General features: G+C 41.7%; 35 protein-coding genes, 1 rRNA gene, 3 pseudogenes and 1 other annotated feature. Of the genes and pseudogenes, 13 read left to right on the top strand and 26 right to left on the bottom strand.

Annotated features, from left to right (window positions below; all coding sequences use genetic code 11):
- The 8 genes from ELQ35_RS15370 to sppA form a co-directional block, all read right to left on the bottom strand.
- Positions 1 to 96: ribosomal RNA gene (locus tag ELQ35_RS15370) — 16S ribosomal RNA — on the bottom strand; the annotation flags it as partial.
- A gap of 396 nt (positions 97 to 492) precedes the next feature.
- Positions 493 to 1,683 carry an acetate kinase gene (locus ELQ35_RS15365; protein ID WP_126865756.1) on the bottom strand — a complete coding sequence of 397 codons (1,191 nt, stop codon included), beginning with the start codon at positions 1,681 to 1,683 and terminating at the stop codon, positions 493 to 495.
- Positions 1,684 to 1,718: 35 nt separating this feature from the next.
- Positions 1,719 to 2,705 carry a class I SAM-dependent methyltransferase gene (locus ELQ35_RS15360; protein ID WP_126865754.1) on the bottom strand — a complete coding sequence of 329 codons (987 nt, stop codon included), beginning with the start codon at positions 2,703 to 2,705 and terminating at the stop codon, positions 1,719 to 1,721.
- Between the two features lie 180 nt (positions 2,706 to 2,885).
- Entirely contained in the window at positions 2,886 to 3,386 is a 501-nt protein-coding gene (tpx, locus tag ELQ35_RS15355; RefSeq protein WP_126865753.1) for a thiol peroxidase, read from the bottom strand.
- A 147-nt stretch (positions 3,387 to 3,533) separates the two neighbouring features.
- Positions 3,534 to 4,025 (bottom strand): GerW family sporulation protein, encoded by a 492-nt coding sequence (gene ytfJ / locus ELQ35_RS15350; RefSeq protein ID WP_126865752.1) that lies wholly within the window; start codon positions 4,023 to 4,025, stop codon positions 3,534 to 3,536.
- Positions 4,026 to 4,041: 16 nt separating this feature from the next.
- The gene (locus tag ELQ35_RS15345) at positions 4,042 to 4,722 is read right to left on the bottom strand and encodes a DUF2953 domain-containing protein (RefSeq protein ID WP_126865751.1); all 681 of its coding nucleotides are present in this window, start codon (positions 4,720 to 4,722) and stop codon (positions 4,042 to 4,044) included.
- A gap of 84 nt (positions 4,723 to 4,806) precedes the next feature.
- Positions 4,807 to 5,379, bottom strand: a complete 573-nt coding sequence (locus ELQ35_RS15340; RefSeq protein WP_126865749.1) for an RDD family protein — start codon at positions 5,377 to 5,379, stop codon at positions 4,807 to 4,809.
- A 12-nt stretch (positions 5,380 to 5,391) separates the two neighbouring features.
- Positions 5,392 to 6,399 carry a signal peptide peptidase SppA gene (gene sppA, locus ELQ35_RS15335; RefSeq protein ID WP_126865747.1) on the bottom strand — a complete coding sequence of 336 codons (1,008 nt, stop codon included), beginning with the start codon at positions 6,397 to 6,399 and terminating at the stop codon, positions 5,392 to 5,394.
- Positions 6,400 to 6,553: 154 nt separating this feature from the next.
- Here sppA and ELQ35_RS15330 point away from each other — a divergent pair.
- Positions 6,554 to 7,353, top strand: a pseudogene (locus ELQ35_RS15330) (NAD kinase).
- A gap of 63 nt (positions 7,354 to 7,416) precedes the next feature.
- On the opposite strand, the gene ELQ35_RS15325 reads toward ELQ35_RS15330, so the two are convergent.
- From ELQ35_RS15325 to ezrA, 6 genes are all read right to left on the bottom strand, one after another.
- Entirely contained in the window at positions 7,417 to 9,051 is a 1,635-nt protein-coding gene (locus tag ELQ35_RS15325) for an amidohydrolase (RefSeq protein ID WP_246026090.1), read from the bottom strand.
- Between the two features lie 55 nt (positions 9,052 to 9,106).
- Positions 9,107 to 10,702 (bottom strand): acyl-CoA synthetase MbcS, encoded by a 1,596-nt coding sequence (gene mbcS / locus ELQ35_RS15320; protein WP_126865743.1) that lies wholly within the window; start codon positions 10,700 to 10,702, stop codon positions 9,107 to 9,109.
- 170 nt (positions 10,703 to 10,872) lie between these two features.
- Positions 10,873 to 11,067: an alpha/beta-type small acid-soluble spore protein gene (locus ELQ35_RS15315; protein ID WP_126865741.1), complete on the bottom strand. Its 195-nt coding sequence runs from the start codon at positions 11,065 to 11,067 to the stop codon at positions 10,873 to 10,875.
- Positions 11,068 to 11,175: 108 nt separating this feature from the next.
- On the bottom strand, positions 11,176 to 12,390 hold the full coding sequence (gene thiI, locus ELQ35_RS15310) for a tRNA uracil 4-sulfurtransferase ThiI (RefSeq protein WP_185861791.1): 1,215 nt from the start codon (positions 12,388 to 12,390) through the stop codon (positions 11,176 to 11,178).
- 5 nt (positions 12,391 to 12,395) lie between these two features.
- A complete protein-coding gene (locus ELQ35_RS15305) occupies positions 12,396 to 13,535 on the bottom strand; it encodes a cysteine desulfurase family protein (protein WP_126865738.1) in 1,140 nt (379 codons plus the stop codon).
- Positions 13,536 to 13,692: 157 nt separating this feature from the next.
- Positions 13,693 to 15,387: a septation ring formation regulator EzrA gene (gene ezrA, locus ELQ35_RS15300; RefSeq protein WP_126865736.1), complete on the bottom strand. Its 1,695-nt coding sequence runs from the start codon at positions 15,385 to 15,387 to the stop codon at positions 13,693 to 13,695.
- Between the two features lie 286 nt (positions 15,388 to 15,673).
- On the opposite strand from ezrA, the gene hisJ reads away from it, so the two are divergent.
- Positions 15,674 to 16,513, top strand: coding sequence for a histidinol-phosphatase HisJ (hisJ, locus tag ELQ35_RS15295; protein ID WP_126865734.1), 840 nt, complete (start codon positions 15,674 to 15,676; stop codon positions 16,511 to 16,513).
- Here the strand turns inward: hisJ and refZ are convergent.
- A complete protein-coding gene (gene refZ, locus ELQ35_RS15290) occupies positions 16,495 to 17,151 on the bottom strand; it encodes a forespore capture DNA-binding protein RefZ (protein ID WP_185861790.1) in 657 nt (218 codons plus the stop codon). The genes hisJ and refZ overlap by 19 nt on opposite strands.
- 154 nt (positions 17,152 to 17,305) lie before the next feature.
- Here refZ and ELQ35_RS15285 point away from each other — a divergent pair, with 154 nt between their 5' ends.
- Both ELQ35_RS15285 and ELQ35_RS15280 read left to right on the top strand, forming a co-directional pair.
- A complete protein-coding gene (locus tag ELQ35_RS15285) occupies positions 17,306 to 17,785 on the top strand; it encodes a GAF domain-containing protein (RefSeq protein WP_126865730.1) in 480 nt (159 codons plus the stop codon).
- Positions 17,786 to 17,835: 50 nt separating this feature from the next.
- Positions 17,836 to 18,588: an SDR family NAD(P)-dependent oxidoreductase gene (locus ELQ35_RS15280; protein ID WP_126865728.1), complete on the top strand. Its 753-nt coding sequence runs from the start codon at positions 17,836 to 17,838 to the stop codon at positions 18,586 to 18,588.
- A gap of 192 nt (positions 18,589 to 18,780) precedes the next feature.
- Here the strand turns inward: ELQ35_RS15280 and ELQ35_RS15275 are convergent, their stop codons facing one another.
- Positions 18,781 to 18,981: a cold-shock protein gene (locus tag ELQ35_RS15275; RefSeq protein WP_090991097.1), complete on the bottom strand. Its 201-nt coding sequence runs from the start codon at positions 18,979 to 18,981 to the stop codon at positions 18,781 to 18,783.
- Positions 18,982 to 19,286: 305 nt separating this feature from the next.
- Between ELQ35_RS15275 and ELQ35_RS15270 the strand changes: the two are divergent.
- Positions 19,287 to 19,418 (top strand): annotated as a pseudogene (locus ELQ35_RS15270) (DUF3934 domain-containing protein); the annotation flags it as partial.
- 43 nt (positions 19,419 to 19,461) lie between these two features.
- On the opposite strand, the gene ELQ35_RS15265 reads toward ELQ35_RS15270, so the two are convergent.
- Positions 19,462 to 21,330 carry a sensor domain-containing diguanylate cyclase gene (locus tag ELQ35_RS15265; RefSeq protein ID WP_126865726.1) on the bottom strand — a complete coding sequence of 623 codons (1,869 nt, stop codon included), beginning with the start codon at positions 21,328 to 21,330 and terminating at the stop codon, positions 19,462 to 19,464.
- Positions 21,331 to 21,921: 591 nt separating this feature from the next.
- Between ELQ35_RS15265 and rpsD the strand changes: the two genes are divergently transcribed.
- Both rpsD and ELQ35_RS15255 read left to right on the top strand, forming a co-directional pair.
- Positions 21,922 to 22,524 (top strand): 30S ribosomal protein S4, encoded by a 603-nt coding sequence (gene rpsD / locus ELQ35_RS15260; RefSeq protein ID WP_126865724.1) that lies wholly within the window; start codon positions 21,922 to 21,924, stop codon positions 22,522 to 22,524.
- A 134-nt stretch (positions 22,525 to 22,658) separates the two neighbouring features.
- Positions 22,659 to 23,072, top strand: a complete 414-nt coding sequence (locus tag ELQ35_RS15255; RefSeq protein WP_126865722.1) for a hypothetical protein — start codon at positions 22,659 to 22,661, stop codon at positions 23,070 to 23,072.
- A gap of 83 nt (positions 23,073 to 23,155) precedes the next feature.
- Here ELQ35_RS15255 and tyrS read toward each other — a convergent pair whose 3' ends face one another.
- Complete coding sequence (tyrS, locus tag ELQ35_RS15250; RefSeq protein WP_126865720.1) at positions 23,156 to 24,412, bottom strand: tyrosine--tRNA ligase; 1,257 nt, start codon at positions 24,410 to 24,412, stop codon at positions 23,156 to 23,158.
- Positions 24,413 to 24,480: 68 nt separating this feature from the next.
- Positions 24,481 to 24,739 (bottom strand) — a binding site (T-box leader).
- A 147-nt stretch (positions 24,740 to 24,886) separates the two neighbouring features.
- Here tyrS and ELQ35_RS15245 point away from each other — a divergent pair.
- Positions 24,887 to 27,640, top strand: coding sequence for a transglycosylase domain-containing protein (locus ELQ35_RS15245; protein ID WP_126865718.1), 2,754 nt, complete (start codon positions 24,887 to 24,889; stop codon positions 27,638 to 27,640).
- A 150-nt stretch (positions 27,641 to 27,790) separates the two neighbouring features.
- Here ELQ35_RS15245 and acsA read toward each other — a convergent pair whose 3' ends face one another.
- Complete coding sequence (gene acsA, locus ELQ35_RS15240) at positions 27,791 to 29,509, bottom strand: acetate--CoA ligase (RefSeq protein ID WP_126865716.1); 1,719 nt, start codon at positions 29,507 to 29,509, stop codon at positions 27,791 to 27,793.
- A 171-nt stretch (positions 29,510 to 29,680) separates the two neighbouring features.
- Here acsA and ELQ35_RS15235 point away from each other — a divergent pair, with 171 nt between their 5' ends.
- From ELQ35_RS15235 to ELQ35_RS15230, 3 genes are read left to right on the top strand one after another with little or no spacing between them, the layout of a single operon-like run.
- The gene (locus tag ELQ35_RS15235) at positions 29,681 to 30,313 is read left to right on the top strand and encodes a GNAT family N-acetyltransferase (protein ID WP_126865714.1); all 633 of its coding nucleotides are present in this window, start codon (positions 29,681 to 29,683) and stop codon (positions 30,311 to 30,313) included.
- Positions 30,314 to 30,337: 24 nt separating this feature from the next.
- Positions 30,338 to 30,472 carry a CBS domain-containing protein gene (locus tag ELQ35_RS23480; RefSeq protein WP_143253471.1) on the top strand — a complete coding sequence of 45 codons (135 nt, stop codon included), beginning with the start codon at positions 30,338 to 30,340 and terminating at the stop codon, positions 30,470 to 30,472.
- Positions 30,469 to 31,626 carry an acetoin utilization protein AcuC gene (locus ELQ35_RS15230; protein ID WP_126865713.1) on the top strand — a complete coding sequence of 386 codons (1,158 nt, stop codon included), beginning with the start codon at positions 30,469 to 30,471 and terminating at the stop codon, positions 31,624 to 31,626. Before ELQ35_RS23480 ends, ELQ35_RS15230 begins: the two co-directional genes overlap by 4 nt.
- Here ELQ35_RS15230 and ELQ35_RS15225 read toward each other — a convergent pair.
- From ELQ35_RS15225 to ELQ35_RS15205, 4 genes are all read right to left on the bottom strand, one after another.
- Positions 31,623 to 31,808, bottom strand: coding sequence for a hypothetical protein (locus ELQ35_RS15225; protein WP_126865712.1), 186 nt, complete (start codon positions 31,806 to 31,808; stop codon positions 31,623 to 31,625). The two genes, ELQ35_RS15230 and ELQ35_RS15225, sit on opposite strands and share 4 nt — an antisense overlap.
- A gap of 485 nt (positions 31,809 to 32,293) precedes the next feature.
- Complete coding sequence (locus tag ELQ35_RS15215; RefSeq protein ID WP_126865711.1) at positions 32,294 to 33,127, bottom strand: STAS domain-containing protein; 834 nt, start codon at positions 33,125 to 33,127, stop codon at positions 32,294 to 32,296.
- A 297-nt stretch (positions 33,128 to 33,424) separates the two neighbouring features.
- Positions 33,425 to 34,429 carry a catabolite control protein A gene (ccpA, locus tag ELQ35_RS15210; protein ID WP_126865710.1) on the bottom strand — a complete coding sequence of 335 codons (1,005 nt, stop codon included), beginning with the start codon at positions 34,427 to 34,429 and terminating at the stop codon, positions 33,425 to 33,427.
- Between the two features lie 336 nt (positions 34,430 to 34,765).
- Complete coding sequence (locus tag ELQ35_RS15205) at positions 34,766 to 35,842, bottom strand: bifunctional 3-deoxy-7-phosphoheptulonate synthase/chorismate mutase (RefSeq protein ID WP_126865709.1); 1,077 nt, start codon at positions 35,840 to 35,842, stop codon at positions 34,766 to 34,768.
- A gap of 249 nt (positions 35,843 to 36,091) precedes the next feature.
- Between ELQ35_RS15205 and ELQ35_RS15200 the strand changes: the two genes are divergently transcribed.
- Positions 36,092 to 38,251, top strand: coding sequence for a cell division protein FtsA (locus tag ELQ35_RS15200; protein ID WP_126865708.1), 2,160 nt, complete (start codon positions 36,092 to 36,094; stop codon positions 38,249 to 38,251).
- Positions 38,252 to 38,561: 310 nt separating this feature from the next.
- On the opposite strand, the pseudogene ELQ35_RS15195 reads toward ELQ35_RS15200, so the two are convergent.
- Together ELQ35_RS15195 and ELQ35_RS22675 are read right to left on the bottom strand one after the other, a co-directional pair.
- Positions 38,562 to 39,854: pseudogene (locus tag ELQ35_RS15195) on the bottom strand (Tn3 family transposase); the annotation flags it as partial.
- A gap of 169 nt (positions 39,855 to 40,023) precedes the next feature.
- Positions 40,024 to 40,191, bottom strand: a complete 168-nt coding sequence (locus ELQ35_RS22675; protein WP_185861789.1) for a hypothetical protein — start codon at positions 40,189 to 40,191, stop codon at positions 40,024 to 40,026.
- 309 nt (positions 40,192 to 40,500) lie between these two features.
- Here ELQ35_RS22675 and ELQ35_RS15190 point away from each other — a divergent pair, with 309 nt between their 5' ends.
- Positions 40,501 to 41,322: an ATP-dependent DNA ligase gene (locus tag ELQ35_RS15190; RefSeq protein ID WP_126865707.1), complete on the top strand. Its 822-nt coding sequence runs from the start codon at positions 40,501 to 40,503 to the stop codon at positions 41,320 to 41,322.
- Positions 41,323 to 41,388: 66 nt separating this feature from the next.
- Here the strand turns inward: ELQ35_RS15190 and ELQ35_RS15185 are convergent, their stop codons facing one another.
- Positions 41,389 to 41,811 carry a VOC family protein gene (locus ELQ35_RS15185; RefSeq protein WP_246026089.1) on the bottom strand — a complete coding sequence of 141 codons (423 nt, stop codon included), beginning with the start codon at positions 41,809 to 41,811 and terminating at the stop codon, positions 41,389 to 41,391.
- Positions 41,812 to 42,802 lie beyond the last annotated feature (991 nt).

The following is a 42,802-nucleotide window of genomic DNA, read 5'->3' as shown; positions in this document are numbered from 1 at the left end:
GATTTTCAGGAGCAAGCTCCCGAAAATCCGCTCGACTTGCATGTATTAGGCACGCCGCCAGCGTTCGTCCTGAGCCAGGATCAAACTCTCCGAAGAAATGTTTTGACGCACATGGATGTGCTAACATCGGCGTTGTCACAGGACGTGACGAACTTAGCCGATGATCCTTAACTCTTGCTTTTTTGAAGTGTTTGCTCACTTTTAAAATTAACGTTGGCGCTTTGTTTTGTTCAGTTTTCAAAGAGCAATTTCTTACAGCTTCTTTTGGAAGCAACTTTTTAATCTTATCATATCTTCGATTAGTTGTCAACTTCTGCGAAGTTTATAAGTTGTGTTAAGTCACTGCATTTCAGCGACTAACTTAGCTTACTCCTTTTTTAAAAAGAAGTCAATAGTTTTTTTGAAATCAACTTTAAATTGATTTTAAACACGCTCCTGCAGTTACTAAACTAGAATAATACCCTTTTTTAAGGTTAAAAGGCACTCACATAATTATATATTGGTTAAACGGCCCACATCACGTGCAATCATAACCTCTTCATTTGTCGGAATGATCATAACTTTAACCGGTGAATGCGGATAACTGATAAAGGTTTCTTCTCCTCTGCTCTTATTAAGAGCAGGATCCCAGTAGACTCCCATGAATTCGAGACCGCGCAATACTCTTGAGCGAATCGTTTCACTGTTTTCGCCAATGCCAGCTGTAAAAATAATTGCATCTACACCACTCATCCGCGCAGCATATGAGCCAATGTATTTATGGATTCTATTTGCGAATACTTCCAATGCCAATTCGGCACGCTCATTTCCCTGGTTGGCCTCGATTTCAATATCCCTGAGATCGCTTGAGAAGCCCGAAATGGCGAGCATTCCACTTTTCTTGTTAAGTACGTCAAGAACCTCATCAGCCGTTTTCCCTGTCTTCTCCATAATATACGGGATTAAAGCAGGATCAATATTACCCGAGCGTGTCCCCATCGTTACACCCGCAAGCGGAGTGAACCCCATGGATGTATCAATGGATCTTCCGCCTTCAATTGCCGCGATGCTCACACCATTTCCTATATGGCAGGAAAGCAGGCGAAGCTGCTCAAGCGGCCGGTTAAGCATTTCCGCAGCTCTTTGTGATACGTACTTATGAGAGGTTCCGTGGAAGCCATATTTTCTAATTCCGTATTTTTCGTAATATTCGTAGGGCAAGCTGTAAAGGTAAGAAGAACCAGGCATCGTCTGGTGGAATGCCGTATCAAAAACAGCCACTGCCGGAATACTCGGAAGGATTTGTTTGAAAGCTTTAATTCCGGTTAAATTGGCTGGATTGTGCAACGGAGCCAGCTCAGACAATTCTTCGATCTGGGAGATTATTTCATCCGTAATTACTGTGGAATCATTGAATACTTCACCGCCATGGACGACACGGTGGCCGATTCCATCAATTTCATTATAGGATGTAATGATTTGGTGTTTTAATAGCTTTTCCAATAATAGCTTAACCGCCACTCCATGATTCAGTATATCAGTCGTCTCTGTGATTTTTTCACCGTCAACCGTTATCATGAAAATGGCGTCTTTCAACCCGATTCTTTCAACAAGACCTTTTGTAATCACTTCCTCAGCCGGCATTTCAAATAATTGAAACTTTAAAGAGGAACTGCCTGCATTGATGGCAATAACTTTTGACATATTCCCGCTCCTATTCTTTATGCTAATACGATCAATCACTTTTCCTCTTTAAACCAAGCATCAATCTTGTTCATCACCGATTCGGTCGCCCTTCGATCAGAAAGTTTAGGAAGATCGACCAACAATGCATTTTTCGGTGGAGTTACACCTTCTTTAGTCTTTTGAAGTATTAAAATACTTTTTGCGGCCGCTTCACTCTTAAACATCGATAATGGAAGCTGCACCATCCCCTGAATATGGGTCGTTTTTTTCAAATAATCATTGAGCTTTGAGGCTTCTTCTGATAAAAATAACCCGTTCGGGATAATAAAGAATAAGTATCCTCCGGGTTTCACATGCGTAATGCTTTGCTCGATGAATAAATGGTGTGAAAAAGAATGGCCTTCGTCCGCTGCCAATTCATAATCTGCAGCCCTTACATCGTTTGGATAATATCCGACAGGCAAGTCACTTACAGCTATATCCGCCGGGTCGATGAACAATGGCTCAAGGCTGTCCTGGTTAAAGAACTGTACCGAATGTTCCTGCAGGTTAGCACCTGAGTATGAAAGTCTTATCAGCGTCTCATCTATATCCACACCATAAGCAGAAATCCGTTTGTCCGATAAATGATTGAGGATGGTAAATAGCAAATTCCCTGTTCCTGCGGCTGGATCGATCATCGACAATTCGTAATTATTATTTGTGAATTTCCCGATTAAATAACTTACAAACATTCCCACTGCATCTGGCGTCATTTGATGATTCGGCTGAATATTTTCTTTCATTCCTTTTAATATGGCAAGCTGGAATGCCTTGCGGATATCTTCTTTAGAGTATTTCTCAAGCGAAAACTCATGATATTGTCTGGATAATCTTTTTCTTGAAAGCTCACTTACTTCCTCCTGAACCACATTTCCATGAAAGAAGTTCTCGCCCGTTTCGCCTAGTGCGTCAAGGTAAGTACAAGCCAACTCTTCCTGAAGGATAAGTGCTGTTTCGTCAAATTTATGAAATAATTCTTCAATTGGGGTAAAATTCACTCAAAATTCCTCCTGTTTGTTTCTTTAAACCATTTTAAAGGTCTGACGACCAAGAGACAAGTACGAAGCTTCTTCGGGGACGTGGAGAAGAAGGGCAAATGAAATGGTCCGGCAGCTCCTGACAGGCTACCGGTAAAGGCAGCTTTGTGTCAGGGCAGCAGGACCATAAGAAGCTGGCGCTTATTTTGCGGATTTTGCTGCTTCGATTGCTGCTTCATAATTAGGATGTGTTGTGCCTTCGCTAACATATTCGGCATATACCACTTTATCGCTGCTATCAACAACAAACACAGAACGGGCCAATAAACGAAGTTCTTGCATGACTACTCCATATGCTTCGCCGAAAGACAAGTCACGGTGATCGGATAGAACCTGGACGTTGTCAAGGCCGCTAGCGGCACACCAGCGTTTTTGTGCGAACGGAAGATCAACGCTGATCGTTAACACTTGTACATTTCCAAGGTTTGAAACGTCTTCATTGAAACGCCTTGTTTGCGCATCACATACACCAGTATCAATCGATGGTACGACGCTGATAATTCGTACAGTTCCTTTGCTGTCGCTTAATTTCACCTCAGAAAGATCATTAGCGAGAACCGTGAAATCAGGTGCCTGATCGCCAGCTTTTACTTCATTTCCAATCAAAGTGACCGGGTTATTAATAAATGTTACGGATGCCATAAAAAATCCTCCTTTATAATTAAATATGTACAGCGTTAATCATATGGCCTCAGCAAGGTTTTTGCAATTATTTTACCCACAAAACAAAAAAGAGGAGAAAGATATTTCCCCCCTCTCCGCATTTCCCAATAATTACCTTACATCCAATTAAAAATCAAAATCCTGGGTATTGTTATTTCTTTCTGAATTCTGATTAAAGTTTCCCCGTTCCGAATTTTGGCGATTCTTTGATTGATTAGGAGATTGTTTTGGATTGCCTTTTTTTGAAAGCATGCCTTGAATTTTATCGACAAGGGAAGGAGCTGTATCAAGGACTTTCTCAAGCAAGTGGGTGCCCTGGTCGAGGTGGAGCATTTTAACTCCCTGTGAACCTACGATCAAGAAAGCGATCGGGGTAATCGATACGCCTCCCCCGCTTCCTCCGCCAAAAGGCTGCTTGGACTGTTGACCCGGTTGATTGCCGTTAAGTGTAAATTCGCTCCCGCCAGCTACGAAACCAAAGCCTACTTTGGAAACCGTTAATATCACACTTCCATCAGGGGTTTCAACGGGATCCCCGATGATTGTATTTACATCTACCATTTCTTTAAGATTTTCCATCGCTGCAGACATTAAGCCTTGAATGGGATGATCTGACATCTGCAATTCCTCCAGTCTAAATGGATTGGTTGTCCGAATCGTTATATAATCCTGTGTTATATTTTATTTTTTCGCCATTCCAATAACGAAGTAGTTTTATTCGTGCCCATATAGCTTCTCCGATTCGGACCTGGAATATACAAGTAAGTGACGTATAAAAAACAGCCCGCCCAAAGTCTGGAGTCACGGAATAGGAAGGAGGCTTTTTGAAACGCAAATATGTGCTTAACAACCCGATGATCGAACCTTTTATTCCCAGGCAGCCCCCGGTCAGCATTCCTGTATAAACGGCATCGCCTGTTCCTGCAAGGCTATGCCACCGAAAATTTTTTACTTTTACTTTGTGTAAAAAATCCCTGGAAATTCGATGGAAGCCGGCAATATGCTCAATAAGCATGTTCAGGTCCTCAAAGCTGGTTAGGATATCCCCCCAGGAAACATCACCGGTGGTTTCGTTTTTTCCCCCTTCATCCGTGCCCATTTCAGTTTGGACAACGTTTGTCTGGGAATCATCGTCGAGCTTACTGATTGGGACAGCTATTGTATAGCGCAATATCCCTAACCATGCGCGAAATTTAATATAGAAATCGTCACCATCCTGTTGATGATGATAGTGGATTTTTATTTTCACTTTTGTAAAAAAAAGCAGAAGAATTAGTGCCAGAAGCAAGACCGGTATTACCAACAACCACTTCATTGGCTCCACACCCTTTCAACCTGCCATTATCGGCTTCTGGAAAAAAAATAAACCTGCCAGGTGAAAATACTGGCAGGTTGTGTTTTATCTTTTATCCAATATCACGGTCGTATCTGCAAAAATGTCATGCAGGCCCTGTTTCTTTGGTAATAATCCAACAATGATGTAGCCGACGATTGTAGTCTTTGAAATGAATCTGCCGATAAACTCCCTGAAAACGATCGTTCCCCATGTGAGCCTTTCTTCTTTTAAGCTGACGACCTTCAAACCAAAGATCATCTTCCCAAGTGTTTTCTTTAAAAATTTCGTCATCAAGATAAAATACAGATAAAAAATGATGGAGGTGCAAATCGCTTCAGGCGAGAACCAGCCAGGATCGGATGAAAGATCCAAAGCCTTAAAAATCGGTTTGACAATAATCCGATTAATGCTGCCAACAATGATTATATCTGTTAGATAAGCCCAAAAGCGCATCCAAAAACCAGCGTATGGCAATACTTGTTCTTTTCCCTTTATCGAAGGCGCCACATTTTCACCAGTATCATCAATGGCAGGCAGTTTATTTTCTTCTGCATGATAACGGACAGTACTGTTTTTCTTTGCCGTGTCGCTTGATTCTAGTAATTCATCCTGTGCGTATTCGTTTCTCTCGGTCATTTGCCCATCCCCCTACTCAGCATACAAATACATTGGGCGAGGAGAATTTGGCTGGGAAAGCAATTTAACTAAACTCGCCGTTTCAAGATCTTTGCCCATGACCTTTTGGGCACCCATGCTGAACAGGGATCCTAGGCCAGCATCATCTGTATATCTGACAATCTGGGCGTCCGGGCTGTTTATTTTCTTTTTCATGGCGTCAGTAACATCTTCTAAATGGCCAAATTCATCAATTAAGTGTACTTCCTTAGCCTGGCGTCCATCATAGATTCTGCCGTCAGCAAGCTTTCTGACTTCAGATTCCGGCATGCCACGTCCATCGGCAATGATTTTAACAAATTGATCATAGGAATTGTTGATCATCGTTTGAAGGATCTTACGTTCTTCCTTTGTCATATCACGATTAGGGCTCATGATATCCTTGTATGGGCCGCTTTTAATCGTGACAAACTCGACGCCGTATTTCTTGGCAAGCTCTTCATAGTTATAGCCTTGCATGATAACGCCGAGGGAGCCTGTCATCGTTTCCGGGCTGGCATAAATCTTGTCGGCGGGTGCTGAAATATAATATCCGCCTGAGGCTGCCGTCGAGCCCATCGAGACATATACCGGTTTTTTCGTATCTTTTTGGATTTCCTTGATTTTATCGTAAATTTCCGCGCTTTCGACAACTCCGCCGCCTGGGGAGTTAATACGGAGGACGATTCCCTTGATATCACGATCTTCCTTCGCCATTTGGAGCTTATCCATGAAGGCCCGATGATTGTAGCCTCCTGCACTCGTTAATGGATTGGCCTCTCCGGTATCCTGAATTACTCCGTCCACTTCAAATACGGCAATCCTATTAAATTCATCGTCACCGTCGATTACTTCTTCGACAAATGCCTGGTCCGTTGCAAACATTTCATTAAAAATGTCTTCCGTGTCGGCAAAGAAAAGCGATGTGGCAATACTGGTACCGACTGATACAAAAAATAGTGCAGCTGCAATTCCAAGCGCAGCCCAGCGTTTCCCATTCATTCCCGTTCCCCCTCAAGGTATGTGTGTCTGTAATATGTACGTTTACATTTCAAAAATGTTTCGGGTAATGATAAACTAATTACACATTTCTATATTGTAACAAACTATTTTCTTTTTAGGAAAGAAAATACAGATAAAGGGAAGAGGAATCAGAATGACAAACCGTAGAAATATTTATTTCTTTTATAAAAAGTCAGCCGGGCTCACAGAAAAAGTCCAGCATTTATCGCATTTGGCCCAACGTTATTCATATAATATCGTGAAGGATTTCAAAGAAGCTAATATTATTGTCAGCGTTGGCGGAGATGGCACGTTCCTGCAAGCTGTCAGGAAAACCGGCTATAGGGAAGATTGTTTATATGCAGGAATATCGACAACTGGAAATTTGAATATGTATTGTGATTTCCACTTGGATGATACGAGCAAGATGATTGATTCAATGACAATGGAACAAATTGAGGTACGCAGATATCCGACCATTGAAATTAAACTGGACGAACAGCCGCCTTTTTATGCATTGAATGAATTGAGCCTGCGATCATCCGTCATTAAGACTTTGGTTTTGGACCTTTTCATTGACGACCTTCATTTTGAAACCTTCCGGGGCGACGGAATCATTGTGGCGACACCGACCGGCAACACTGCCTATAATAAATCTGTCAATGGATCAATTGTTGACCCGACCCTTCCTTGCTTTCAAGTGAGCGAGCTGGCTTCGCTGAACAATAATACATATCGTACGCTTGGCTCATCATTTATCCTTGGGACAGACCGCACGCTCACGATCCTTCTTGGCCAAGACGGGAACAACCACCCGATCATCGGGCTCGATAATGAAGCGATGAGTGACAGGACTTCCACAAAATAGAAGTATGCTTAAGCGGAAAAGAAATAAAAACAGTAAAATTAAGAGATAACTCATTCTGGGAAAAGGTCAGAAGGACATTTTTGTAAGAGGGGGAAAAACCCCTTCTTTTTCATTTGTAGGTTTCATCCCCTGAGTCCCCTCCTTTATTTCTATAGTTTTTTTATTAAGATTGAAGTTTCTTCCCCTTGAAAGACAACTTGATCATTAATAACCGTCATCACTGCCTTATTATCCAACAGGGCATCTGTACTTTTTGAAAAAATATCTGTTTCGAGGATCGTAAAATCGGCATCAAAGCCTTTTCTAATCTGCCCTCTTCTATTTTCACAGCCAATGGCAAATGCACTTCCCTTTGTATAGAGAGAAACGGCCTCGTACATCGATAAACGCTGTTCTTCCCCATATATGGTTCTTTCTGGGTCACTGGGTTTCATCCTTGTAACGGCAGCATGGATGCCCAGTAACGGATTCGCAAGCTCAATCGGGGCATCAGATCCGCCGGCACAGGGGATGCCCATTTCCAGATACGTTCTCCAGGCATAGGAAAATTCCATATACGTTTTCCCTACCTTCTCTTCTACCCATGGAAAATCTGATGGGACAAATCCTGGCTGAATATCGAAAATGACAGGCAAGAGCCTTGCCCGGTCCAACAGATCTTTCCTCATAATCTGGGCATGAATTAACCGGTCTCTCAGTCCTTTTCGGGGAGGGAGTTTCTCGATCGCATTCAGAACATATTCGAAAGCGAGGTCGCCAATGGCGTGGACGGCAACCGGCATCTCATGACTCCTGGCTTTTTTCACTAGAGCATATAGCTCTTCCTGGGTAAAAGTGGCGACGCCTTGGGTTCCCGGATTGTCTGCATATGGCTTGCTTAACAGTGCCGTATTTCCTCCCAGGGACCCATCTGCGAAAACCTTCATCCCGTCAAACACGGCGAATGCTGTTCCGGCGCCATATTTATAGCCCCCTTTTCGCATATCATCCATCACTTCATGATGAACCAGTAAATTGGCCCGAAAAGTCAGTCCCTCCCTCTCAATTACGGATACGAAAGCATCATATGTAGACTGAAAACCATTATAATAATTCAAATCTTCTGTATGGCCGCCTGTAAGTCCAAGACGGTAGCAATCTTTGATGGCGGTACGGAGAGCAGCTTCGACATAAGCCTGTGTGATCCCTGGGAGCTTTGATGTGATGAATTCCATAGCCGGATTTTCCTTGAACAACCCATTCAGTTTTCCATTCTTATAGCGGCCAATCACTCCGCCCGACGGCTCTTTAATATCAGTGGAGATTTCAGATTCCAATAAAGCTCGTGTATTCACAACCATTGCATGGCGGCAGATCCTTTTTAAGATAAGTGGATGTTCTGTTGAAATGCCATCCAGCTCATCCCGCAAAATCAACTCCGGATTGGTCCATTCATTCTCATTCCATCCTTCCGCAACAATCCATTCTCCTTTTGGTGTTGCTTCACACTTTTGAGCTACTGCCTCCAGGACCTCTTCCCGGCTTTTCATCTGGGAAATATCCAGCCTCATTATGCGTTCCCCGTGCCCCACCAGATGCATATGGCTGTCAACCAGTCCGGGAATCATTGTAGTACCCTTTAGATCTATCTCTCTGGTTATCCTCGCTTGATGAACGTTCCTCAAATATTCAGGTGAACCAGCATCGATAATTTTCCCTTTTTCTGTCAGTACAGCCTGGACCGTCTCGTTTTCTTGTTCCAAAGTATAGATAAGCCCATTATGCCAAATGGTTCCCACTTTCATTGCACTCCTTTTTCACATCTCAATACAAATGAATCAACCAATATATAAAATCGGCCTACTTCATTTCATTTTGTTTGACTATTTGTTCTTCCTGATTGCGCAAATCAACTCTGCGGATCTTACCCGAAGTTGTTTTAGGCAGTTCCTCTAAAAATTCAATCTTTCTGGGATACTTATACGCGGCAGTCAATTCCTTTACATGGTCCTGCAGTTCTTTGACCAGGGAAGGATCTGCAGGATCAACGCTCTCCTGCAAGACAATAAATGCTTTGACGATATGCCCGCGTTCTTCATCAGGACTTGCCACAACCGCACATTCCTTAACGAAAAGATGCTTTACGAGCGCATCCTCAACCTCAAAGGGACCGATCGTATAGCCCGAACTGATAATAATGTCATCACTGCGCCCTTCAAACCAGAAGTAGCCATCTTCATCCTTTTTCGCTTTGTCCCCGGTTATATAATAGTCGCCTCTAAACTGCATGGCGGTCCGCTCGGGGTCTTTATAATAATGTGTAAAAAGGGCAGGTGTATCAATGTGGACCGCGATATCACCCACTTCGCCTGTTTTACATATTTTCCCCTCATCATTGACGATTTCGACACGGTTGCCTGGTGTCGGCATGCCCATGGAACCTGGTTTGATTTCCATACCCTTCACAACACCCACCAGCAGCGTATTTTCTGTCTGGCCATATCCATCGCGGACTTCGATATCAAAGTATTTCCTGAAGGTATCAATCACTTCCCTGTTTAAAGGCTCACCTGCTGACACCGCGCTATGGAGATGCGGAAGACTGTATTCAGCTAAGTTATCCACCTTTGCCATTAATCGGTATTCAGTCGGTGTACAGCACAAGACATTTACATTATAGCTTGCGAGAAGTTCCAGATATTTCTTCGGTTCAAACTTGCCTTTGTAAACCAATCCGGTCGCTCCCGAACCCAACACGGATAAAAACGGGCTCCAAATCCACTTTTGCCACCCCGGACCGGCAGTTGCCCAGACGACATCCCCTTCATTGATGCCAAGCCAATACGATGCAGCCGTTTTCAAGTGAGCGAAAGCCCATCCGTGGGTATGGACGACTCCCTTGGGATTTCCGGTCGTTCCCGACGTATAAGACAGGAAAGCCATATCGTTGCTTTTCGTATCAGCAATCGCAAGTTCATCCGATGCTTGTTTCATTTCATCCTCAAGAGTCAGCCAGCCTTCCACTTGCTTTCCGACCGAAAATTTTATCAAACCCTCTGCCTCTTTCACATCCGTAAATTGGTCTGTGTATAGGTGGTAGCAGATAATGCCTTTTACCTCTCCATGTGTGATCCGGTACTGAATGTCCTTTGAACGCAGCATTTCGGAGCTAGGAATTACTACCATCCCCACTTTCAAGGCCGAAATATATACCTGGTATGCTTCAATCAATCGGGGTATGATCACTAATACTGTGTCCCCTTTTTGCAGGCCGGCTTTACGAAAAGAGTTTCCAATTTTATTAGCGTTTTTGATTAACTCTGAATATGTAATTTCTTTTTTATCCCCGGCTTCATCCTCCCATTTCAGGGCAAGCTGGGTCGAATCCTTTGTAAACCTTTCCATTTCACTTACTAAGTTGTATTTATCTGGAGCCAGTAAATCTTCGCGCTTCATTTCATTTCCCCCTCGCGTGTCGATAAATTAATTATACAAAAAAATGATAACATTTAAAATTATTTACACAGTCGCCAACCGTATTACAAATATAAATAAAAGGGCAAGACTTGCCAAAAAAAATAAAAGAAGCGGGATAAACCCGCTTCCTGCAGCCATAGTATATTTTATTATCTTTGAGATCCGCCTAGTTGTTGTTCAGCCATTTGGACTAAACGTTTTGTGATTTCTCCTCCAACAGAACCGTTAGCGCGAGAAGTTGTTTCAGCACCAAGTTGAACTCCGAATTCAGTAGCGATTTCGTATTTCATTTGGTCAAGAGCTTGTTGTACACCTGGGACTACTAATTGATTGTTGTTCGGCATGTGTTTTTCACCTCCTTTGTGATTATAGAATGTGTAAAAACACATGGCCGTATTCATATATAAACATTGGTAATGTTAAGCAGATTTAAAAAATGACGCGGTATATTTTTAGAATAGATTCTCCAATTCTTCAAGATCACTTTTCCGGCCCTTCACTCCGCTAACTGTCAAGATTTCCGTTTTCTGGACTGCCTCATCAATCAGGGCATCAAAATCGACAAAACTTTCGTAAAAGGCAACCTTTTCACGGCGGGGTTTTGTTTTCGGGCTCGCAGGGGTGAACACAGTACAACAGTCTTCATAAGGTCGATTAGAGATTTCAAGCGTATTGAGGTCCCTGGCCATCCCGATGATATCTGTTTTATCGATTGTGATTAATGGGCGCAAAATGGGCGTATTAGTCACTTCATTAATTGCATACATGCTGCTTAATGTCTGGCTTGCAACCTGGCCAAGGCTTTCGCCTGTAATGATCGCCATCGCTTCCTGCCTTTCCCTGATTTTATCTGCAATCCTGAGCATTAACCTGCGCGTGGAGGTCATTGTGTAATTTTCAGGGATTTGCTTTTGGATCAGCAGCTGTATCTCGGTAAATGGAACAATATGAAGTTTCATGCTTCCACTCACTTCAGCAAGCTTTTCGGCAAGATCGACTGTCTTTTGTCTGGAACGTTCGCTTGTGAATGGAGGGCTGTAAAAATGAATGCATTCTATTTCAAGGCCGCGCTTCATCGAGAGGAACCCAGCCACCGGGCTGTCGATACCACCGGATAGCATCAGCATCGCTTTACCGCTCGAACCAAGCGGCAATCCACCGGCACCCGGTATCACTTCTCCAGTTAAATATATAGCCTCCCTCCTGACTTCGACCCGAAGGTTAAAATCGGGCTTTTTCACATCAACTGTGATTCCCTCTGTATTTTCCAATAGATGGCCGCCGAGGATATGGTTCAACTCATCCGTATTGTAAGGAAAATCTTTATCGGATCTTTTGGTTGTAATTTTAAAGGTGGAAACTTTCTCTGACAGCTGTTCAAAATAGTAAACGGCGGCACTTTTTATTTCCTCGATGTCTTTACCGACTTTTAAAGCGGGACTAAGTGACTGGATCCCAAAAACCCCTTTTAACCGTTCAATAATATCCTGAGGATCCTCCCCGTATAATAAAATATACATTCTTTCCCGGTTCGCAGACAGCTTTGCATTGCTGAATTCCTCCAGCACCCATCTAATATTGGCCTTCAGTTTATCAACAAAGCCTTTGCGATTTCGTTTTTTGGTGGAAATTTCTCCATAACGGATGATAATATGATCGAATTTCATCAAGCTTACCTCATTACTTTTTGTAGTTTATTTATGGTCTCTCTTATTAATTCAATCGCCATTTCAGCTTCCTCAGGCTCATTTTGATAAGACAAACTGATTCGTATGACGCTCTCTGCCCGGACAAGATCTGCGAACATCGCCATGACCGTCTTGCTTGGTGACTTTTTTTTCGAGGAACAAGCACTAGTCGTTGAAACAAACAAGTCCTCCTCCTCAAGCGAATGGACGAACACTTCCGATTTCACTCCAGGTATGGAAAAATTAACAATATGCGGTGCGCCGTCATTCGGGCTGTTTACTTCAACCCCTTCGATATGTTGAAGGCCATTCCATATTATTTCGCGGATTGTTCTCAGTTTATCAATATCTGTTTGTAGTTTTTCCATGGCTATTCTAAGCGCTTTGGCGAGGGCGACTGCTCCAGCAACATTTTCGGTCCCGCTCCTGATTTTTGACTCCTGGCTCCCTCCAGAGAACAACGGAGAAACTTTGACTCCCTCCCGAATATAAATGGCCCCGGTACCTTTCAAGCCATGAAACTTATGTCCGGAAATCGTACATAGATCGACACCTGTTCGCTTTAAATCGAGCGGAACCTTGCCGACCCCTTGTACATGGTCAACATGGAAGAGGATATTGTGAAAGCCTGAAAGTATTTCCCCCATTTTTTCAATCGGCTGGATAGCACCTGTTTCATTGTTGACATGCATTGCAGAAACTAAAATCGTATCTTTTCTGATGGCCTTCTTTAGATCGTCCAAATTGATTTTCCCGGTTTCGTTTACCGGAAGATACGTAATCTCATAGCCTGTGTCCTGTAAATACATGCATGCATCCATGACGGAAGCATGCTCAATGGCTGTTGTAATAATATGCTTTCCTTTACCCGAATTGGCGTGCGCCGCTCCTTTAATGGCAAGATTATTGCCTTCTGTCCCCCCGGAAGTAAAATAAATCTCCGAACTCTTTACTTCCAAGAGCTCTGCGATTTGCTTCCGGGCCTGAAGAAGCAGATTTTCCGCCCTGGCGCCAATCCCGTGTATAGATGAAGGATTGCCAAAGTATTCAGTTGAGACTGTTATGAAGGAATCGATTACCTCCGGATATGGTTTTGTTGTGGCACTGTTGTCAAAATAAATCATGGTCTCACCTTCCATGTTTTCACTCAGGTTTGTTAACTTCTAATAATAACATACTTCGGCTCATTCAAAAATTCAACATAACCCCAGTACAATGCTTTCTCTTCTTCTAGAACAAACAAAAAGAGCCGGGTCATATCTACCAGCTCTCGTTGTTAGACTATAAAAGAACTTCTTCAAGATTCGCTTCCAGTTTCTTCAAGCTTCCCGGGTCTACTTTCTCAATGACCGAAGCTGCTGCTTCAAGCGCTCCCTCATACTCATAGCTGCGGAACTTTTCTTCTGCGTCTTTCAGGCCGGCCGCCACAACAGGATATTGGCTGCGGTACCTGTTTCCAAATTGGATAAGTTTCTCGGCGAGAAACATTTGCTCAACCAGTTCTCTTGTGCGGTCACGAAGCCCATTCACAGTAGAAACGGCCTTTTCCAGATAAATTTGGACAGACGCCATATCCAAAGGCTTTTCCTCCAATTTATTCTGAACATCGTCCAGGCTTTCCCTGGCTTCAAAGATATGTGATCTGTATTCCTCAGGCACCCCCGGTATATTACTTTTTGCAATCATTCTGCTTGTATCGGACATTTTCTTTTTGAGATCCTTTAATGTGTCACGCACTTCCATTTCATCCTTGCGCAAAGCCTGGAGTTTTCCAGAAAAAAGCTTTTGCTCATCTTTCAGGGCTTTAATCTGCACTTCCATTCCCTGCATTTCTTCACTAAGGGCAGAATGGGCATCGATGTTTTCCTCCATCCTGCCGCGCAGGAGATTGTAGCGTTTGGAGATTTGGGAAATTTGTTTTTCCAGCTTTCGCTGGGCCTCCAATTCGCTCTCTGTTAAGTGATAGCTATGCTGTACAACTGCCGTTTCGGCTTTGAGTTTATCATTTTCATATTCAAGCCCTGTAATATCTTCGGCTAGCAGTTCATCATTCTTCTGGATATATTGCTTAGAATATACTTCCTTTTCAAGCAGTTCGTAAAGAACATTGACACTTTCGACGATTTCCTTTAGCCCCAGTTCGACTTCCGCTATTTCCGCTTTTTCCAGATGCTCTGCGAATAAGCCTAATTCGCTTTCGATCCTTGCTGTTTCCCTTTCAAACTGGATATGGTCCAGGGAATAGCCCTGGCTGACCATTTCTTGGTACCCTTCCTTCAGTTCCTCGATTTGTGATGGCAGTGATGACTGGCTTTCCACTAAAAGCTTTGGAATCCATTCCATTTTTGCTTCAATGCCGGTTAACATAGCTTTGATTGATAACACCAATTCCCGAGCGTTCAAATAGTTTCCATTTTCCGTGGCATTCTCATATTGCTGAAGGATTTCAAGAATTTCGTCCAGCAGCATTTCCAATCTTCCAGCCGCTTTTCCATAGGAATGGCGGTGAGCGAGCAATGATTTTTTTGCAGAGCGGTACGTCTCTTTCAATTCTTCAATTTCAACCCTGTTCTTTTCCTCGCTTCCGACAAGCTCGTTTAATTCCGACAGGATCTTTTGAATCGTCTCTTCAATCTCATTTAATTTCGAAATGATTTTATCCTGTACTTCTTTAGATTTAGCAAAACGGTATTTGTCCACATATTCTTCCGCATCGAATAAAAGTTCCTCCACATCGGGCATATGGACGGTAATGATCGCATCCCATTCATTGCGCCATTTCTCGAACATTTCTTCTGTTTCACCCGTCATATTAAGCTGTTTTACCTTGGAGAGCTCCTCTAAAACAGGGCGGTTCATGATTTCAATCTTCCATGCCTCAAGCCGGTCAATTTCCTTAAAGTGCTTTTTCTTGAAAAAGTAGCCCCATATAATAAAAGCTAAAATAATTACGAATATACCAAGTATGTATTCCATCATATGCCCCCTCTAAGCCGAAACAAAATCACCAATCTATATAAAATATGTTCACGCCTCACAGGCAGCTCTAATCTGGTTCCGGCAGATAATCCAGGGATAAACTGTCTGTAAAAGTCCATTCAATTCAGTTTGCACTATGCCGGGAGTGATTACATTTTCCTCCCGAATGAATTTTACTAGATAAATGTCCATTTCAATGCTTTTATGATACCATGTTAGCAATCATTTTTAACTAGAAAAATGAATTTTTTTGTAGAAATTAGGATTAGAGGGGGTTTTTAAGTTGAAATACGATGGCCATGTTCACAGTCTATTCTGTCCGCACGGTTCACCGGACTTATTTGAGGAATATATAGGGAAGGCAATAGAGTTAGGAATCGAAGAAATATCATTTACCGAGCATGCCCCTTTGCCTGACGGGTTTTTTGATCCTACTCCCGAAAAAGACAGCGGCATGGATTCCGACCAGCTGCATGCATACATAGAACAGCTGCATTCCTTGAAGACATCCTATCGTAGTCAAATAAAAATCAATATAGGTCTTGAGGTTGATTTTATTGAGGGGTTTGAAGCGCAAACAAAAAAATTCCTCGATGAAACAGGCCCTCTCCTTGATGATAGCATCCTTTCTGTTCATTTCATCAAAGAGAAAGATAAATGGCACTGCCTGGATTTCAGTGCGGAGATGTTTGGCGAGATTTCAAGACAGATTGGTTCTGTCGAAGCAGTCCATGAGCGCTACTATTCTACCGTTAAAAAATCAATACATGCGGACCTTGGCGATTATAAGCCTGTCAGAATCGGCCACATCACCCTTGTACATAAGTTCCAGAAGCAATTCCCAATTTCAATAAGCTTTGATGAACGGGTCATTGTGTTGCTTGATGATATCCATCGTAAAAATTACGCTCTCGATTATAATGGAGCAGGCGCTACCAAACCGCTTTGCGGCGAGCCATATCCCCCGGAGAGGTTCATCCGCCACGCTGTTCAATTGGGCATCCCGCTCGTTTATGGATCAGATGCCCATCAGGCAAAGGATTTGGGGCAGGGATATGAATCGCTAAGACACACCCATTTATTAACATCACCTATGCAAAATGTCTACAATAATAAAAGCTGATGGTTATCCTGTTTTTTCTCGTGATTGAATGGACAAAACAGGGTCGCCTGGAGGAAACGGCTTACCTGTTCGGCATATTTTTCGGTGTAGTATGTCTCCTGCGGAAAGACATGAAGAACTTCCCTTGCATACTGTGAATGAGCGATGGGTGCGTTAAGCATTCCTTTCAGCTGCAGAATATACATGGGTACAGAAATATTCTCAAACTCATTTTGTTCAATCCCATATTCAAGGATAAGCTGAAAGAAATATTTCTCTTTCATTAAATAGGTAGAGAAGATTTCTCGATTGAGACTGGAATCCAGCAAGACTTCACCATAAATAAAACTGGACGCAAGGAAGTTCTTTCTTTGAAAGCTAAGAATGTCATAAACCATGTCCAACAGACAATCCGCTGCCCCCTTTTCCTCTAAGTCTGCAGCGTTTTTGTCTAACACGCGTACATATTCTTCAAAGTAAGAAATAAAACAATATTCTAGCAATCCCTGTTTATTTTTGAAATAATAGGCGATATTAGCCGTGTTCACTTGGGCCTTGCCGGCAATATCCCTGATCGAAGTGGCGTGAAAACCTTTCAAGTGAAATAGATAAAGCGCTGCATCCAAAATCGATTGTTTTGTTTGTGTCTGACGATTCACACCTATCCCCTCGCTTTTTGGTGAGACAAGTCTCTTTTTTGTTTTATTCTTTTTTTATCCTGATTATCCTCTTATTATTTCTCGACAAGTTCCTTATACTTGTCTAATATCATTGGGATAGCTGTAAATTCATGAAAAAGCAAGGTGAATGACTATGTTTAATGTCGAATTATATAAAGGGAGCAAAGAGGAAAAGTACAGGCTTGTTCTTAAACAGCTGGCTGCGTTGATTGAAGGCGAAACGAACAGGATTGCCAATTTAAGTAATGCCGCTGCTCTTTTAAATCAATTTTTGGAAAACGTCAACTGGGTCGGTTTTTATTTAGTGGAAGGCAACGGGTTGGTGCTTGGGCCATTTCAAGGAATGCCAGCCTGTATAAGAATTCCGCTCGGAAGGGGCGTTTGCGGTACATCCGCAGCTGAAAAGCGAACCCTGCTCGTGGAAGATGTCCATCAATTTCCGGGACATATTGCCTGCGACGCCGCTTCACAATCGGAAATCGTTATCCCGATTATCAAAGACAGCGACTTAATTGGTGTGTTAGACATCGACAGCCCGAACAAAAACCGCTTTGATGAAACGGATCGAAGAATGCTTGAAAAATTTGTAGAGGTTCTTGCAAAGCATTTGTAAAACGAAAAGAGTTTTTAAAAAATTACATCGAGAAAATGGAGGTCCTATCTATGGAACCATTACACAATAAAGTCGCAATTGTAACAGGCAGCAGCAGAGGTATCGGTGCCGCCACAGCCATTTTGTTAGCAAGAGCAGGAGCAGATGTCGTCATCAATTATCACAGCTCTGAGAAAGACGCTTTGAACGTGCTTGCTGAGGTAGAATCAGTCGGACGAAAAGGGAAGATTGTACAGGCGGACGTCAGAAATACCGAAGATGTTAAAAAGTTAGTCGATCAGACTGTTAGCGAATTTGGCAAGGTTGATATCCTCATAAACAACGCAAATATCAATTTTGCGCACAAGCCCTTCATGGAAATGAGTTGGGACGAGTTCTCTTCCAAGCTAAATAATGAAATGAGTTCAGCCTTCTATTTATGCCAGGAAGTGGTTCCTCATATGGAGAAGCAAGGCGGAGGAAAAATTGTCTTGATATCCAGTGGATTATCACGGACACCATCTCCAGGATTTATTGCCCATGGCACCGCCAAGGCCGCAATTGCCACCTTTGCAAAATATTTAGCACAAGAATTAGGTCCTAAAAACATTGCAACCAATGTAATCTCTCCAGGCCTCGTCTTAACGGATGCAACAAAAAACCAACCATCCGAGGTTCATGAAATGCTTAAAAACCTAACACCGCTGCAACGCCTGGCAGCACCAGAAGATATCGCCGGAGCCATTTTGAGTTTGGTAGCTGGCTGGAACAACTATATCAATGGTGCCTATATACCCGTTAATGGCGGGAATGATATGAGTTGATTTTTTGTTTTTTTAGGGTGCATGAGCGAAAGCCTGAGACGTAAGTGAACGCACACAGAAATCGGGAGTTAAAACTGCTTCACTTACCTGTATCCACTTCCCCTACTTGAAAGCTGAGTAGGGGTCCATTGTTTTAGACAAATAAAAAACCAGACTCTAATTAAAAAGTCTGGTTTGTATATGTTGTCAATATTAAGCTTTTTGAACATTTGTAGCTTGGGGTCCACGTTGACCTTGTTCTACATCAAAAGTTACTTTTTGACCTTCGTCTAATGATTTGAAGCCTTCACTTTGGATAGCAGAGAAGTGTACGAATACGTCGTCTCCATCTTCACGCTCGATAAATCCAAAACCCTTATCTGCATTAAACCATTTAACTGTACCTTGTTCCATTTTTGTTGCCTCCTAGTGTGAAAACACACAATGTATTACTATCCCTGCCCAAAGTGATCATTAAGACGAAAAGTTAAAACTTATACAATCCTTTACACCGAACAAAAATAATTCTTCTTTATGTTAACATGAAATGATAAGAATAGCAAATTCCTTTCACAAAGGTAAAATAAAACTTATCTTTAATTTTGTACTTATTGAATATAATATTGTATATTTCATACTTGGTTAATAACCATGTAAGATGGATAAAACTAATCAACGATAGGTAACTCAACATATAATAATTATGGAGTGATTTTTTTATGAGTAAAGCTAAAGGTAAAGGCGGAACAGGTAGAGGGACAGACAAGAAGGGTTGGAACCGATGGAAAGCTAGTGAAAACAAAGCAAAGAGTGCCAAACCTTATACAAGCAAAGGTGTTAAAAAAACGGATGCCGTAAAACCAGCAATCATTTTATTCACCTTTGCTTCTTCCACTAGCGATTTTGAACAAGTACTTTATTCTTTCCGCTATTTTTTGCAAGGTACAATGCTTCATCAGCACGTTTGAACAGGGCTTTAGCATTATCAATACTATCCCTTTTCCAGTAGGATACCCCGCAGGAAATCGTGACTTTCGGTTTTGACAGCTCGCTGACTTTCTCCAACAGACGCTGGGCTATGTTCACGCCCACCTGAAGTGGGACTCTTGGTAAGTAGATGGCCAATTCCTCTCCGCCCCATCTCGCTCCAATATCCGTTTCGCGAATATTGCCGTGCATCAGTTTCGCAACCTGGATCAATATCTCGTCCCCAACCTGATGGCCGTATGTATCGTTCACTTTTTTGAAATCATCGATATCAATTAGGATAAACGCTCCTTCTTCATCCTCCTCCATGGACTGGTAGATTTTCTCATCAAGATAGTTGCGTGAATATAGCCTTGTCAGGTGATCTGTAATGACCAACTTTTCAAGCTCTTCTCGCAACATGGAGTTTGCCAGGGCGAGACTTGAATGGTGAATTAAGGATTGCAGCAGTTTGAACATTTCAAAGGAAAAATAGTAAGGCTCTTTATGGAGCACGACAGCAAAGCCCCGCAGGGAGTTGCTCTGCAGCATCGGGACCGCCATTAATGAACGGTATCTCATCTTCACATCAACACTTTGAAGGTGTACATCTCCGATAAATAAGGATTCCTGATCGATATCCATTCTTTCCTTTGAGTAGCGGATATATTGCTCTGATTCTTTTGTTTGGAAAAAAGCAGAGCTTCCTGTCAGGGGCTTTGCATCGCCACTGGGCAGGAGAAAAATAAAGCCGGTTTCCTGCGCATCGAAGGACTTAATGATCTGTTCCTTCATATAAGTGATGGTTTCGCTTAGACGAAGGTTTGAATTTAAGCGGTGTGATGTTTCATTTATAAGCTGTAAATCAGATATCAGTCTTTTGGATTGTTGATACAGCTGTGCATTTTCAAGTGCGCTGCCTGCTGTATTTGCCAACAGTGTAATGAACTCCACTTCATTTTCGGGAAAAACGAGTGAATTGGGAGCAATGACCTGCAAAACGCCATAAATCCCCTGCTTTCCTCTAAGGGGGGCATACAGTACTGATTTTTTCTCGGTTAGTGAATTTTCGAATTGGATTGTACCGGTCACATATGCCTGCATAGCCGCAACATTTTCGCTGTCGTATTCCAAATCTTTTATGGGTAGGTTTTCATGATTGTTATTGTCATGCGAAAGCATCAAATAATAAACGAAGGATGGGTAGACTTCCTGCAGGGTGTCAATGATTTCCCCCAGCACAGCGTCCATGCTCATGGAAGAGTGAAATTTCTCTGTAACCTTAAATAATTGTTTGTGCCTTTTTTCTTCCATTACAACCTTGTAGATATTTAAGGCAGTTTCGAGAAGCTTGGTGCATTCTTTTGTCAGCAGTTCTCCTGTTTCTGCCCCGATGCTTGAAAGGGATCCCGGGACCTTTTCCTTTACAGCAACAAGTCCAGTTACCTTTTGTTCCTCTTTCAGAGGCAAAATCAGCTGATAATTCTTAAACTCCCGGAATGGATAATCGTTATAGTAATAATTTCTTCCGGCTGCCCTTTCAAGATTCAGGTATAATGTTTTAGAATCATAGTCCGGCTCAATCAAGTCCGAATCAGTAGAAGCCTCTATAAATAAATGCTGTTTCCAATCATCACACTTAAACAATGTTACTTCTTTCACTTCAAGAAACCGTTTAATCTCGGCAAGCATGGTGCGGACGAATTGATCATATTGAATGTTCCCGTTCTCCAGCTCCATATGATCGAAAAAAATCGACCTTAAATTATATAGCAATTGAATTTGTTGGTGTTCCATCTCTATCATCCCTATAAGTTGTTGCTATCATGTCAATCGCAAGTCTCATTGAAAGAGGGCGATCAGATATAAATAGGTAGCTCCCTCCATTATAAACCTTGGAAAATAAAAATTCTCCAAATATTTGTGTTTATTTCGACTAATTTGTTAATTTTTTCTTATTCATAAGACTAAGGTCACTATTTATATGCTTTATCTTTTATTTAGTTTTAAGAATTCCTTGACTCAAAAGTTTGTAGATTATATAATATTATTTGTGTAAAATATTGCAGCCTATTGTGTTGGCTTTTATGTTTTCATTTTGTTCCTCTAACTAATCAGATTTTTTTTGAACATAGATTAGTGTCTAGCTCCAGCGCCCAGCCCCTCGAGGTCATAAGCCAAATTCCTCCAGAAGGCAAAGAACGCCTTCCTACAGAATTCGTCTTATGCTGGTCGGGGCTGAACAGGGCGCTTGCGCCTTTCTTATGAGGTGTATCACGTAACTCTCTGCTGCTAGGGCGAAGGTACATGAAAACAAAATGATCATGATTGTTATTTCACAACGGTTTTTATTTTACCCAAATAAAAACATTGAAGGAGGAGTCATTCATGGCTCGTTATACTGGCCCAAGCTGGAAATTATCCCGTCGTCTTGGAATTTCCTTAACCGGAACTGGTAAAGAATTAGAAAAGCGTCCTTACGCTCCTGGACAACATGGTCCAAACCAACGCAAAAAGATTTCCGAATACGGAATGCAATTACAAGAGAAGCAAAAGCTTCGCCATATGTATGGTGTGAATGAGCGCCAATTCCGTACTTTATTCGATAAAGCTGGAAAATTACAAGGTAAACACGGTGAAAACTTCATGGTTCTTCTAGAATCACGTCTTGATAACGTTGTATACCGCCTTGGATTGGCACGTACCCGCCGCCAGGCTCGCCAGCTTGTCAACCACGGTCACATCACTGTTGATGGAAATCGCGTTGACATTCCATCTTACAGAGTAGCTGCTAACCAAGCAATCGGTGTTCGTGAAAAGTCACGCAACCTTGACATCGTCAAAGAAGCGATCGATGTGAGCAACTTCGTTCCTGATTTCTTAACTTTCGATGCTGATAAATTAGAAGGTACATTTACTCGTTTACCGGAACGCTCTGAATTGCCTGCTGAAATCAACGAAGCGCTTATCGTTGAATTCTACTCTCGTTAATCGAATTGGCTCGTAAATAGCATTATAAAAAACCCTAGAAACCTAGTTATATCAATGGTTTTAGGGTTTTTTTATGTATGCTCTTCCGATTTGTAGAATAATGTATAAATCATAAAGTTAAAGGGGTTGATAACTTGAAAGAAATCATTCAAATATTAGCAGATATAGTAAATAACCTTCATGATTTTATCCAACATTTCGTTAGTAATTCCTTAAACCTTAGTTTAAATGATAAAGACTTACATTTTTGGCTAATGGGTATTATAGGAATTATAATTTTTCTTTGTGTGCTTGTTCTGTCTAATATGATTTCTAAACTTCCTTATGGTATTACCATACTATCTTTCCTTTACACATTTACATTTATGGTTGTATTAGTTTTTGCCATAGAAATTCAGCAAGCTGTAACAAACAGAGGTCATATGGAGTTTCAAGATGCTGTAATCGGACTATGGGGGTTCATTGTATTTTTCTTAGGATTTGCCGCAATATCCTCCATACTCATAATAGTTAAAATAATATGGAAAAAGTCCTTTAATAAACATTAAGCGAAAAATTGAAGATATAAGCGACACCTACGTGTTTATAAGCGAAACTAAAAATTAAGCCGGCTCGCAAGCCGGCTTCTTCATTATTTTATCAATGTATACTTCTTTTTTCCACGGCGAATGAGGGTAAACTGTCCTTCAATCATATCTTTTTCAGATAAAAGGTATTCATGGTCTGTCACTTTATCGCCGTTAATCGAGATGGCACCGTTCTGGATATCTTCGCGCGCCTGGCGCTTGGATGATGAGATTTTTGCTTCTACCAGCAGGTCAACAAGTCCTGAAGCTCCTTTGCTGCTGCGCTCGAAGCTTGGCACATCCTTGAAGCCGACTTTGATTTCTTCCGCCGTCAGGTTCTTTACATCCCCACTGAACAATGCAGCCGTAATTTTGATGGCCTGCTGCAACGCTTCCTTACCATGAATCAGGCGCGTCATTTCTTCAGCCAGTGCTTTTTGCGCTTTCCGCAAATGAGGCTCCTTTTGCACTGATTCTGCTAAAGCATCGATTTCCTCATGGGAAAGGAAGGTAAAGTATTTTAGGTATTTCACGACATCGGCATCTGCTGTGTTAATCCAGAATTGGTAGAACTCGTAAGGTGTTGTTTTCTCCGGATCCAGCCAGACTGTTCCGCTTTCTGACTTTCCGAACTTCGTGCCGTCAGCTTTCGTTACCAGTGGAATCGTCAGGCCGAATGCTTTTGCACCTTCGTCGTTCATCTTCCTGATAAGCTCCAGCCCTGTAGTGATATTGCCCCATTGGTCGCTGCCGCCGATTTGCAGCTTGCAGTCTAAGTTTTGATATAAATAATTAAAATCCATTGCCTGGACTATCGTGTACGTAAACTCGGTAAAAGAGATGCCTGTTTCCAATCGCGATGATATTGTATCTTTCGCGAGCATATAATTGATCCCGATATATTTTCCATAATCACGCAAAAACGTTATCATGTCGATAGAACCAATCCAGTCATAGTTATTGACCATGACAGCCCCATTTTCGCCTCCAAAATCAAAGATCCTCTTCAATTGAGCTTTAAGACCATTAACGTTGTGCTCAACCGCTTCAATCGTTTGAAGTTTACGCTCCTCGCTTTTACCGCTTGGGTCGCCAATTAGCCCGGTTGCTCCTCCCACGAGCACAAGTGGACGGTGGCCGTGCTGTTGAAAACGGCGAAGCGTAAGGAAAGGCAGTAAGTGCCCGATATGCATGCTGTCGGCGGTGGGATCCATCCCGCAATACAGCGAGATTTTTTCACTGTCTAAAAAATTTTTCAAACCTTCTTCATCTGTTTGTTGATAAATTATGCCTCTCCATTTGAGATCCTGTAACATTTCCATTTTGGTTTTCCTCCTTATTTTCGCGAATCCCCTAAAAAGAGCAAATAAAAAACGCCTCTTCATAAAGATGAAGGGACGAATGAATTCGCGGTACCACCCAACTTGAGGACGAATCGATATCATCCTCCGCTTAAAACGAATAACGGTCGCTGCCGTTTGCTGTTACTAAGAAAAGAACAAGCGCCTTGGGCAGCTCGCAAATGTAACTTATATTCACAGCAAATGCTCAAGGAAGTAATTCGTTTCTCTATATGTACCGGTTTCCACCTGCCACCGGCTCTCTAAAACAGTGATAGAGTCACTACTGAATCCCGTCGTAGCCATTTAAAATAAAGTTTTAATAATAATGAATTTTTATCATAGATTAGAATGATTGTCAACTTGCATAGCTTTTAACTTTGGAAATGTGGAAAGATAACCTTTTCCAACTCGGATCTATGCTATAATGTATGTGATTTCGGGGGGTATGATACGATGAAAGATTATCAAAATCAACTGCTATCTAAGTGGAGAAAGTTTACGGAGTTTCTTCAAAATAAAAAAACGAGAAGATACTCACGAATTACATATGGGGTAGTTTGGAATTTATTGCTGTTATTCATTATCATAGCTGTACTGGGCTTTTCGTTTGCCGGCGGTGTCGGTGCAGGTTATTTTGCTTCGATGGTAAAGGATGAGCCGGTCCGGACCAAAAGTGAATTGAAAAAGGACATATATAACTATGAAGAAACGTCGGAAATCTACTTTGCGAATCAGGTATATCTTGGCAAGCTAAAAACGGATCTGGAGCGTGAGGAGATCACCCTCGATAAGGTATCGAAGCATCTTGCCAATGCTGTAATCGCCACTGAGGATGAATATTTTTATGAACACGATGGCGTGGTCCCTAAGGCGATCATGCGGGCAATATTCCAAGAGTTTACAAACTCCGCTGTCCAATCCGGGGGAAGTACCCTGACCCAGCAGCTCATTAAAAACCAAGTCCTTACTAATGAAGTTTCCTTTGAACGGAAAGCGAAAGAAATCCTGCTTGCCCTCAGGGTTGAAAAGTTCTTTGAAAAAGATGAAATTCTGCAAACTTATCTGAATGTATCAACGTTTGGAAGAAACTCCTCCGGCGATAACATTGCCGGTGTCCAGGCTGCCTCAGAAGGGATCTTTGGGAAGGATGCCAAAGATCTGAATCTTTCTCAGTCAGCTTTTATTGCCGGGTTGCCACAAAGCCCTTTCGGCTACACTCCCTTTACACAGCAGGGAAAGCTTAAGAAAAATGTAGAACCCGGTTTAAACAGGATGAAAATTGTCCTGAAACGGATGCGGGACGGGAATTATATTTCCGAAAAGGAATATCAAGATGCATTGAAATACAATTTGAAAAAAGATTTTATCCCTAAAAAGGAATCGCAGATCAAAAATTACCCATGGGTCACTTATGAGATCAAAAAGCGTTCAATTGACATCCTTGCAAAAATCATAGCCAAGGAAGACGGATACGATGAAAGCGACCTAAAGAAAGACAAAGATCTAAGGGAGCAATATTTATCGCTGGCTGATCGGAATCTGCATCAAAACGGCTACAAAATTTATTCAACCATCGATAAAAAAATGTATGATCAGATGCAGAAAGTAGCCAAAAACTATCAATATTATGGAAACGCCCGGTCTGAGCAAGTAATAGACCCCGAAACGAAAAAGGTCAGGACGGTTCTGGAGCCTGTGGAAACAGGTGCTGTATTAATTGAAAATAAGAGCGGAAAGATCATCAGCTTTGTCGGCGGCCGTGATCATGAACGGGAAGCAACCAACCATGCGACCCATGCACTTCGGCCAAACGGGTCTACGATGAAACCGCTTCTTGTATATGGGCCGGGGATTGAGCTTGGCAAATTGGCTCCAGGTTCGGTAAAAGCAAATGTACCTGTCAGGATGGACTCTTCATCAGCTAATCCGTATCCCAGCAATTATGGCGGGGGTTACACAGGTTTAACAACAGCCAGAGTTGCACTTGCGAAATCCTATAATGTTCCGGCAGCATTATTTTATGCAGATATTAGGAATCAACAACCGATTAAATACCTTGAAAAAATGGGCTTTACAAGTCTTCAACCCGCTGATTATAACAGCATTGCATTATCCCTCGGAGGAATGACCGATGGAGTAACAGTAGAAGAAAATGTGAATGCCTATGCTACATTCGCAAATAAAGGCAAGTTCGTTGACGCCTATATGATTGATAAAATCGAAACGAAAGACGGGAAAGCCATTTACCAGCATAAGGCTAAACCGGTTAATGTATTTACACCACAGACTTCTTATCTGACGGTAGATATGATGAGAGACGTCATTTCAAGCGGAACCGCCTCATCCTTAAGAGGCAGTCTGGCATTTTCTGCTGACTGGGCCGGCAAGACCGGCACTACCCAGGATTTTCAGGATGCCTGGTTTGTGGCGGCGAATCCGAATGTTACGTTTGGAACGTGGATTGGCTATGATACACCTAAATCACTTGAACAAAATTACAAAGGTGTTCCCTATAGCAAAAGAAATATCAACTTGTGGGCTCAACTCATGAATGCAGCCTACAAGGTACAGCCTGAATTGGTAGCGCCAAAGAAAAGATTTGAAATGCCTGGCGGGATTGTAAGACGTTCTTTCTGTGCTGTTTCCGGATTATTGCCATCAGAATCCTGTTCAAAGGCAGGTATGGTACAAACTGACCTATACGTAGCAAAGTTTGTTCCTGGCAAAATGGATAATAGCTTTGCGGGATCCGGAAAATACGTTCAAGCTGGCGGCAAAAGATATGTTGCGCTTCCTTCCACTCCAGGTGAATTTACTAGTACAGGGGTCAGCGTGAGCCCAGATACCCTTGAATCAATTGGCGGTAAGTACATCATAGATCCCAGCGCTTTATCCCCTGACACAAAGAGTGGAGGAAGTGCTGTGTCGGCGAATGCCAGACTGAGTGATAACGGTAAAGTACCGAATCCCCCTTCTGTGTGGAAACAGGGGAATACAATTGCTTGGGGCAAACACCCGGAAGGCGATGTTATTGGGTTCAGAGTATATAGTAACGGTAAAAGAGTCAGAAGCATTAAAGCAGGTGAAAATTTGGCATTTGGCGGCAGAGGCGGTTCCTATTACGTGACTGCTGTGGACATTGCCGGGAAAGAGTCTTCACCGTCTAATTCCGTATCCACAGCTGGTACAGCATCATCTGCAAATTAAAAAAATTGCCGGTTGAGCAGAAGCGACAAAGATCAAGCTAAACCGACTTGGTAAGGATTCTTGAAGCGGGGCGGAGATGAATATAAGAAAAATGACGTGCCCTTTTGCACGTCATTTTTCTTATGCCTATATATAGTTTCTTGAAACAAATTAATCTTCCATCGTCGATAAATCGCCTGCCGGCAGGTCCAGTTCCCATGCTTTTAAGACACGGCGCATGATTTTACCGCTGCGTGTCTTTGGCAGCTTGTCCCGGAATTCAATTTCACGCGGTGCCGCATGGGCCGCAAGTCCCTTTTTTACAAACTGGCGGATTTCTTCGATAAGCTCGTCGCTTGGATCATAACCGTCACGAAGGGCTACAAATGCTTTTATAATCTCACCGCGTACGGGGTCCGGCTTGCCAATTACGCCGGCTTCAGCAACCGCCGGATGTTCGACCAGCTTGCTTTCCACTTCAAACGGGCCAACACGCTCACCGGATGTCATGATGACATCATCAACACGGCCCTGGAACCAGAAATAGCCTTCTTCATCCATATAGGCTGAATCACCTGATACATACCAATCACCAGGCATGAAATAGGATTCATACTTTTGCTGGTTATTCCAGATCTGACTCATCATCGATGGCCAGCCTTTTTTAATCGCAAGATTTCCCATTCTATGCGGCGGCAGTTCGTTCCCCTGATCATCAACAATCGCGGCTTTAACGCCTGGAATTGGTTTACCCATCGAGCCAGGTTTAATTTCAATCGCCGGATAGTTACAAATAACCTGTGCGCCTGTTTCAGTCATCCACCAAGTATCATGAATACGAAGCTGGAATACTTTCATTCCCCAGCGCACAACCTCAGGGTTTAACGGTTCCCCAACGCTAAGGATATGGCGAAGGGAGCTCAAATCAAACTCTTTGACGATCTCATCCCCTGCTCCCATCAGCATACGGAAAGCTGTCGGCGCACTGTACCAGACCGTGACGCCAAAGTTTTCAATCGTTTGATACCAAGATTCCGGCTTAAAACGGCCGCCTACAATTACATTGGACGTTCCTGTAAGCCATGGACCAAAAATGCCGTATGAAGTACCAGTCACCCAGCCCGGGTCAGCTGTACACCAATAAACATCATCATCGCGTAAATCAAGCACCCATTTGGCTGTTTGATAATGCTGAATCATCGCATTATGCACATGAAGGACACCTTTTGGCTTTCCGGTAGATCCGGAAGTATAGTGGAGGATTAACCCATCGTTGCGGTCCACCCACTCAATCTCTAAATGTTTATCCGCTTCCTTCAATTTATTTTTGAAGTCATAATACATCCCATCTTCTTCAATGTTCTCGCCGATAAGGAAAATATGCTTTAAAGCCGGAAGTTCATTTACAGGCACCCTCGATAATAAATCTGGTGTAGTTATCAGAACCTTTGCTTCACTATCTTCAAGCCGGTCCTTCACTGCGCCTTCCATGAATGCTTCGAAAAGCGGTCCGACAATCGCACCAAGCTTAACAGCACCCAACAGGGCGAAATAAAGTTCCGGGGACCGAGGCATGAAAATAAAAACACGATCGCCTTTTTCGACATCCCCATAAGCTTTGAGGACATTTCCGGCCTTGTTTGTAAGCTCCTTCATCTCCTTGAATGTGTACTTTTCGTCCCTTTGTTCGTCCTTGTAATACAATGCCACCTTATTCTTTCTATGCGATCCTGCGTGGCGGTCGATTGCTTCATAGGCAAGGTTCACTTTTCCCGTTTCGGACCAGGAAAAGTCTTTTTCTGTTTCAGACCAGTCAAACTGTTTGTACGTTTCCTCATAATTCTTTAGGTTGTAATCCCCCATAACCACTGGCAGCGCTTCCACTTTCATCTCACAAAATCCCCCTTTAATCGACTTTATACATTCATTATAGTACATTCAAACCTTTTTCTCAATTTTTAAAAAAATTAATTTTATTCTAAGATAATAATAATCTATTATATGTTTCCTCCCTCCTTTTAAGTATAATGGAAAGGACTACTTTACATAGGTGGTGAAGGAATGGAGCATAGAAAGACCTATAATGCCAGGGAATTAAAAACGGCGCATGGGACATTGATCATTGAAGGCCCGATTTCATCCGAGAAATTAGAAACCTATGAATTTCATCGGGATTTAGTGGCTTTCCGTCCCCCGGCCCAGCAACATAAGGCTTTAATTGGGATAGCCGATCTTCCTGAAGGCAGGATCATCATTGCAAGGCACAAAGATACGATCGTCGGTTATGTAACCTACTTATATCCCGATCCATTGGAAAGATGGTCCGAAATTGAAATGGAAGATTTGATTGAACTGGGTGCCATCGAGGTCATTCCGCAGTTTCGCGGCGCCAAAGTGGGGAAAAGTCTCCTGATTGTTTCGATGATGGACGACGTGATGGAGGACTATATTGTCATCACTACTGAATATTATTGGCATTGGGATCTTAAGGGAACCGGGCTGAACGTTTGGGACTATCGCAAAGTTATGGAAAAAATGATGGGCGCAGGCGGCCTGGTTTATTATGCGACGGACGATCCGGAAATCAGCTCCCATCCCGCAAATTGCCTTATGGCCCGAATTGGGAAAAGAGTCCCGCCGGCATCTGTCGAGACGTTCGACCATTTGCGATTTATGAATCGTTTCATGTATTAAGCGGAAAGTGAGGAGGCATTGAAAATGATCATAGAAGAAGTCATGAAAAAAGACATAGTCACTCTTACTGAAACCGATACGATTCTTGCCGCCGCCAAGTTAATAAACAAAGAAGGCTATACCGTTTTATGGCCCAGCTTACCGGGGTTTTCTTCATGAACAAAAATGCAGTGTTCGTATATTCTGAAGAACTTTTATCATATAAGTTCAACGACGGGCACCCTTTTAACCAAAAAAGGCTGCAGCTAACGCTTGATTTGTTAAAAAAACACCATGCAATCAATGATGAAGATATTATTGAACCAAGAATGGCTACGGATGAAGAGCTGGGATTAGTTCATGACCCCGGATATGTAAACGCCGTCAAGCTGGCAGGCCAGGGAAAACTGAGCGAGGAAAAAGCAGAGAATTTTGGACTAGGTACTGAGGATACACCGATATTTTCTAATATGCATGAGGCAAGCGCCCTGCTTGCCGGGGGAACATTGACTGCTGTCGATCAGGTCATGACAGGACAGGCTGAGCACGCATTGAGCCTGAGCGGCGGACTCCATCACGGTTTCAGAGGAAAAGCATCCGGGTTCTGCATTTATAATGATAGTTCTGTTGCAATTAAATATATACAGGAACAATATAAAGCAAGAGTGCTCTATATCGATACAGATGCCCATCATGGCGATGGAGTACAGTGGGCCTTTTACGACGATCCGGATGTTTGTACGGTATCCATCCATGAAACAGGGAGATATTTATTTCCTGGAACCGGCAATATCAACGAACGCGGCCAGGGAAAAGGATATGGCTATTCTTTCAATATACCTGTAGATGCGTTCACTGAGGATGAGTCCTGGCTCGAAGCCTATACTGCTGCCTTCAAGGAGGTGGCGGAATATTTCAAACCTGATGTCATCGTGACACAAAACGGGGCGGATGCCCATTATTATGACCCGCTGACGCATCTTTCCTCTACCATGAAAATATACAGGGAAATACCAAAGCTTGCCCATGAAATGGCCCATAAGTACTGCGAAGGCCGCTGGATCGCCGTCGGCGGTGGCGGTTATGACATTTATCGCGTAGTCCCGAGGGCGTGGTCATTCATCTGGATGGAAATGACCGATAACAAACACAATATCGGTCCCCTTCCAAAAGAATGGGTAAACCAATGGCAGCAAGAATCACCGGTAATCCTCCCTGTCGAGTGGGACGATCATGACGGTATTTATCAGCCGATCCCCCGCAAACCGGAAATTACAGAAAAGAACAAACAAACGCTTGAAAAGGCACTGTATCCGATCAGATCAAACTCTTAGCTGGTTACAATCGTTACAATGCTTTCCTTCTGTTCAATACGTTCATCATCTATTATAGAAGCCAGTAATAAAATATCATAAATAATAATATCACTTAATCGGGAATCAGGACATCTTGTAAAGTCACCAAACAATTGGACAAGTTCTTTTATAAATAATAAATCTTCAGAGTCATTAGTCATGGGGTTCACCTCTTTATGAGATAAAAGTATTTAGCCTTTACCAGTATATTGTAAACATACCACATCTTTTTAACCTTTAAACATTAAACCGGGCAAGGGCTAGCGTCAGGAAACGTGGTTTCGTTCATGATCTAAGCCGTTTCGGAAGAAATAAGCAAGAAATTCGCAACGAGTGGAAAGCGATGATCGATGAAGATATAGACATTCTGGTCCTGATTGTGAGGGATTAGCTGCAATTGTTGGTGTATCATTGCTTGTATCTTCTATAATCGCCCTAATAGTGGCTGCCAGTTTAGGTTTTAGAAAAAGTTAAGTGAGGTATTTTATGTAATGAAAAAAATGCCTGGCTCTGAGCAATTGCCAGGCATTTCTTTTAATTATTATTTATCCAAACCATGCTCTAATTCCCAGTGATGCGGCAGTTGTTTCGTTTCTTACGCAATTAACTATCATGGCTAGGCTAATTTTATTTAATGACAAAAAAGTTACAGTTTAAGAGATATTGCCTGAGAAAGGTTGGACTTTATGGATACCTTATCAAAGGAAAGCCCTAGCTGTACAGCTGTCTGAGCAATTTCTGGTCTCATGCCCGATAACGTTGTCGCAACACCTAATAATTTCAGGGCATCTACTAATTGAAAGATTTGATGGGCAACCATGGTATCAATCACAACCACCCCTGACAAGTCTATAAAAAGATATCTAATTCTTTTATCCGCACATTGCTCCAAAGTGTTTTCAAGGATTAATTTCGCTCTCGCAGTATCAATATCTCCAATTAACGGCAGTAATGCCGCATCATTGTTGAGTACAATAACAGGTGAGCTTAATTCATTAATCATTTCCTTTTGAGATGCTAGTCTGTTGTTTACATAATTATTCCTTTCCTCTATATACCAGAGAATAACACTATCAAATGCTTTAATTATCATTTCATTCCATAAACCAATCTCTTCTTGACTAAATCTTTCATTATACAGAGAAACAAATTCTTCAATAAAGTCCAAGTATTGTTTCCGAACTCTCATAAACTCTCTTATAACAAAGTGGACAGGTGTTGTTACGTGTTCATCGTCCGTAGCAACTTCGAGTATCCATTTACTAAACTTCTGATAAAATATAGATTCCTCTTCAACTAACATCCGGCTTAGATTTTGGTGAAATTCAAAGTTTTTACTTTTCACAGATTTTATGACTTCTGGATCAGCAGACGCATAAACTCCTGATGGATCGCTTTTATCTAATGAATCGTACCACTCTTCAGTTAGCTGTTCAGCTTTATTTAGTAAGAAAGCATGCAATTCTTTATTTTTTTGCATCTTATTTACTCCCCTATGAAATTTTTATATCACTTCTTATTCATATTCTAACTCTGTTAAAAGCAAAAACTGAAATTACTTTAATGTCTATTAGCCCTCTTGTCTGCTTCGCCTGAAAATACCCCTTTACAATCTTAACATTTAAAGGGAATTTGTTAAATAGAACACTTTTTGAAAAATAAGGGTCTAGTCAAAAAAAAGACATATCACCATTTCAGTGATACATCTTCAAAAATACTGTAAGAAAACAACCAAGGCAAGTACCAGCATGCTTTAAATTTTCAGGGTAGACGTCTTTTATTTTGTGGATTGCCGTTTTTCGATGCGATGCGGGAGCACGACGGTTTCCTGCCCATCAACGGTTTCTTTGTTCATCAGTTTGGTCAATAGTCTCATTGCTACGGCGCCGATATCATAGAGCGGCTGGACAATGGTTGTAATTTGCGGGCGGACCATCAATGTGAGGCGGGTATTATCAAAACTGATAACTTCAAAATCATCCGGGACATTATAGCCTTTATCCTGGGCAGCATGGACGATCCCAAGCGCCATCTCGTCTGCCCCGACAATGATCGCTGTTGGTCTTTCTGCGGCCTCGATCAGCTTTTCAAACGATTCAATGCCTGAATCATATGTATAATCCCCTTCGACTATGTAAGATTCATCGAAGGATAAATTAGCATTTTCAAGGCCCCGTTTATAGCCTGCTAGTTTTTTTTGATTAATCGGTTCCGCTTCATTCCCAGTGACAAAAGCAATATTGCGGTGTCCCTGCTCTGCAAATGATGTCACCGCATCAAAAGCGGCCGCTACATAATCAATATTCACAGACGGAACCTTGCCCGTGTCTTCTACAGAGCATGCCAAAACAATTGGTACCGGAGATCTTTGGAATTCCTCGACATGCTCGTTCGTTATATTGGATCCCATGAATACAATGCCATCCACTTGCTTGCCGAGCATCGTATTCAGCAAATGAAATTCTTTTTCTTTATTTTCATCTGAGTTGCTTAAGATGATATTGTATTTGTACATGGTAGCAATATCTTCAATACCTCTAGCCAGTTCAGCAAAAAAGATGCTGGAAATATCGGGAATGATTACCCCGACCGTCGTCGTTTTCTTGCTCGCTAAACCTCTTGCTACTGCATTCGGACGGTATCCTAGTCGCTCAATAACTTCCAACACCTTTTTCCTGGTAACCGGTTTAACATTCGGATTCCCGTTTACGACACGGGATACTGTGGCCATTGATACATTCGCTTCACGTGCCACATCATAAATCGTTATATTATTATTCATTTTACCACTCCTTCATTTCCTCTATTTTTCCCTTAATATAAGATGATTATTTCTGTTTTCAACACTATCTTCCATGCACAGCCAAAAAAGCGAGATTCATCTATGTGTTTGTTCACGTTTGAACAAGAATAAGCAGACTATTGAAACAGGACGATATTTTTATGTAAATAATCATACGACAATAGCCTGTTTACTGCAATGTATGAGTTCTATTTTGCAGTAAAATCTTCACACTTTGACATTTTTTTAAAAATTTTTGAATAAAAATAAACAGCCCCTGCATCTCTGCAAAAGGGCTGTCCATACGCCGTAATTAAATGGAAGGGGCATTTACTGTCAAACAGTAACCCAGCTTTGTCTTTGGATTTCACTGTAGAATTCATCAAATTGCTTAAAGTCCATTTGTTGGGCTGAATCTGATAATGCAACTGCTGGATCTGGGTGGACCTCAGCCATGACGCCGTCTGCACCGATGGCCAGGGCAGCTTTGGCAGCAGGCAGAAGCAAGTCACGTCTTCCGGTAGAATGGGTGACATCGACCATAACAGGTAAATGCGTTTCCTGTTTCAGGATCGGAACGGCGGAAATGTCAAGGGTATTCCTGGTCGCACGCTCATATGTCCTGATTCCTCTTTCACAAAGAATGATGTTGCCATTTCCCTGGGCCATGATATATTCTGCAGCATTGATAAATTCATCGATCGTCGCAGCCATCCCGCGTTTTAGGAGCACCGGTTTATCTACAGCACCAGCGGCCTTCAGCAATTCAAAGTTTTGCATGTTCCTTGCGCCGATCTGAATCACATCGATGTAGTCAACAGCCGTTTCAATATCATTTGGGCTAACAATTTCGCTGATAACTGCCAATCCATATTCATCGGCAACGCGCTTTAGAATTTTCAAGCCTTCAACGCCAAGGCCCTGGAAGTCATACGGCGATGTGCGTGGCTTATAGGCGCCGCCGCGCAATAGTTTCAGGCCTTTACTCTTGACTATATCTGCGACCTTTGCAACCTGCTCATAAGACTCTACTGCACATGGTCCAAATACGAAGCTTGGCACGCCATTCCCAATTAATTCGCCTTTCAGATTGATAATGGTATCTTCCGGCTTTTTCTTTCTTGAAACCAATAAAGCTTTTTTATGATTATCCTCCTGAAGATCAAGTCCAAGCTTAAAGATTTCTTTGAAAATATGTTTAAGGGAAGCTAGTTCAAGCGGCCCTTCATTGTGGGCTTCAATTAAATCCAGCATCTTTCTTTCACGAACCGGGTCATAACGGTTCATACCTTGTTTTTCTTTTACCCGGCCAATTTCCTGTACAAGTTCTGCACGCTTGTTAATAAAATTTAATAACTCAAGATTAATGTCATCCAGTTGCCCGCGCAGGGCTTCAAGTTCTTCGTTGCTCATTGCAATCCTTCCTTTCGCCTTTTAATATATGCCGGTTCAACAATCCAATCGAAAGGCTTACAACTGACGATTATTGTTGTGATGACACCATTGCTGCCGGCAACTTTAATGAATAATAAAAATATGGTACATTTCATATATATTAGAGATTATTATATATGAAATGTAAGGGAATGTCACCCTTTTTTCTTTATTAATTAAACGCTTTTAAGCATTAAAGTATATTTTTCTAAAAAGAAGGTGTTTTCGTTGCAGGAAAAGATTTTTGCCCTTGATATAGGAACTCGTTCCGTTGTCGGTATCATTCTGGAAAAACAGGACGAAAATTATATTGTAAAAGATATTCTGGAAAAAGAACACACAGAGCGCGCCATGCTTGATGGCCAGATCCATGATGTAATTGCCGTATCGAAAATTATTCAAGAAATAAAAACAGACCTTGAGAAAAAGCACGGCATTTTAGAGAGTGTCTGCGTTGCGGCAGCCGGCAGGGCCTTAAAAACGGAACGGGCCGAGATTACCACCGATATAAAAGGAAAGCCGATGATGCAGCGTGAAGATATTATCCATTTAGAATTAAGCGCTGTCCAGCAGGCACAGGCACTGGTTGCGGAAAAAGGTTCTGCACATGCCTCGTATCATTATTATTGTGTCGGATATTCCGTTTTATATTACCGTCTTGACGGACAGGAAATTGGTAATTTAATCGATCAGAGCGGCGATGAGGCTTCTGTTGAGATCATCGCTACGTTCCTGCCCAAGGTAGTCGTAGAATCGCTCATTGCGGCTTTAAAGCGGGCTGACCTGGAAATGCAGGCTCTGACCCTTGAACCAATCGCAGCGATAAATGTTCTGATCCCAAGGTCGATGAGACGATTAAATGTCGCCCTAGTGGATATCGGGGCCGGCACTTCAGATATTGCTCTTACCGATTCCGGAACGGTTATCGCTTATGGCATGGTTCCTGTAGCAGGCGATGAAATTACAGAAGCGATAAGCGATCAACTATTGCTTGACTTCCCGCTTGCTGAGCAGGCGAAAAGACAGCTGGCCCAGCATGAAGAAATTACTGTCACCGATATTCTTGGGTTTGAAACGTCTATTCCAAAGCAAGAAGTCATAAGCCAGCTCTCCCCAGCACTTGAAAAGCTGGCTGATGCAATTTGTTCCGAAATTTTATTATTGAACAGCAATAAATCACCAAAAGCGGTAATGCTTGTTGGCGGGGGCAGCTTGACGCCTGAGCTCCCTTTTCTGTTAGCTGGGAGACTTGGCCTCCCTGCAAACCGTGTGGCCATCAGGGGCCTTGAAGCGATCCAAAACCTCACTTTGGCCGATGAGCTTAAAAAAGGGCCGGAACTTGTAACACCTATCGGGATCGCGATTGCAGCCCACAAAAACCCGATTCAATATATGAGCGTGACCGTAAACGGGCAGGCCGTCCGGCTTTTCGATATGAAACGAATGACCGTTGGCGATTGTTTGCTTACAGCGGGAATAAAGCTAAACAGATTATACGGAAAACCGGGGATAGCGATGATGGTCAGCTTAAATGGACACATCATTACCATTCCGGGGCTGCACGGAAAAAAACCGTTGCTTCTTTTAAATGGTCTGGAAGCAACATTGGACGATGAAGTGGACAATGGCGATGAAATCACCGTGAAAAAGGGCGAGGATGGTTCCCCGCCTATCGCCCGTATTCATGATTTAATCGATCACGCTCCAAAAAAGACAATCACGATAAACGGTGCAAAGCATACAATCGAAGCACAAATCATAAGGAACGGCCTGATGGCAAGCCGTGAAGACTTTGTTGAAGACAGAGATGAGATTATTTGCAATCTGCCCCAGTCGATCAAAGAGGTGCTGGCCTATCTTACTTTGGAGCATCTTGTTGCCAATATTCAACCCTTTTTCATCAAGATCAACGAAAAAAATAGGCAGGTTACGATTTTTTCCGGGAAGATTGAGAGAAATGGCATCACTGTAAAACCGGGAAGTCCATACGAAGATGGAGATGAGATCAATGTGATCCAGCCATCCATCCCGAATGTTGCAACGCTTGCGAACGCGATGAATGCGCAAGTGAATTACTCGATACCGGTCACATTCAATGGAAAAAGAATCTTACTATCGAAAAGACTAATTGAATTTTACCGGAACGATGAGCTTTTGGATGAAAACACGTTGATTCGGAACGGAGATATTTTGAAGTGTGTCCAGCATAAGCGGCAGCCTTTTATTTTTCAGGATATATTCAAATTTGTTGAAATCGATATGCCGCTTGCTTCAAATGGCAGGTTTGTTCTTATGAACAATAATAAAGAAACCAGCTTTGATCAACCCGTTGCTTCGGGAGATGTATTAAAAATTATTTGGACGACCATGCCGCAAAAGCGGTCTTGAATAAAAAGGATCTTCCCTAATAGGCAAGATCCTTTTTATTACGATGGCTCTGTTAAAGGTAAATGTTGATATTTGATATCTGTCCGAAATCTGATATAATCAATATGAGAACAAATGTTTGTGTAGGTTATCAAGGTGAGCAAAGCGTTTAGCAACTTGTTAAAATATATCGACAAATTACCACACACCAAAAAAGAGGAAGTTTACGGGGTACAGCCAGCATTTCGGAAATTTTGTACGCTAAGCAAAATTCGACATTAAAATAGCCAAATACCCGTACGTTAAGGAATTTGGCTTTATGTGTTATTGGTTAATTTTTATTTAATGGTCTTAGAGAATTTGTGGGTAATCGATGCGAATCAAATTTATATTCTCCAAGAAAATTAATATGCTCCCATCCTAACGGTGAAATGTGTGGGAGTAATTCTTCCTTTAGACTATCCCTTTTCTTAAATTTCTTTGTCACTTCGCTCAAATACACAGTATTCCATACGCTTATTGCATTGATTAATATATTTAATGCACTAGCTCTTTGTAGTTGATCTTGTATGCCTCGTTCTCTGAATTCACCTCGTTTACCAAAAAATAAAGCTCTAGCCAATCCATTCATGGCTTCTCCTTTATTTAACCCACGATGTATCCTTCTTCTTAATGTTTCATTTGTTATATAGTCAAGAATAAAGATTGTTTTTTCAATTCTCCCAATCTCTCTAAGAGCTGTAGCTATTTTATTTTGTCTTGCATATGAACCTAATTTCCCCATGATTAATGATCCAGAAACTCTTCCTTCTCGAATTGAATGTGCCAGCCTTAATACATCATCAAAATTCTCTTTAATAACGTTTGTGTTAATCTTTCCTCGAAGTATGCCTTTTATGTTTGGAAAATTATTAGGAGAAGAAATGGTATATAATTTAGCGTCACTTATATCTCTTAGTCTTGGTGCAAAACGAAACCCTAACAAATGACTTAATCCGAAAACTTGATCCGTGTAACCTGCTGTATCAGTGTAATGCTCTTCAATTGAAAGGTCAGATTCATGATGTAATAATCCATCTATCACATGTACGGCATCCCTTGCATTTGTATTAATAACTTTTGCATAAAAGGAAGAAAACTGATCACTTGTAAAACGATAAATGGTCGCACCTTTCCCAGTTCCGTAATGCGGATTTGAATCTGCATGTAACGATGATACACCGACAGGAACACGCATACCATCAGAAGATGATGTTGTCCCATCTCCCCAATATGAAGTTAATGATATACGGTGCTGATAATTTACCAGTGTAGCTTGAGCGCGAGTCATCGCATCTTCATGTAATCTCCATTGCATAACATTGGCCATCTGGCGATATGAAATATCAGGAGTTGCTTCTGCCATTTTAGTTAATCCAATATTTGTCCCCATTGCCATTAATGAAGCCATCACAATAGACTTTTCCTCACCTTTAGGCGGTTGATTTGAAGAAGCGTGAACAAATGATTCGTCAAATCCAGTCCGTTCAGCTACCTCCATTAATAAATCAGTAAGTTTAACTCTACGAAGCATATTATAAAGCGATAAGCTGAAATTTCTAGCTTCTTCAGGAGTATCAGCTTGTTAGACACAGGTAACAGAAGCAATCGAAACAGCACTTTAGTCACCGGAACGAATGACTAAGCAAAATGGGTAGTCAATATAAAATCTGATTACCCATTTTTTGAATGCAATTTATCTCTCAAAGTCACAAGCGGTACATTAATCTCAGCGAGAATTTCAAACATTTTGCTCATTCACCAACGAAAGAAAGCCGGGGCAAGGTTTCCCTCACCCCGGCTCTCCGGCTTTTGCGGTGCTTGTCCTTGGGCTTCGGGTTCGCCCGGTGGAAGGTCCGAACCGCGTACACCGTGCTCACGCAACTGGCAATCGTTGCGATGGCCTGAAAGATGATCTCCATGTCACCTCCTTTCGTCAGAGACGAATACAAGCATGGCAGAAAGGGGCTTGTCAAGGCGAAAATTCTTTTACGGGCCTTGACGAGACCCATTGCCATGCTACGATTAGACGTCGAAAGGCAGACAAACAACAGGACCACTGACAGCTTTTAATTTGATCGAAGATCGAAGCCTGAAGGCTTTTCCTATTGACCTGAAGGTCAAAATGGTTGTTAGATACAGCTTTATTTTTATCAACTTTCCCTGCAATTCCAAAAGCCCACTAATTACTATGTTCTATGAAACCACTACAATAAAATGGGGTGGTTTATTTGTATATTTCTCCTATGCTTCTTCATAAATCAGATGAAGCTTTTTCTGATACCGATTTTTTAACGGAAATGAAGCTTGATGGTATCAGATTAACCCTTTCCAAATTTGATGGAAAGGTAAAAATATATACGCGACACAAAAATGAAGTAACCGCAAAGTTTAAAGAACTTCATAGCATAGATATTCCGGACGGAACCGTGCTTGATGGGGAAATCATTGTCACCGATTCAAAGGGAAAACCGAATTTTGAAGCCATGATGGAACGGTTTCAGTCTTACCGGTCTGTTCATAAAATACAATATTGCGTGTTTGATGACCTTTATTATAAGCATGAAAACATGATGTATAAGCCTTTAACCGAACGAAAGGCTTTGTTGGAAAGCGTTCTACATACAGACGACAGAATAGCTTATGTGCAGCATATAGAAGGCCACGGCAGCCAATACTTTGATTTGATCAAGGAACAAGGTCTTGAAGGGATTGTTTTAAAGAAAGCTGATTCAAAATATCGTCCTGGTACTCGATCTGATCAATGGCTGAAAGTCATTAACTATCAATATGAAAATATATGGATCACCGGGTTGCGCAAAAAAGAATTTGGTTTGCTGCTTTCATTTGAAGATGGATCACCAGCTGGCTTAATGGAATTTATGAAACCGTCAGACCGAAAAAAACTATATGCGGAATACAAAAAACACATCCGGACAGAAACGGATGATTTTATTTATTTGGATCCAAAACTAAAAGGTATGGTGAAATACCGCAACCTCACCAAAAAGGGCTATCTACGTATCCCATCATTCGAGAAATGGACATCATAAAGAAAAGACTGCTTATCTATTTTAAGCAGTCCTTTTAATTCCGACTATGGCTAGTCGGAATTATCATTATTTCGATTTAACTTGTTCTAAAACATCCTCAAAGGCCTTCCCTGTATCGATACCCTTTGAAAGTGTTATGACATAACCATCATGGTCACACAAAACAAGCTCACGGGCATTCCAAACACGATCAATAGGACCTTCGAGTATTTTTGCCCCAGCCTTTATAGCTCTGTCTGAAAAAGAATCTACATCATCTACTGAAAAGTTAAGGACAACACCCTTGCCGTTAGATAGCTTTTCGTTTTGATTCACTAGCATAATATCTTGATACTTCTTTCCTCGAATGTGAGCCATTACAATGTTTCCTTTTTCGCCCGGCAGTTCAAATACCGATTCAAAATTAAGGACCCTTTTATACCAGCTAATCGAGCGTTCCATGTCGCTTACTGAAAGTTTTACAAATAATGGCATAGGATAAAATTCCATGATTATTACATCCTCTCTAACTATGATACATTGAAATATAAACTATCACGTAACGAGAGGGTCAATACTTTTAAGCAAATACTTTTAAACTTGTAAGATGCGCGAAAACCTCGTTGAAATTGAAAACACAACTTTAAACAGTTTATTAATTATAAAAAAAGCTGCCTTCAGACCAGTTTAGGCAGCTTTTTTCTTTATCAAATTGATTGCACGACAGTGAAAGTATAGTTAACTCTTGTTTTTGAACCGGTATTTACAAACTTATAACGGTATGTAGCTTTTTGGGCATTGGAATAGGATAAGCTCGTATTTCCATTTCTAGTAGCTTTCACAATTTTAACATTAACCCACTTACTGCCTGATTTCTTCTGTAAATAAGCCGTAAAGGAACTTTTCGCTTTAGGGTGTTTTTGCCCATCCCCTCGAATTATCTGTACTATGAAAATCAGTAGTATTTAAAGTATTTAAAGAATAAAAATTGATTGAAAAGTTATTTTAAATACTTGATATCTTAACTCTGTAAACAATGTATTCAACGTATTCAATGTAGTGATGATTTGATACAGAGAAGACATCGAATACCCTTCTTAGATAACAAAGGCCTGAGAACGCCTTTAGGCGTTTTAATTGCCTTCAAGGCAACCAACGATTATAGAATTCGATGGTGCAAGGCTTGTTGTCAAGATGAATACGTTATTTACATGTCTTCAATGTAAAAACCTTATGAAATAAAGACTTTTCACTACTAAATATATGTTGTAAATAAAGAAACAAAAAGGGCGTAGTATACTACATATAAGCGCTCGATTGCTTAAATATCGCTTTTTAAATAAAACACCAGATGACAGTCCGTAAAATCGCCAGCCATCAGAAACGTTGATTGCTAAGCAAAACGCAAAAAATAAGTAATTGTCATTCGATATCATTCTCTCTACTTACATTATACCGTTATTTTCAAGTTATTTATAGACTGTTCTTTTTGTAATTTCGA

It is taken from the genome of Peribacillus cavernae (genome assembly GCF_003989135.1).
GTDB lineage: Bacteria > Bacillota > Bacilli > Bacillales > DSM-1321 > Peribacillus > Peribacillus cavernae.
This window is presented reverse-complemented; position numbering and strand designations above follow the sequence as displayed.

What these genes read in the sequence shown, in the direction of transcription:
- ELQ35_RS22675 (WP_185861789.1), bottom strand. Translation starts at nt 40,191, where the DNA reads ATGGAGATCATCTTTCAGGCCATCGCAACGATTGCCAGTTGCGTGAGC.
- ytfJ (WP_126865752.1), bottom strand. Translation starts at nt 4,025, where the DNA reads ATGTCAGATCATCCCATTCAAGGCTTAATGTCTGCAGCGATGGAAAAT.
- ELQ35_RS15245 (WP_126865718.1), top strand. Translation starts at nt 24,887, where the DNA reads ATGAAAGATTATCAAAATCAACTGCTATCTAAGTGGAGAAAGTTTACG.
- ELQ35_RS15225 (WP_126865712.1), bottom strand. Translation starts at nt 31,808, where the DNA reads ATGACTAATGACTCTGAAGATTTATTATTTATAAAAGAACTTGTCCAA.
- mbcS (WP_126865743.1), bottom strand. Translation starts at nt 10,702, where the DNA reads ATGAAGCGCGAAGATTTACTGGCTCCAGATAAATACAACTTAGTAAGT.
- ELQ35_RS15275 (WP_090991097.1), bottom strand. Translation starts at nt 18,981, where the DNA reads ATGGAACAAGGTACAGTTAAATGGTTTAATGCAGATAAGGGTTTTGGA.
- ELQ35_RS15265 (WP_126865726.1), bottom strand. Translation starts at nt 21,330, where the DNA reads ATGGAACACCAACAAATTCAATTGCTATATAATTTAAGGTCGATTTTT.
- ELQ35_RS15185 (WP_246026089.1), bottom strand. Translation starts at nt 41,811, where the DNA reads ATGGAATTTTATCCTATGCCATTATTTGTAAAACTTTCAGTAAGCGAC.
- ELQ35_RS15205 (WP_126865709.1), bottom strand. Translation starts at nt 35,842, where the DNA reads ATGAGCAACGAAGAACTTGAAGCCCTGCGCGGGCAACTGGATGACATT.
- tpx (WP_126865753.1), bottom strand. Translation starts at nt 3,386, where the DNA reads ATGGCATCCGTAACATTTATTAATAACCCGGTCACTTTGATTGGAAAT.
- ccpA (WP_126865710.1), bottom strand. Translation starts at nt 34,429, where the DNA reads ATGAATAATAATATAACGATTTATGATGTGGCACGTGAAGCGAATGTA.
- ELQ35_RS15280 (WP_126865728.1), top strand. Translation starts at nt 17,836, where the DNA reads ATGGAACCATTACACAATAAAGTCGCAATTGTAACAGGCAGCAGCAGA.
- acsA (WP_126865716.1), bottom strand. Translation starts at nt 29,509, where the DNA reads ATGAAAGTGGAAGCGCTGCCAGTGGTTATGGGGGATTACAACCTAAAG.
- ELQ35_RS15305 (WP_126865738.1), bottom strand. Translation starts at nt 13,535, where the DNA reads ATGATTTATTTTGACAACAGTGCCACAACAAAACCATATCCGGAGGTA.
- ELQ35_RS15340 (WP_126865749.1), bottom strand. Translation starts at nt 5,379, where the DNA reads ATGACCGAGAGAAACGAATACGCACAGGATGAATTACTAGAATCAAGC.
- tyrS (WP_126865720.1), bottom strand. Translation starts at nt 24,412, where the DNA reads ATGGAAATGTTACAGGATCTCAAATGGAGAGGCATAATTTATCAACAA.
- ELQ35_RS15345 (WP_126865751.1), bottom strand. Translation starts at nt 4,722, where the DNA reads ATGAAGTGGTTGTTGGTAATACCGGTCTTGCTTCTGGCACTAATTCTT.
- ELQ35_RS15325 (WP_246026090.1), bottom strand. Translation starts at nt 9,051, where the DNA reads ATGAAAGTGGGAACCATTTGGCATAATGGGCTTATCTATACTTTGGAA.
- ELQ35_RS15215 (WP_126865711.1), bottom strand. Translation starts at nt 33,127, where the DNA reads ATGCAAAAAAATAAAGAATTGCATGCTTTCTTACTAAATAAAGCTGAA.
- sppA (WP_126865747.1), bottom strand. Translation starts at nt 6,399, where the DNA reads ATGAATGGGAAACGCTGGGCTGCGCTTGGAATTGCAGCTGCACTATTT.
- ELQ35_RS15230 (WP_126865713.1), top strand. Translation starts at nt 30,469, where the DNA reads ATGAACAAAAATGCAGTGTTCGTATATTCTGAAGAACTTTTATCATAT.
- rpsD (WP_126865724.1), top strand. Translation starts at nt 21,922, where the DNA reads ATGGCTCGTTATACTGGCCCAAGCTGGAAATTATCCCGTCGTCTTGGA.
- ELQ35_RS23480 (WP_143253471.1), top strand. Translation starts at nt 30,338, where the DNA reads ATGATCATAGAAGAAGTCATGAAAAAAGACATAGTCACTCTTACTGAA.
- ezrA (WP_126865736.1), bottom strand. Translation starts at nt 15,387, where the DNA reads ATGGAATACATACTTGGTATATTCGTAATTATTTTAGCTTTTATTATA.
- thiI (WP_185861791.1), bottom strand. Translation starts at nt 12,390, where the DNA reads ATGAAATTCGATCATATTATCATCCGTTATGGAGAAATTTCCACCAAA.
- ELQ35_RS15285 (WP_126865730.1), top strand. Translation starts at nt 17,306, where the DNA reads ATGTTTAATGTCGAATTATATAAAGGGAGCAAAGAGGAAAAGTACAGG.
- ELQ35_RS15365 (WP_126865756.1), bottom strand. Translation starts at nt 1,683, where the DNA reads ATGTCAAAAGTTATTGCCATCAATGCAGGCAGTTCCTCTTTAAAGTTT.
- ELQ35_RS15235 (WP_126865714.1), top strand. Translation starts at nt 29,681, where the DNA reads ATGGAGCATAGAAAGACCTATAATGCCAGGGAATTAAAAACGGCGCAT.
- ELQ35_RS15315 (WP_126865741.1), bottom strand. Translation starts at nt 11,067, where the DNA reads ATGCCGAACAACAATCAATTAGTAGTCCCAGGTGTACAACAAGCTCTT.